General features: G+C 72.0%; 50 protein-coding genes and 1 other RNA gene (1 of these 51 only partly in view). 24 read left to right on the top strand and 27 right to left on the bottom strand.

Going from position 1 to position 56,712, the window contains the following annotated elements; all coding sequences use genetic code 11:
* Positions 1-432: 432 nt before the first annotated feature.
* On the bottom strand, positions 433-1,875 hold the full coding sequence (locus ABT025_RS14920; protein ID WP_350993873.1) for a hypothetical protein: 1,443 nt from the start codon (positions 1,873-1,875) through the stop codon (positions 433-435).
* A 197-nt stretch (positions 1,876-2,072) separates the two neighbouring features.
* On the opposite strand from ABT025_RS14920, the gene ABT025_RS14925 reads away from it, so the two are divergent.
* From ABT025_RS14925 to ABT025_RS14940, 4 genes are all read left to right on the top strand, one after another.
* Positions 2,073-3,116 (top strand): ABC transporter substrate-binding protein, encoded by a 1,044-nt coding sequence (locus ABT025_RS14925; protein ID WP_350993874.1) that lies wholly within the window; start codon positions 2,073-2,075, stop codon positions 3,114-3,116.
* A 291-nt stretch (positions 3,117-3,407) separates the two neighbouring features.
* On the top strand, positions 3,408-4,244 hold the full coding sequence (locus ABT025_RS14930; RefSeq protein WP_350993876.1) for a Nif3-like dinuclear metal center hexameric protein: 837 nt from the start codon (positions 3,408-3,410) through the stop codon (positions 4,242-4,244).
* Positions 4,241-4,984 carry a zinc ribbon domain-containing protein gene (locus tag ABT025_RS14935; RefSeq protein ID WP_350994044.1) on the top strand — a complete coding sequence of 248 codons (744 nt, stop codon included), beginning with the start codon at positions 4,241-4,243 and terminating at the stop codon, positions 4,982-4,984. Before ABT025_RS14930 ends, ABT025_RS14935 begins: the two co-directional genes overlap by 4 nt.
* Positions 4,984-6,240: a bifunctional RNase H/acid phosphatase gene (locus tag ABT025_RS14940; RefSeq protein ID WP_350993878.1), complete on the top strand. Its 1,257-nt coding sequence runs from the start codon at positions 4,984-4,986 to the stop codon at positions 6,238-6,240. The genes ABT025_RS14935 and ABT025_RS14940 overlap by 1 nt, the downstream gene beginning before the upstream one ends.
* A 296-nt stretch (positions 6,241-6,536) precedes the next feature.
* Here the strand turns inward: ABT025_RS14940 and eda are convergent, their stop codons facing one another.
* Both eda and yaaA read right to left on the bottom strand, forming a co-directional pair.
* On the bottom strand, positions 6,537-7,157 hold the full coding sequence (gene eda / locus ABT025_RS14945) for a bifunctional 4-hydroxy-2-oxoglutarate aldolase/2-dehydro-3-deoxy-phosphogluconate aldolase (protein ID WP_350993880.1): 621 nt from the start codon (positions 7,155-7,157) through the stop codon (positions 6,537-6,539).
* An 85-nt stretch (positions 7,158-7,242) separates the two neighbouring features.
* Complete coding sequence (gene yaaA, locus ABT025_RS14950) at positions 7,243-8,043, bottom strand: peroxide stress protein YaaA (RefSeq protein WP_350993882.1); 801 nt, start codon at positions 8,041-8,043, stop codon at positions 7,243-7,245.
* 190 nt (positions 8,044-8,233) lie between these two features.
* On the opposite strand from yaaA, the gene ABT025_RS14955 reads away from it, so the two are divergent.
* The 3 genes from ABT025_RS14955 (at position 8,234) to rnpB (ending at position 10,941) form a co-directional block, all read left to right on the top strand.
* Positions 8,234-9,646, top strand: a complete 1,413-nt coding sequence (locus ABT025_RS14955; protein ID WP_350994046.1) for an RNB domain-containing ribonuclease — start codon at positions 8,234-8,236, stop codon at positions 9,644-9,646.
* Positions 9,647-9,913: 267 nt separating this feature from the next.
* The gene (locus tag ABT025_RS14960; RefSeq protein WP_350993884.1) at positions 9,914-10,441 is read left to right on the top strand and encodes a TetR/AcrR family transcriptional regulator; all 528 of its coding nucleotides are present in this window, start codon (positions 9,914-9,916) and stop codon (positions 10,439-10,441) included.
* A gap of 98 nt (positions 10,442-10,539) precedes the next feature.
* Positions 10,540-10,941, top strand: an RNA gene (rnpB, locus tag ABT025_RS14965) — RNase P RNA component class A.
* 243 nt (positions 10,942-11,184) lie between these two features.
* Here rnpB and ABT025_RS14970 read toward each other — a convergent pair.
* Both ABT025_RS14970 and ABT025_RS14975 read right to left on the bottom strand, forming a co-directional pair.
* Positions 11,185-11,562, bottom strand: a complete 378-nt coding sequence (locus ABT025_RS14970) for a VOC family protein (RefSeq protein WP_350993886.1) — start codon at positions 11,560-11,562, stop codon at positions 11,185-11,187.
* 163 nt (positions 11,563-11,725) lie between these two features.
* Complete coding sequence (locus ABT025_RS14975) at positions 11,726-12,388, bottom strand: ScbR family autoregulator-binding transcription factor (RefSeq protein WP_350993888.1); 663 nt, start codon at positions 12,386-12,388, stop codon at positions 11,726-11,728.
* 126 nt (positions 12,389-12,514) lie between these two features.
* Here ABT025_RS14975 and ABT025_RS14980 point away from each other — a divergent pair, with 126 nt between their 5' ends.
* Together ABT025_RS14980 and ABT025_RS14985 are read left to right on the top strand one after the other, a co-directional pair.
* Entirely contained in the window at positions 12,515-13,576 is a 1,062-nt protein-coding gene (locus ABT025_RS14980) for a ScbA/BarX family gamma-butyrolactone biosynthesis protein (RefSeq protein WP_350993890.1), read from the top strand.
* The gene (locus ABT025_RS14985; RefSeq protein WP_350993892.1) at positions 13,573-14,505 is read left to right on the top strand and encodes an NAD-dependent epimerase/dehydratase family protein; all 933 of its coding nucleotides are present in this window, start codon (positions 13,573-13,575) and stop codon (positions 14,503-14,505) included. Before ABT025_RS14980 ends, ABT025_RS14985 begins: the two co-directional genes overlap by 4 nt.
* Positions 14,506-14,531: 26 nt before the next feature.
* Here ABT025_RS14985 and ABT025_RS14990 read toward each other — a convergent pair whose 3' ends face one another.
* From ABT025_RS14990 to ABT025_RS15000, 3 genes are all read right to left on the bottom strand, one after another.
* Positions 14,532-15,416: a PhzF family phenazine biosynthesis protein gene (locus ABT025_RS14990; protein WP_350993894.1), complete on the bottom strand. Its 885-nt coding sequence runs from the start codon at positions 15,414-15,416 to the stop codon at positions 14,532-14,534.
* Between the two features lie 98 nt (positions 15,417-15,514).
* Positions 15,515-15,982, bottom strand: coding sequence for a lamin tail domain-containing protein (locus ABT025_RS14995; protein WP_350993897.1), 468 nt, complete (start codon positions 15,980-15,982; stop codon positions 15,515-15,517).
* Positions 15,983-16,141: 159 nt separating this feature from the next.
* Positions 16,142-16,915 carry an SDR family oxidoreductase gene (locus ABT025_RS15000; protein ID WP_350993900.1) on the bottom strand — a complete coding sequence of 258 codons (774 nt, stop codon included), beginning with the start codon at positions 16,913-16,915 and terminating at the stop codon, positions 16,142-16,144.
* A 307-nt stretch (positions 16,916-17,222) separates the two neighbouring features.
* Here ABT025_RS15000 and ABT025_RS15005 point away from each other — a divergent pair, with 307 nt between their 5' ends.
* Positions 17,223-18,851 (top strand): alkaline phosphatase D family protein, encoded by a 1,629-nt coding sequence (locus tag ABT025_RS15005; protein WP_350993902.1) that lies wholly within the window; start codon positions 17,223-17,225, stop codon positions 18,849-18,851.
* A gap of 31 nt (positions 18,852-18,882) precedes the next feature.
* Here the strand turns inward: ABT025_RS15005 and ABT025_RS15010 are convergent, their stop codons facing one another.
* On the bottom strand, positions 18,883-19,887 hold the full coding sequence (locus ABT025_RS15010; RefSeq protein ID WP_350993904.1) for a Gfo/Idh/MocA family protein: 1,005 nt from the start codon (positions 19,885-19,887) through the stop codon (positions 18,883-18,885).
* A 78-nt stretch (positions 19,888-19,965) separates the two neighbouring features.
* Between ABT025_RS15010 and ABT025_RS15015 the strand changes: the two genes are divergently transcribed.
* Positions 19,966-21,285, top strand: coding sequence for a multidrug effflux MFS transporter (locus ABT025_RS15015; protein ID WP_350993906.1), 1,320 nt, complete (start codon positions 19,966-19,968; stop codon positions 21,283-21,285).
* A gap of 47 nt (positions 21,286-21,332) precedes the next feature.
* Here the strand turns inward: ABT025_RS15015 and ABT025_RS15020 are convergent, their stop codons facing one another.
* Entirely contained in the window at positions 21,333-22,634 is a 1,302-nt protein-coding gene (locus ABT025_RS15020; RefSeq protein WP_350993908.1) for a hypothetical protein, read from the bottom strand.
* Between the two features lie 202 nt (positions 22,635-22,836).
* On the opposite strand from ABT025_RS15020, the gene ABT025_RS15025 reads away from it, so the two are divergent.
* On the top strand, positions 22,837-23,850 hold the full coding sequence (locus ABT025_RS15025; protein WP_350993910.1) for a small ribosomal subunit Rsm22 family protein: 1,014 nt from the start codon (positions 22,837-22,839) through the stop codon (positions 23,848-23,850).
* A gap of 12 nt (positions 23,851-23,862) precedes the next feature.
* Here the strand turns inward: ABT025_RS15025 and ddaH are convergent, their stop codons facing one another.
* Positions 23,863-24,759, bottom strand: coding sequence for a dimethylargininase (gene ddaH / locus ABT025_RS15030; RefSeq protein WP_350993912.1), 897 nt, complete (start codon positions 24,757-24,759; stop codon positions 23,863-23,865).
* A 269-nt stretch (positions 24,760-25,028) separates the two neighbouring features.
* On the opposite strand from ddaH, the gene ABT025_RS15035 reads away from it, so the two are divergent.
* Entirely contained in the window at positions 25,029-25,775 is a 747-nt protein-coding gene (locus ABT025_RS15035) for a bifunctional DNA primase/polymerase (RefSeq protein ID WP_350993914.1), read from the top strand.
* Positions 25,776-26,066: 291 nt separating this feature from the next.
* On the opposite strand, the gene ABT025_RS15040 is transcribed toward ABT025_RS15035, so the two are convergent.
* The 7 genes from ABT025_RS15040 to ABT025_RS15070 all read right to left on the bottom strand — a co-directional run bounded on the left by ABT025_RS15040 (position 26,067) and on the right by ABT025_RS15070 (position 33,592).
* A complete protein-coding gene (locus ABT025_RS15040; RefSeq protein ID WP_350993916.1) occupies positions 26,067-26,999 on the bottom strand; it encodes an SCO2278 family lipoprotein in 933 nt (310 codons plus the stop codon).
* The gene (gene efeU / locus ABT025_RS15045) at positions 26,932-27,915 is read right to left on the bottom strand and encodes an iron uptake transporter permease EfeU (RefSeq protein WP_350993918.1); all 984 of its coding nucleotides are present in this window, start codon (positions 27,913-27,915) and stop codon (positions 26,932-26,934) included. The genes ABT025_RS15040 and efeU overlap by 68 nt, the downstream gene beginning before the upstream one ends.
* 30 nt (positions 27,916-27,945) lie before the next feature.
* Positions 27,946-29,232 carry an iron uptake transporter deferrochelatase/peroxidase subunit gene (gene efeB / locus ABT025_RS15050; protein WP_350993919.1) on the bottom strand — a complete coding sequence of 429 codons (1,287 nt, stop codon included), beginning with the start codon at positions 29,230-29,232 and terminating at the stop codon, positions 27,946-27,948.
* A gap of 23 nt (positions 29,233-29,255) precedes the next feature.
* Positions 29,256-30,392 carry an iron uptake system protein EfeO gene (gene efeO, locus ABT025_RS15055; RefSeq protein WP_350993921.1) on the bottom strand — a complete coding sequence of 379 codons (1,137 nt, stop codon included), beginning with the start codon at positions 30,390-30,392 and terminating at the stop codon, positions 29,256-29,258.
* Positions 30,393-30,582: 190 nt separating this feature from the next.
* On the bottom strand, positions 30,583-31,422 hold the full coding sequence (locus ABT025_RS15060) for a heme ABC transporter ATP-binding protein (RefSeq protein ID WP_350993926.1): 840 nt from the start codon (positions 31,420-31,422) through the stop codon (positions 30,583-30,585).
* On the bottom strand, positions 31,419-32,516 hold the full coding sequence (locus ABT025_RS15065; protein ID WP_350993929.1) for a FecCD family ABC transporter permease: 1,098 nt from the start codon (positions 32,514-32,516) through the stop codon (positions 31,419-31,421). The genes ABT025_RS15060 and ABT025_RS15065 overlap by 4 nt, the downstream gene beginning before the upstream one ends.
* Entirely contained in the window at positions 32,513-33,592 is a 1,080-nt protein-coding gene (locus tag ABT025_RS15070) for a heme/hemin ABC transporter substrate-binding protein (protein ID WP_350993931.1), read from the bottom strand. The genes ABT025_RS15065 and ABT025_RS15070 overlap by 4 nt, the downstream gene beginning before the upstream one ends.
* Positions 33,593-33,728: 136 nt before the next feature.
* Here ABT025_RS15070 and ABT025_RS15075 point away from each other — a divergent pair, with 136 nt between their 5' ends.
* The 3 genes from ABT025_RS15075 to ABT025_RS15085 all read left to right on the top strand — a co-directional run bounded on the left by ABT025_RS15075 (position 33,729) and on the right by ABT025_RS15085 (position 37,587).
* Positions 33,729-35,156, top strand: coding sequence for an HtaA domain-containing protein (locus ABT025_RS15075; protein WP_350993933.1), 1,428 nt, complete (start codon positions 33,729-33,731; stop codon positions 35,154-35,156).
* Positions 35,157-35,236: 80 nt separating this feature from the next.
* Positions 35,237-36,832, top strand: a complete 1,596-nt coding sequence (locus ABT025_RS15080; protein ID WP_350993937.1) for an HtaA domain-containing protein — start codon at positions 35,237-35,239, stop codon at positions 36,830-36,832.
* Positions 36,833-36,915: 83 nt separating this feature from the next.
* A complete protein-coding gene (locus ABT025_RS15085; protein WP_350993939.1) occupies positions 36,916-37,587 on the top strand; it encodes a PhzF family phenazine biosynthesis protein in 672 nt (223 codons plus the stop codon).
* 214 nt (positions 37,588-37,801) lie between these two features.
* Here the strand turns inward: ABT025_RS15085 and ABT025_RS15090 are convergent, their stop codons facing one another.
* Positions 37,802-38,467 carry a biliverdin-producing heme oxygenase gene (locus ABT025_RS15090; protein WP_350993941.1) on the bottom strand — a complete coding sequence of 222 codons (666 nt, stop codon included), beginning with the start codon at positions 38,465-38,467 and terminating at the stop codon, positions 37,802-37,804.
* Positions 38,468-38,701: 234 nt separating this feature from the next.
* Entirely contained in the window at positions 38,702-39,559 is an 858-nt protein-coding gene (gene map, locus ABT025_RS15095; protein ID WP_350993943.1) for a type I methionyl aminopeptidase, read from the bottom strand.
* A gap of 58 nt (positions 39,560-39,617) precedes the next feature.
* Here map and ABT025_RS15100 point away from each other — a divergent pair, with 58 nt between their 5' ends.
* A complete protein-coding gene (locus ABT025_RS15100) occupies positions 39,618-39,851 on the top strand; it encodes a hypothetical protein (RefSeq protein WP_350993945.1) in 234 nt (77 codons plus the stop codon).
* 30 nt (positions 39,852-39,881) lie between these two features.
* Here ABT025_RS15100 and ABT025_RS15105 read toward each other — a convergent pair whose 3' ends face one another.
* A complete protein-coding gene (locus ABT025_RS15105; RefSeq protein ID WP_350993947.1) occupies positions 39,882-41,192 on the bottom strand; it encodes an MFS transporter in 1,311 nt (436 codons plus the stop codon).
* Between the two features lie 79 nt (positions 41,193-41,271).
* Positions 41,272-41,874 carry a hypothetical protein gene (locus tag ABT025_RS15110; protein WP_350993949.1) on the bottom strand — a complete coding sequence of 201 codons (603 nt, stop codon included), beginning with the start codon at positions 41,872-41,874 and terminating at the stop codon, positions 41,272-41,274.
* A gap of 142 nt (positions 41,875-42,016) precedes the next feature.
* Here ABT025_RS15110 and npdG point away from each other — a divergent pair, with 142 nt between their 5' ends.
* On the top strand, positions 42,017-42,727 hold the full coding sequence (gene npdG, locus ABT025_RS15115) for an NADPH-dependent F420 reductase (RefSeq protein WP_350993951.1): 711 nt from the start codon (positions 42,017-42,019) through the stop codon (positions 42,725-42,727).
* Positions 42,728-42,814: 87 nt separating this feature from the next.
* Complete coding sequence (locus ABT025_RS15120; RefSeq protein WP_350993953.1) at positions 42,815-43,015, top strand: hypothetical protein; 201 nt, start codon at positions 42,815-42,817, stop codon at positions 43,013-43,015.
* Between the two features lie 10 nt (positions 43,016-43,025).
* Here ABT025_RS15120 and ABT025_RS15125 read toward each other — a convergent pair whose 3' ends face one another.
* Positions 43,026-43,823 carry a site-2 protease family protein gene (locus ABT025_RS15125; protein ID WP_350993955.1) on the bottom strand — a complete coding sequence of 266 codons (798 nt, stop codon included), beginning with the start codon at positions 43,821-43,823 and terminating at the stop codon, positions 43,026-43,028.
* Positions 43,824-44,026: 203 nt separating this feature from the next.
* Between ABT025_RS15125 and ABT025_RS15130 the strand changes: the two genes are divergently transcribed.
* Positions 44,027-47,359 carry an ATP-binding protein gene (locus ABT025_RS15130; RefSeq protein WP_350993957.1) on the top strand — a complete coding sequence of 1,111 codons (3,333 nt, stop codon included), beginning with the start codon at positions 44,027-44,029 and terminating at the stop codon, positions 47,357-47,359.
* A gap of 19 nt (positions 47,360-47,378) precedes the next feature.
* Here ABT025_RS15130 and ABT025_RS15135 read toward each other — a convergent pair whose 3' ends face one another.
* From ABT025_RS15135 to panB, 3 genes are all read right to left on the bottom strand, one after another.
* Positions 47,379-48,236: an ABC transporter permease gene (locus tag ABT025_RS15135; RefSeq protein WP_350993959.1), complete on the bottom strand. Its 858-nt coding sequence runs from the start codon at positions 48,234-48,236 to the stop codon at positions 47,379-47,381.
* A complete protein-coding gene (locus ABT025_RS15140; RefSeq protein ID WP_350993961.1) occupies positions 48,233-49,252 on the bottom strand; it encodes an ATP-binding cassette domain-containing protein in 1,020 nt (339 codons plus the stop codon). The genes ABT025_RS15135 and ABT025_RS15140 overlap by 4 nt, the downstream gene beginning before the upstream one ends.
* Positions 49,253-49,408: 156 nt before the next feature.
* Positions 49,409-50,296, bottom strand: a complete 888-nt coding sequence (gene panB / locus ABT025_RS15145; RefSeq protein ID WP_350993963.1) for a 3-methyl-2-oxobutanoate hydroxymethyltransferase — start codon at positions 50,294-50,296, stop codon at positions 49,409-49,411.
* 189 nt (positions 50,297-50,485) lie between these two features.
* Between panB and ABT025_RS15150 the strand changes: the two genes are divergently transcribed.
* The 4 genes from ABT025_RS15150 (at position 50,486) to ABT025_RS15165 (ending at position 55,678) form a co-directional block, all read left to right on the top strand.
* Positions 50,486-52,090: an MFS transporter gene (locus ABT025_RS15150; RefSeq protein ID WP_350993965.1), complete on the top strand. Its 1,605-nt coding sequence runs from the start codon at positions 50,486-50,488 to the stop codon at positions 52,088-52,090.
* A gap of 152 nt (positions 52,091-52,242) precedes the next feature.
* Positions 52,243-53,025 carry a TetR/AcrR family transcriptional regulator gene (locus ABT025_RS15155; RefSeq protein ID WP_350993967.1) on the top strand — a complete coding sequence of 261 codons (783 nt, stop codon included), beginning with the start codon at positions 52,243-52,245 and terminating at the stop codon, positions 53,023-53,025.
* A gap of 192 nt (positions 53,026-53,217) precedes the next feature.
* Positions 53,218-54,240: an endonuclease/exonuclease/phosphatase family protein gene (locus ABT025_RS15160; protein WP_350993969.1), complete on the top strand. Its 1,023-nt coding sequence runs from the start codon at positions 53,218-53,220 to the stop codon at positions 54,238-54,240.
* 220 nt (positions 54,241-54,460) lie between these two features.
* A complete protein-coding gene (locus tag ABT025_RS15165) occupies positions 54,461-55,678 on the top strand; it encodes an MFS transporter (RefSeq protein WP_350993971.1) in 1,218 nt (405 codons plus the stop codon).
* Between the two features lie 106 nt (positions 55,679-55,784).
* On the opposite strand, the gene ABT025_RS15170 is transcribed toward ABT025_RS15165, so the two are convergent.
* Positions 55,785-56,712: the 3' portion of an NAD+ synthase gene (locus ABT025_RS15170; protein ID WP_350993973.1), read on the bottom strand. Its footprint extends 827 nt past the window's final position; only the last 928 of its 1,755 coding nucleotides appear in the window; its start codon lies beyond the right edge, outside the window — the gene reads right to left on this strand; it ends in the stop codon at positions 55,785-55,787.

Below are 56,712 nucleotides of genomic sequence, written 5' to 3' on the forward strand. Positions count from 1 at the left end.
GTGCGCGGCGGCGTGTGCCCGCGCGACCCCCGGCCCCACCCCCGCCCCCCCCCGCCCCCGCCCGGCCCCCCCCCCCCCGGCCGGCTGCGGGGGCCCTCCTCCGTCCCGTTTCCCTCGTTCATTCTCCTGGGCGGCGGTCAGGCCGCCCTGCTGCCACCTTCGGAGGGGCGGCGGTGGCGGCCGTGCGGTTGTGCTGCCGTGTCGTCCGTCGCCACACCCCCTCGGTGCTTTCCGGAGCCGCCGGCTTCGGCCCGTTGCGCGTCCGCCCCCGGCGGACGCGTCTGGGTCGTGTCGGATCGCGCCTCAGACATCTGGGAAGTCACCCCGTTGTGATCGCTTGCGTGTTGGTCTCCGGGGCCCTCGCACCACCGCCCGGGAACGGTCACCGTCGGCGACCGCGGTGCGCGATTGCGTGAGATCCCCGGCCCAACTCTAGTCAGGTGCGGTACGCCCCACGAGCGGTGCCTGCCCCAGGGGGACGGGTCTGCACACAGGAGGATGCGATACGGCGGCGGACGGTTGCCTACCGCTTTCCGTGCAGCCCGCCGGGGCCCTGCGCCCGGTGGGCTGTACGTCTGCGGGGGCCGTCAGGAGCGCCACCGCGCAGGCTGTGTCCCCGTTCGCGTACGGCAGTTTGAGAACCCCGTCACGCGACCAGACCCCGCTGCCGGCCAGCCAGCCCTCGGGCGCGCCGAGGTGGTGCAGCCGACGGCCGGACGGGCGCCAGACCCCGGCCCAGCTGCCCGCGGGCCCGTCGATCCGCAGGGCCACCGCGCAGCTCTCCGGCATCAGCATCTGTCCCGGCTGCACCGCGAACGGTGTGACGGCGGCATCCGGCAGACGCAGGCACTCCGGGAAGCGCACAGGCAGGCAGCTGCCCAGCACGCCCCAGCCGAGCCGGTCGTGCCCCGGCGCGTCGGAGCGGATCAGCAGCAGGCCGCTGTCCGGATCGGCGAGCAGCAGCCGGTCGTTGCTGTCCGGTGCGATCTGGAGCAGGGGGGTCATCTCGGCGCCACGCCCCAGGTCCACCGCGACCGCCTTCACCGGGCCGCCGCCCGCCGGCTCCCGGTCCAGGGCCAGCAGCCGGCCCACCCGGTCCAGCCAGACCCCGCCGGAACAGCGCCCCGGCAGGTCCGTGATGTGTTCCGGCCCGAACGCGCCGCCCGCCACCAGCCAGAGCCCGGTGGAGTACGCACCGACCGACAGGGCGTACGCGCTGACGCCGTCCGGCGAGGGCGGCAACAGGGTCAGCTCGTCGCATTCGACGGCGCCCAGCGGGAGTTCACCGGTGCCGGGCCCGGTCGGGTAGAGCAGCGAGAAGGTGTGCCGGCCGGCGACCCGGCGCCGGATCAGCACCCGGCCGTCGGCGAGCGGCAGTACCTGCGAGCCGGCCTCCTCCGGCCGGCCCAGCGGGAGCGGCACGGCATACGGCTCGGGGCCGTCCAGCGTCCAGCGCTCCGCGTACCGGGCGGCCGGGCCGCCCGGTTCCGTCCCGGTGGCGACGTCGCGGGCCGCCGTGAGCCGTGCCCCGTAGGCACCGTCGGCGGTGAGCGTGAAGGCGGGCAGGACCGTTTCGGCGGGGCCCGGCCCCAACTGCCCGCCCGACGCGACGGGCTCCAGCAGGCCTTCCGGCGCGACGGGTTCCGGCGGGCCCTGCGATGCGAAGGGTTCCAGCAGGCCCTCCGACGCCACGGGTTCCGGTGTGCCTTCCGGCCCGACCGGCCCCAGCGGCTGCAACGGCTCCGGCAGGGCCGCTGCGCTCCCGGCCGCCGCCGGCGCCTCCCCGGCTTCTTCCGGCTCGTCGGACCCCGGCTCCACCGTCTCGCCGGTTCCGGCCGCCTCAGCGGTCCCGTCCTCGATGGCGCAGACAGTCATCGACTCATCACCTCCGGCAACCGAAGCTAGTTTTCGCACTTCCTGCCGAACAACACGAGCCACGTCACTTCACACATAAGGGTGGCGATGCCCGGATTCGCCTGAGAGGGCGGGGGTGGTTGTGCTCTATGGGATGCGGTTGCCTAAGGTTAGGCATTCCTAAGAATTACCTGTGTGATCCTCGAGTGGAGCAAGTGATGTCCCTTCGTCGCCGCGGCACTGCCGCAGTCGGCCTGGCCGTAGTGGCCGCCCTGTCCCTCTCCGCCTGCGGGAGCGACGACGGCAACTCCGGCGCCTCGGGCAAGTCCGAGGCGGGTGCCGACAAGAAGGCCGCGGTCGCGACGGGCGGCAAGGACTTCGGCGACGCGGCGAAGAAGACCGCGGAGTACGGCACCAACGCCCCGGCGGGCACGTTCCCCCGTACCGTCACGCACGCCATGGGCAAGACCGAGCTCAAGGCGGCCCCGAAGCGGGTCGTCGTGCTCGACGTCGGTGAGTTCGACAACGTCGTGTCGCTGGGTGTGAAGCCGGTGGGCTACGCCCCCTCCGAGGGCGACGCGGCGATCCCGTCGTACCTGAAGAAGGACGCGGGCGACCCCAAGAACGTGGGCACGATCAACAACCTCAACCTCGAGGCGATCGCCGGACTCAAGCCCGACCTGATCCTCGGCAGCCAGCTGCGCGCCGCGGACAAGTACGACGAGCTGTCCAAGATCGCACCGACCGTGTTCGCCATCCGCCCGGGCTTCACCTGGAAGGAGAACTACCTCCTCAACGCCGCGGCGCTGGACAGGACCGCCAAGGCGAAGTCGGCGCTCGGTGCCTACGAGACGAACGCGAAGAAGCTGGGCGAGGACATCGGCCCGAAGAAGCCGACCATCTCCATGGTCCGCTACCTGCCGGACAAGATCCGCCTCTACGCCAAGGCCTCCTTCATCGGCACCATCCTCGACGACGCCGGCCTGCCGCGGCCCGAGAACCAGCAGATCGACGAGCTCGCCGCGGAGATCAGCCCGGAGAAGATCGACGAGGCGGACGCCGACTGGATCTTCACCGGTGTGTACGGCGACGTGAAGGCCACCAAGCGCGACACGACCCAGGCCAACCCGCTGTGGAAGAACCTGAAGGCCGTCAAGGAGGGCCGGGCGAAGAACGTCTCCGACGAGACCTGGTACCTCGGCCTGGGCGTCACGGCCGCGAACCTGGTCCTCGACGACCTGCGCGCGGACCTCGTGAAGTAGCCCGGCCCGCGCGCCGGCCTCCGCGCCTTGCGCCGCGGGTCCGGGGGCCCGCGTCCCGGGTCCGGGGTCCTGTGGCGCGACGGTGCGTCGCGTCCCGGGACGCGGCGTGCGTCGCGCCCTGCGCCTTGAGCCCCGGGGCTCAGCCGCGAGCCGCGAGCCGCGCCCCGTGACGCTGCACCGCGTCGCTGCGCGGCCCCGGGACGTAACGATTGATGACCGCCCGGCGGCCCGGTGCCACGGGTCCGACCGGCCATGGGATGCGGGGCACGGAGGCCAGGTAGCCTTTCCTTCGTGCCCCGTCTGTCTGAAGTCATCGCCGAGCTCGACGCCCTGTGGCCTCCCGAGCGGGCCGAAGGATGGGATGCGGTCGGCACCGTCTGCGGTGATCCGGACGCCGAGGTCGACCGGGTGCTCTTCGCCGTCGACCCCGTACAGGAGATCGCCGACGAGGCACTGAAGCTCGGCGCCCAGCTGATCGTCACCCACCACCCGCTCTATCTGCGCGGTACGACGACGGTCGCGGCCGGGACCTTCAAGGGTCGGGTCGTGCACACCCTCATCAAGCACGACGTCGCGCTGCACGTGGCCCACACCAACGCGGACTCCGCGGACCCGGGCGTCTCCGACGCCCTGGCCGGCGCCCTCGACCTGCGCGTCGAGCGGCCCCTCGTGCCGGACCCCACGGACCCCGCCGGCCGCCGCGGCCTCGGCCGGATCTGCGCGCTCGACCACCCCGAGACCCTCGGCGCGTTCGCCGCCCGGGCCGCCGCCCGGCTGCCCGCCACCGCGCAGGGCATCCGCCTCGCGGGGGACCCGGAGTCCCTCGTACGGACCGTCGCCGTGAGCGGCGGATCGGGCGACAGCCTCTTCGACGCGGTGCGCGCCGCGGGCGTGGACGCCTTCCTCACCGCGGACCTGCGCCACCACCCGGCCTCCGAGGCCGTCCAGCACTCGTCGCTCGGCCTGGTCGATGCCGCACACTGGGCCACCGAGTGGCCGTGGTGCGAGCAGGCCGCCGCACAGCTCGACGCGATTTCCGACCGCCACGGATGGGACCTGCGGGTCCATGTCTCGAAGCAGGTCACCGACCCCTGGACCACCCACCACTCTTCTGGAGCCCCCAACTGAACGCCGCGCCCGCCGACCAGATCCGACTCCTCGACGTCCAGGCCCTCGACCAGCGTCTCTCCCAGCTTGCGCACCGCCGCAACTCCCTGCCCGAGCACGCCGAGATCGAGTCGCTCACGGCCGACCTCGCCCAGCTCCGTGACCTCCTCGTCGCCTCGACGACCGAGGAGAGCGACACCGCCCGCGAGCAGACCAAGGCGGAGCACGACGTCGACCAGGTGCGCCAGCGCGCCGCCCGCGACCAGCAGCGTCTGGACTCCGGAGCGGTCACCTCGCCCAAGGACCTGGAGAGCCTGCAGCGCGAGATCGTCTCGCTCGCCAAGCGCCAGGGCGACCTGGAGGACGTCGTCCTCGAGGTCATGGAGCGCCGCGAGTCCGCGCAGGAGCGGGTCACCGAGCTGACCGACCGGGTCGCCGCCGTGCAGGCCAAGGTCGACGACGCCACCGCCCGCCGGGACGCCGCGACCCGGGAGATCGACACGGAGACCGCGACGGTCACCAAGGAGCGCGAGGTCGTCGCAGGTTCCGTCCCCGCGGACCTGCTCAAGCTGTACGACAAGCTCCGCTCCCAGCAGGGCGGGGTGGGCGCGGCCCGCCTCTACCAGCGCCGTTGCGAGGGCTGCCGCCTTGAGCTCAACATCACCGAGGTCAACGACGTGAAGGCCGCGTCCCGCGACACGGTGCTGCGCTGCGAGAACTGCCACCGCATCCTGGTCCGCACCGCGGACTCGGGTCTGTAATGACGCAGCCGCGCCAGTTCGTCGTCGAGGCCGACGGCGGCTCCCGGGGCAACCCGGGGCCCGCCGGTTACGGCGCGGTCGTCATCGACCCGGCGACGGGGGAGACCCTGGTCGAGGCCGCCGAGTACATCGGCGTAGCGACGAACAACGTCGCCGAGTACAAGGGCCTCATCGCCGGGCTCCGGGCCGCGAAGGCGCTGGTGCCGGACGCCTCGGCCGGCGGCGGTCCGCGGGTGCACGTCCGGATGGACTCCAAGCTGGTCGTGGAACAGATGTCGGGCCGCTGGAAGATCAAGCACCCCGACATGAAGCCGCTCGCGGCCGAGGCGGCGCGCATCCTGCCGACGTCAGCCGTCACCTACGAGTGGATCCCGCGCGCGGAGAACAAGCACGCGGACCGGCTCGCCAACGAGGCGATGGACGCGGGCAAGCGCGGCAAGCAGTGGGAGCCGTCGTCCTCGACGGCGGACCTCGACACCCCGAGGTCCTCGGTGGCCGACGCGCTGCCGCCGGTCTCCGGACCGCCCGGCGACGCGGCGGCCGGCGCGGCGAGGGCCAGGGCGGCGCTGAACCGTCCCGCTCCCGCCGCCACGGCCACCCCGCAGGTCGGCTGGGGCGTCGCCCCGGACCTCGGCGCGCCCGCCACCTTCGTGCTGCTCCGCCACGGCGAGACCGCCCTCACCCCCGAGAAGCGGTTCTCCGGCAGCGGCGGCACCGATCCCGAGCTCTCCGCCGTCGGCCGCGGACAGGCCGAGCGGGCCGCAGACGCCTTCGCCGCCCGCGGGACGGTGCAGGAGATCGTCAGCTCCCCGCTGCGCCGCTGCCGTGAGACGGCCGCCGCGGTGGCGGCCCGGCTGGGTCTGGAGGTCCGGATCGAGGAAGGGCTGCGCGAGACGGACTTCGGCGCCTGGGAGGGCCTGACGTTCGGCGAGACCAAGGAGCGGTACGGCGCCGATCTGGACGCCTGGCTCGCCTCCTCCAAGGCCGCTCCCACCGGTGGCGGCGAGACCTTCGCCGAGGTCACCCGCCGCGTCGCAGCCGCCCGCGACCTCCTCGTCACCCGCTACGCCGGCCGCACGGTCCTCGTGGTCACGCACGTCACGCCCATCAAGACCCTCGTCCGGCTGGCGCTGGGCGCACCGCCGGAGTCGCTGTTCCGGATGGAGCTCTCGGCGGCGTCCGTGTCGACCGTGGCCTACTACGCGGACGGCAACGCCTCCGTGCGGCTGCTGAACGACACGTCCCACCTGCGGTAGGCACCGCACCGGACAGCACTCGTACGCCGACGGCAACATCTCCGTACGGCTGCTGAACGACACGTCCCACCTACGGTAGGCACTGCCGCCCGGACAGCACACGGCCCCATCGGCGGGGGGAGGCCGATGGGGCCGGGGCGGCTCCGGCAGGCCGGGGGATTGCCTGCCGGAGCCCGGGTATCCCGGAGTCCGGGTCACGTGCCTGCAAGAGGTCTCGTGCCCCGGCTGCCGGGGAGCATGCATACGAATCGCGACGAGTTGCGGCCGGCACCGAACTCCTGGGCGGTGCCCTCCGCTCAGCCGCGCAGCGCAGCCGCCTCGGTGGCCAGCCGCTCCACCCGGGACCAGTCCCGGGCCGCCACCGCGTCGCCGGGGATCATCCAACTGCCGCCCACGCAGCCGACGTTCGGCAGGGCCAGATAGGAGGGCGCCGAGGCGAGCGAGATGCCGCCCGTCGGGCAGAACCTGGCCTGCGGGAGCGGGGCGGACAACGCCTTCAGATAGGCCGTGCCGCCCGCCGCCTCGGCCGGGAAGAACTTCATCTCGGTGACCCCGCGCTCCAGCAGCGCGACCACTTCGGACGTCGTCGAGACGCCCGGCAGGAACGGCACACCCGACGCCTTCATCGCGTCCAGCAGCGCGTCCGTCCAGCCGGGGCTCACCAGGAACCGGGCGCCGGCGGCCACGGTGTCCGAGACGTTCCGCGCCGAGATCACCGTGCCGGCGCCGACCACCGCGTCCGGAACCTCCGCAGCGATCGCCTTGATCGCGTCCAGGGCGGCGGCGGTCCGAAGTGTCACCTCGATCGCCGGAAGCCCGCCCGCGACCAGGGCCCGGGCGAGCGGCACCGCGTCGGCGGCGTCCTCCAGCACGACGACGGGCACGACGGGGGCAAGGTCCAGTACGGAGGAGGTCATGCCCTCATCCTGCCCCGCGCACAGCACCGTACGCAACGAGCGTTGCGCATGTTGCAACGCGCTGTGGGGTGCGCCCGTGGCCGGGTCAGTGGATCTCCGTCACCACCACATCGAGCTCCCATGTCCGCCCTGACCGCGCGGGCGCCTGGGCCTCCACCACGTACCCCAGGTCCCGCAGGACCGTCACCAGATCCGCCGGATCCTTCGGCCGGGCGCCCGCCTGCAGCAGATCGCGGACCATCCGGCCCTTCGTCGCCTTGTTGAAGTGGCTGACCACCGACCGCTTCTCCACCCCGTCCACCAGCTGGGAGTGGAGCACCCGCACGCTCGCCGTGCGATCGGCCACCGCACCCTTCGGCTTCCACGCCGCCGCGTAGGCGGACGACCGCAGGTCCAGGACAAGGCCGTCCCCTGCCGCCTCCGGCATGACCTCCGCCATCGGTTCGCGCCAGAACGCCCCGAGAGCGCCCAGCCCCGGCAGCTTCACCCCCATCGAGCAGCGGTACGGCGGAATCCGGTCGCCCACCCGCACCGCGCCCCACAGTCCGGAGAAGACGAGCAGCGACTTCCCGGCCCGGCGGCGGGCCGCCGCGTCGAGGGACGCCAGGTCCAGTGCGTCGTACAGCACCCCGGTGTAGAGCTCCCCGGCCGGACGCGCACCCGCGGTCCGCAGCTCCACGTTCTTCGCGATCTCGCCGCGCAGCCCCTCGCTGAGCCCCAGCACCACGCGGGCCTTCTCCTCGTCCGCGACGCACAGCTCCACCAGTCCGTCCAGCACGGCGGCACGCGCCCCGGCCAGACCGGGCAGCGACAGCGACTCGGGCTTCAGAGGTGCTCCGCGCCCCGAGGCGGCCTTTCCTTCGGAGGGCGGCAACAGCACGAGCACGGCGGTTCTCCTTCGTACGTACGGAAAAGGGTCCTCCGGCCTGCGCACGGATCCCCGCGGCGTCGCCCGGATCCGTTTCGAACCCCTCGCGCCAGCGTACGGGGAACGGGCACCCGTCCGTCCCTCCACCCGGGATGCCGCCCGCCCCGCCCCGCCATACGCTCGGTCCATGCCCCGCCGCCATCTCCACATGACCGGCGCAGCCGACACGCCGCTGCGGACGGCCCTGCGCGCGCTGCGCAGAGAGCTCGCACTCCCCGACCGCTTCCCGTCCGACGTGCTGGCCGAAGCGGCGCGGAATCCGGAAGTCGCCGGGCACGAGGACGCCACGGATCTGCCGTTCCTCACCATCGATCCGCCCACCTCCACCGACCTCGACCAGGCGATGCACCTCGAACGCCGGGCCCACGGCTACCGCGTGCACTACGCCATCGCCGACGTCGCCGCCTTCGTCCGCCCCGGCGGTGCGCTGGACGCCGAGGCCCACCGCCGGGTGACCACGCTCTACTTCCCCGACGGCAAGGTGCCGCTCCACCCCGAAACGCTCTCCGAGGGCGCCGCCAGCCTGCTGCCGGGCGAGACCCGCCCCGCCGTGCTCTGGGAGATCGACCTCGACACCGAGGGCCGCGCCGTCGCCACCCGGGTGCGCCGCGCCCTCGTACGCAGCCGCGCCAAACTCGACTACGCGGGCGTGCAGCACCGGATCGACACGGGCATCGCGGAGGAGTCCCTCGCCCTGCTGAAGGACATCGGCACGCTGCGCGAGCAACAGGAGGTCGCCCGCGGCGGCATCTCGCTCAACGTGCCCGAGCAGGAGATCGTGGAGCGAGACGGCACCTACGGCCTCGAATACCGCGCCACGCTCCCCGCCGACGGCTGGAACGCCCAGATCTCACTGCTCACCGGCATGGCCGCGGCCCGGCTGATGCAGGAGTCCGGAACCGGCATCCTGCGCACGCTCCCGGTCGCCCCCGACGGCGCGGTGGCCCGGCTGCGCCGCTCGGCCGAGGCCCTGCGCATCGACTGGCCGCACCACGTCCCGTACGCGCAGGTCGTCCGGTCGCTCGACCCGAGGCGGACCGACCACGCGGCGTTCCTCCAGGAGTGCACCACGCTGCTGCGCGGCGCCGGCTACACCGTGTTCGAGAACGGCGAACTGCCCACCCCCGCCGTGCACGCCGCGGTCGCCGAGCTCTACACGCACTGCACCGCGCCGCTGCGCCGCCTCGTCGACCGGTACGCCGCCGAACTGTGCGTCGCGGCCGCCGCGGACCGCGATCCGCCCGAGTGGGTTCTGACCGCACTGCCGGCCCTGCCCAAGGAGATGGCGGACGGGACCCGGCGCGCCAACACGGTGGAGCGCGAGTGCGTCGACCTCGTCGAGGCGGCGCTGCTCAAGGACCGGGTCGGTGCGGTCTTCGACGCGTACGTGGTCGACGTGAAGGAACAGGAGCCGACCACCGGCACCGTCCACATCGACGACCCGGCGATCGTCGCCCGCATCGAGGGCGGCACCGCCGAACTCCCCCTGGGGGAGCGGCTACGGGTCCGGCTCACCCAGGCAGATCCGGGATCGTCGAAGGTGCTGTTCGCACCCGCGTGAGCGCGGCCACCGCGGCCCGCGGGTCATCCGCCTGGAACCGGACTGCGCGCGCCTGCCCGCGACCGCCGAGGGGCCGTACGAAACCCGGCGGCGCGGCCGGCTCCACCGTCACTGTCCGATGCGCATGGGGCCAGTAGAAACCCTGACGCTGCGGCAAGGTCAAGGCGCGGGGCCACACACCCCCTGGTCCCTGCGGTGTCTGTCCCCATCTCGTACGATCGCGCCTTCGGCTCCGCACCCCGAGCCTGCAGGAAGAGGAGGATCGCCATGACCGATCTCGCGGCCCGGCCCGCCACCGACCGTGCCTGTCAGATCCTCGCCGCCGCACGCACCCTGCTGGAGCAGGAGGGCCCGGAGGCTCTCACGATGCGCCGCCTCGCCGGGTGCGTGGGCATCACGGCGCCCTCGCTCTACAAGCACTTCCCGGACAAGTCGTCCGTCGTGAACGCCCTGGCCGACGCGATGCTCCGGGAGACCTCCGGGGTACTCGAAGCGGCCGAGGCCGCGGCCCCGGGCTCCTTCCCCGCCCTGGCCACCGCCTACCGCGCCCACGCCCTGGCCCACCCCCACCTGTACCGCCTCACCACCGGCCACCCCCTCCCGCAGGACCTGGAGGAACGTGCCGCCGCCCCGCTCTTCCGTGCCCTGGCCGGCGACGAGGGGCTTGCCAGAGCGGCGTGGGCCTTCGCCCACGGGATGGTCACGATGGAGCTCAACGGCCGCTTCCCCACGGACTCCGACGTCGCGGCGGCCTGGACGGCGGGCATCGCGGCCTTCGCCTCGGTCCGCCTATGACAGCTGCGTGCCGTCCTGCCACGATCGGGGGAACGACTCCCATCTCCCGCCCTGTCCGGCGGCCCCCGCCGGGCGGGTAGCATGGTCGCCACGGCAGACGAGCCGGGCGGACGGCCGCGTGAGGATCTTCGGATCCTCCCGAGGAACGTCCGGGCTCCACAGGGCAGGGTGATGGCTAACGGCCACCCGGGGTGACCCGCGGGACAGTGCCACAGAAAACAGACCGCCTGGGACTTCGGTCCCCGGTAAGGGTGAAACGGTGGTGTAAGAGACCACCAGCGCCTGAGGCGACTCAGGCGGCTAGGTAAACCCCACCCGGAGCAAGGTCAAGAGGGGTCGTCGCAAGACGGCTCTGCGCGAACGTTCGAGGGCGGCCCGCCCGAGTTCGCGGGTAGACCGCACGAGACCGGCAGCAATGCCGGTCCTAGATGGATGGCCGTCTCCCCGGCCGCCGCGAGGCGACCGGGCGACAGAACCCGGCGTACAGCCCGACTCGTCTGCCGCCCCTCCTGCGAGGGCCGCACCCGCTGCCGCCTCCGCAGCAGGCATTGACGCACATCGACGTCCGGATGACCCTCTCCGCTGTGGACTGAGCCGCAGCGGCGTGGGCGTGGCACCGCCCCGGCCCCGGCCCCCGGCCCCGAGCCCTCGGCCGGAGCCCTCGGCCGGAAGAGCCCTCGGCCGGAAGCCTGCCGGGAGGTTCCAGGAGCGGGGAGGTGCGTGTGCCTCTGCCCCCGCCCGGATCAGCGATGGCTCAGGACGTTGACGACGCGCCCGTTCGGATCGCGTACGAAGAAGCGGCGCACGCCCCACTCCTCGTCGGCCGGGCCGTAGACGATCTCCGCGCCACCCTCCACCACCGCCGCGTACACCGCGTCCACGTCCTCCACCTCCACGCTCAGGTCAGGGGTGACGGGGCCGGTTCTGTCGGCGGTCATGATGCTGATCTGGGCCGTGGGGTGGGAGGGGGAGGCGAGCGTCATGATCCATCCGTGGTTCATGACCTCTTGGAAGCCCAGACGCCCGTAGAAGACGGCGTTGGCCCGCATGGCTTCGGGGGCGTCACCGCTTTCGGCACCCGTGTCGATCGGGATGTTCGGGACGACGCGGCGGGCCGGCATCGGTGACTCCTGTCGGTGGCCGACGGTGAGCAACCGAGTTTACGGGGCGGGGAGCCGGACGGCCGGGTGCGCATCGGCATCCAGGTGCCGCGCACGGTATTTTCGGCGGGCCGTAACAGACCGGCCGGTCTGATTCCGGTGGGTAAGAGGCCGTCGCGGACGCCTAGTTGGGGGCGCCGGCCTGGCTGGGTACGTTTTCGACGCTGCGGAGCAGACGCTCACCGCGATCTTCGGCCATGTCCAGCGTGGCCAGGACGGCCGGCGTCGAGATGCTCGGCAGGACGTAATGCAGCAGGACCGAGATCCGCCGGCCCAGGTCCTCGCGGTTGGACAGGACCTGGGACATCACCTGGATGCCCGAGAAGGATCCCGCCAGCATCTCGGCCGCCTCGCTGGGATCGACGTGAGGCAGCAGCTCGCCCTGAGCCTTGGCGGTCACGAGGAGGTGTTCGAGCCGGTCTATCCAGGCGCGAAAAGGTGTGCCGCGGTCGAGGCCCTCCACGGCCTGGTCCATGGCCAGGCCGACGCTGGCACGGACCAGCGGCTCATGGCGCAGACGGTGGGCGAGGAGCATGCCCTGGTCCACCAGTTCCTGGAGCTTCGTCAGCTGGGGCGGCAGCGGATCGCTGTGCAGCTGTATGTCCATCACCCCGAGCGCGAGGTCCTCCTTCGAGGCAAAGTGGAAATACAGTGCGCCCTTGGTCGCCCCCGCGCGTGCCAGAATCTCGCTGATGGTGGCGCTGCTGTAGCCGCGCTCGTCGAACACGTCGGCGGCCGCCACCAGGATCGACCGGCGGGTCTGGATCGCGCGCGCCTGCTGTGCCATCAGCTTCTCTCTACGTAGTGGCGTGGTTCGTGCCACAGGGGGTTGGCTGGAAAGGAAAACCGGGCTGTCAGTATCTTACTGCGGGGCGGCTCGGCCCTTTGACTCGGATCCTCCTGGGGGAACTTCATGGTTCAGCTCACCTCACGCAGCGCTTCGATGTCGCTGGAGGGCGTCGGGCACGTCGGGCACTTTGCGGGTGCCGGCCGTGCCGACGGCCCCTCCGGCGCTCCGGCAGAGGCCGATGGGGAGGCACCCGGCGCCAGAGGAGGTTCACCCGACCGGCTGAGACAGCTGGTCCACCGGACCGATCCGCAGGACGTCTTCCCCACCGGGCTCGTCCGGCTCACCGACACCCAGTTCTCGGTGCCCGCCCACTGGCCGCGCGCCCACCGGTTCTTCGCCCCCGTCGACGGCAGCCACCAGGACCCCCTGCTCATAGCCGAGACCATGCGGCAGACGACCATGCTGGTCGCCCATGACCAATTCGGTGTGCCGGTCGGTGACGCCTTCGTGATGTGGGAGCTGAGGTACACCACCATGTCCGAGCGGCTCGAACTGGGCGGCGATCCCTGGGACATCACGGTGGACGTGTCCTGCTCCCGGATCCGCCGCCGGGGCCGGAGCCTCGGCTCCATGCACATCGAACTTCTCCTGCATCGCAGCGGCACCGTGCTCGCATCGGGCGGCGGCCGGATCAGCTGCTCCTCGGCGGCGGCGTACCAGCGGCTGCGCGGTCACCGCAGCGCCGTGCTCGGCACCCCGATACCCCTCCTGCCCGCCGTCGCACCGCGCACGGTCGGCAGGACCTCCGAAGAGGACGTCGTCCTCTCGCCCGGCACCGAGCCGGGCACCTGGCTGCTGCGCACCGATACCCGGCACCCGACGCTCTTCGGCCGCCCCAACGACCACGTGCCGGGCATTCTGCTGCTGGAGGCGGCCAGGCAGGCCGCGCACGCCGCCACCGGTTCGGCCTTCCTGCCGACGGATCTTCAGGCCGACTTCCTCCAGTACGTGGAGCTGGACCGGCCCTGCCGGATCGAGGCCACACCGCTCCCGGCCGACGGCGTCTCGCCCCCCAGCGTGTTCGTACGGGCTGTCCAGGACGGCGAACCGGCCTTCACCTGCACCCTCCGCTCGCCGGACCCCCACCCGGCCGGGCTCGGCGACGTCCGGAGCGAAACCTCGTGACCCCACGCATCCTCATCACCGGCGCGACCGGCTTCATCGGCAGCCGGGTCACCGCCGCCGCCCGCGCGACGCCCGGGGTCCGGCTACGCCTGATGACCCACCGGGCCGCGCTCGACGCCACGGCCGATGGGCCGGGCTTCGAGACGGTGTACGGAGATCTCGCCGACCCCGGATCGCTCCGCGGCAGCTGCGAGGATGTCGACGCCGTGATCCACTGCGCCTCCCTGATCGGCTCCGACCAGCAGACCGCCCGGACGGTCAACGACCACGGAACCCGTGCGCTGGTCGACGAGGCCGTACGCAGCGGAGTCGGCCGGATCGTCCAGCTGAGCACCGCCTCCGTCTACGGCAGGGGCCCCTTCACCGAACTGCGCCCCGGCACGGCCGAGCCCGCACCGGCCTCCGCCACCAGCCTGACCAGGGTCGCCGCCGAACAGCACGTCCTGGCGGCCGGGGGAGCGGTCCTGCGCCCGCACATCGTGTACGGGGCGGGGGACAGGTGGGCGATCCCCGGACTCGTCGCCCTGCTGCGCTACCTGGAGGCGGCGCCGGCCGGCTGCGACGCCCGCCATTCGCTGATCGACGTGGAGAGCCTGGGCCGGGCACTGCTGGGGGCGGCGCTCGCCTCGAAGCCGCCGTCCGGCGTCTACCACGTCAATCACCCCGAGCCGGTGAGCTGTTCGGACCTGCTGTCCACGGTGCTCGGCACGCTCGGACTGCCCTGGGCGGGCACGGAGATCGGACTGGACGAGGCCCGCGCCCGGTTGGCCGGTGTCCCGTACGCCACACACCACTTCGAGATGCTCACCGTGGACCACTGGTTCGCCGACGAGCGCGTCCGGCAGGAGTTCGGCTGCGAGCCGGGGCCGGACTTCCGGACGTCCTTCGCCGCACACGCACCCTGGTACCGGAAGTTCCTCAGCCGCTGACGCTCACGCGCGTGCGGGGTGGTCCGTCAGGCGCCCGCCGGGGCCGGGATGCGGGTGCCCGTCCCGCTCACCCGCACCCGCGCGTCGCCCGCCCGCAGGGTGACGGTCAGCGTGCCGGGGCGGCCCATGTCCTCACCCTGGTGCAGGGTGAGCCCGGCGGTCTCCGGGACCAGGGACAGGGCGCGCAGGTACGCGCCGAAGGCGGCTGCCGCCGCGCCCGTCGCCGGGTCCTCGACCACACCGCCGACGGGGAACGGGTCGCGGACGTGGAAGACGGTGTCCGACGCGCGCCACACCAGCTGCAGCGTGGTCAGGTCCAGCCGGTGCATCAGCGCTTCGAGGCGCGCGAAGTCGTAGGAGAGCGCGGCCAGTCGCTCACGGTTCGCGGCGGCCAGCACGAGATGGCGGGCGCCCGCGTAGGCGATCCGGGGAGGCAGGGCCGGGTCGAGATCTGCGGCCGGCCAGTCCAGCGCGGCCAGTGCCTCCGTGACGTCTTCCGGAGCGACGTCCGTGATGTGCGGCTCCACGCTGGTGAGCGTCGCCCGCAGTTCGGTCCCCTCGCGGACGACGGAGACCGGCACCGGGCCCGCCGCGGTGGCGAACTCCAGCTCCCCGGGGCCGTCCCGCTCCGCGAGGGCCAGGGCCGTGGCCACCGTGGCGTGGCCGCAGAACGGGACCTCGGCCTTCGGGCTGAAGTAGCGGATCGCGTACCCGCGCGCACCGCTCGCCGTCGCCTCGGTCCGACCGGTCAGGAAGGCCGACTCGCTGTAGCCGACCTCGGCCGCGACGGCGAGCATGCCCGCCCCGTCCAGACCGGAGGCGTCCAGCACGACTCCCGCCGGATTTCCGCCCTCGGGGTCGGCGGAGAAGGCTGTGTAGCGCAGGACCGCGGTCCCGGGAAGATCAGTCATGTGCGGGACAACCGTGCCGCGGTCCGGGGCATTCCCCGTGGTCCGCCCGCCCCCTCACCGGGCGGGACCGGGGACGGCCCGGTGAGGGGGCGGCATGCTCAGTGGCAGTTCTTGGTGCCGTTGCTCGCCTTCGTCCAGGAGCAGGAGTCCAGGAGCTTGCCGCTCGGCTTGATCAGCCGCGCCTTGTCACCGGTGTTGTTCCAGACGTACGAGCCGCGGTTCCAGTACACGTGGCCGGAGCTGTTCTTGGCCTTGCCGGTGTGGACCCGGACGGTCTTGCCGGCGCCGATGCTGTAGGCGGGGAAGGTGTAGGTGTACCCCGTGTTGTCCTTGAGCCTGTAGCCCTTGAGCTGCACCTTCGCCTTGGTGTTGTTGTGGATCTCGACCCACTCGGCCTTGAGCGAGGTGTTGGACCGGGTGTCCTTGCCGGGGCTGTCGTACTGGATCTTGCCCAGGTGCACCCCGCCCTGGTGCTTCGCGGCCGAGGCCGGGGTGGCCAGGAGCAGCGAGCCCGCGAGGGCGGTGGTGGCGGCCAGGGCGAGAGACACCGTGGTGCGTATGCGCATGCTGTGTTCCTTGTGTGGAGTTCCGGTGAAGAACTGCGAGCATAAGGGCAGCACGCGCTTGCCGGAGCGGGTGGGGTGCGAATCCGGCGGGCATCGGTCATTCGGGTATGAGGGTCGGTCAATTGCGGTCGTCCGGGGGGCCGTTCCGGAACGGAACGGTCAGCCTCGGCCTACGTACGGCATCGCCGTCGCCATCACCGTCGCGAACGGGATGTTGGCCTCCAGCGGCAGTTCCGCCATGTGCACCACCGTCCGGGCCACGTCCGCGGCCGCCATCACCGGCTCCACGGCCAGTTCGCCGTTGGCCTGGAGGATCCCGGTCCGCATCCGCTCCGTCATCTCGGTCGCGGCGTTGCCGATGTCGATCTGCCCGCAGGCGATCCGGTACGGGCGGCCGTCCAGCGACAGTGACTTGGTGAGGCCGGTCATGGCGTGCTTGGTCGCGGTGTACGCGACCGAGTGCGGGCGCGGCGCGTGCGCGGAGACCGAGCCGTTGTTGATGATCCGTCCGCCCTGCGGGTCCTGCTCCTTCATCTGCCGGTACGCCGCCTGTGCGCACAGGAACGCTCCCGTCAGGTTCACGTCGACCACCGTGCGCCAGTCGTCGTACGAGAGGTCCTCGACCGGCACCGCGCGCGGCCCGAAGGTGCCCGCGTTGTTGAAGAGCAGGCCGAGGCGGCCGAAGCACTCCCGTACGGAGGAGAACAGGGCGTCCACGTCGCCGGGGCGCGATACGTCGGCGGGGACGGTGATCACCCGGGCGTCCGGCCCGGCCAGCGCGGCGGTCTCGTTGAGCGGCTCGGGGCGGCGGCCCGTGAGTGCCACCGACCAGCCGGCGCCGGTCAGGGCGAGAGCCACCGCGCGGCCGATTCCGGAGCCCGCGCCCGTGACCACGGCCGTCTTCGTTGCGGAGTTCAACGGTTTGTTGCTCATGGTGCGGCAGCGTACGCCCGGCCGCGGTGCGGCCCGCCTCGGGGCGGGCCGGGTGAGGCCAAAACGTCCGGCCGGACGGGGTGTTCGCACCCCGAGGGGTGATTCCCGCACCGGGCACCGGCGATTCCACGGGTGTCCCACCGGAAGTAAATGATCATGGATTTGCCGCATACGCGGGATTTGCCCCTGGGGATCCATTCCTGCCGCATTCCTCATCCGGGCGACGCCCGTGCGACGTGAGCACGCCAACCGCCCGATGCGCCGGCCCGATGGACTTCCCCCACATCACCAGTCAGGGGAGGGACAGATGACGTACTCATCGCACCAGCAGGAGATGCGCGAAGCGGCCCGGCACACCGGCCGCCGCCGCTTTCTCACCGTCACCGGAGCCGCCGCCGCACTCGCGTTCTCCGTCGGCCTGCCGGCCGCGGGAGCGGCGAGCGCCGCCGAGCTCGACGCCCGGAAGATCAACGAGGACCCGTTCACCCTCGGCGTCGCCTCCGGTGACCCGCTGCCCGACTCCGTCCTGCTGTGGACGAGGCTCGCGCCCCGCCCGTTCGAGCCCGACAGCGGACTGCCCGCCGCCCGCGTCGAGGTGCGCTGGGAGCTGGCCCGCGACGAGCGCTTCCAGCGCGTCGTCCGGCGCGGCACCACCACCGCCCACCCGGAGTTCCACCACAGCGTCCACGTGGACGTCAGAGGCCTCGCACCGGACCGCGTCCTCTACTACCGCTTCCGCACCGGGCAGTGGACCAGCCCGGTCGGCCGGACCCGCACCGCGCCCGCCCCCGGCGCCCACAAGCGCGAACTGAGCCTGGCCGCGGTCTCCTGCCAGGCCTACCACGACGGCTACTTCACCGCGTACAAGCACCTTGCCGAGGAGGACGTCGACGTCGTCCTCCACCTCGGCGACTACCTCTACGAGTACGCCGTCACCGCGACCGGCGGGGCTCGCAACTACACCGACCGCACCCTGCCCGCCCTCTTCAACCGGGAGACGACCACGCTGGAGGACTACCGGCTGCGGTACGCCCTCTACAAGTCCGACCCCGACCTGCGCGCCGCCCACGCCGCGCACCCCTTCGTCGTCACCTGGGACGACCACGAGACCGAGAACAACTACGCGGGCGAGATCCCCGAGAACAGCGTGCCGCCCGAGGAGTTCCTGATCCGCCGGGCCGCCGCCTACCGCGCGTACTGGGAGAACCAGCCGCTGCGCGCCCCGCAGCAGCCGCACGGCCCGGACATGAAGCTCTACCGGCGCCTGCAGTTCGGCCGGCTCGCCCAGTTCGACATCCTCGACACCCGCCAGTACCGCAGCGACCAGGCGTACGGCGACGGCTGGCAGACCCCCGGACCCGAGTCCGAGGACCCCTCGCGCACCCTGACCGGTGCCGCCCAGGAGCGCTGGCTGATCGACGGCTGGCGCCACTCGAAGGCCACCTGGAACGTCGTCCCGCAGCAGGTCACCTTCGCCCAGCGGCGCGATGTCCCGACCGACGCCTACAAGCTCTCCATGGACTCGTGGGACGGCTACCCGGCGTCCCGGGACCGCGTCCTGAGGGGCGCCGAGGCCGCCGGGGTGGACAACCTCATGGTGCTGACCGGCGACGTGCACGTCGGCTACGCCTTCGACCTGAAGCGGGACTTCGACGACCCGGCCTCCCGCACCGTCGGCACCGAGATCGTCGCCACCTCCATCGCCAGCGGCAAGAACGGCTCGGAGAAGCCGGCCAACTGGACGAACCAGACGACCGCCAACCCGCACATGAAGTTCTACAACGGGCGCCGCGGCTACGTCCTCGTCACGCTCCAGGAGCGCCGGGCGCGCGCCGACTACCGAACGGTGTCCGCCGTCACCACGCCCGGCGCCCCCGTGACGACGGCCGCCTCGTTCGTCACGGAGGTGGGCGACCAGGGCCTGACACCGGCCTGACCCGGCCGGTCCCGGCCCGGTCCGGGACGTCCTACGACACCACGCCGTCCACGGGGTAGCGGACGCCGATGCGCTCACGTACCGCATCGAGCGTCCGCATCACCGCGAGCGAACCGTCCAGCGGCACCAGCGGGGACTCCGTCTCGCCCGCCAGGACCGCCCGCATCACCTCGGCCGCCTCGAACTGCATCCCCGTCAGGCCCTGCGGCCCCGGGCCGGAGGTGATCTCCTCCGGCTCCCGGCCGGCCCGGTGCAGCACGAAGCGCTGCGGATAGAAGAAGCTGTCCGGGAAGTCGATCCGGCCGGCCGTCCCGATGACCGTGGCGGCCGTCGGGTGATGCCCGACGATCGAGCAGGAGAGCAGTGCGTTGGCGCCCGACTCCCAGCCCAGCAGCATGCCGGTGCTCAGGTCGACGCCCTCCGGCGACAGCAGCGCGTCGGCCTGCACCCGGTCCGGCTCGCCCAGCAGCAGCTGCGCGAACGACACCGGGTAGACCCCGAGGTCCAGCAGCGCCCCGCCGCCCAGCGCGGGATCGCGCAGCCGGTGCCCCGCGCCGATGTCGCCGGCGAAGCCGAAGTCGGCCTGCACGGTGCGGATCTCGCCGATCGCCCCGTCCCGCACCAGTTCCGTCATCCGCCGGATGACCGGGTTGCAGTACGTCCACATCGCTTCCATCAGGAAGAGGCCGCGGTCCCGCGCGAGCTTCACCAGCTCCTGGGCCTCGCGCTCGTTGATCGTGAACGCCTTCTCGCACAGCACGTGCTTCCCGGCCTCCAGGGCGAGTGCCGTCGCCTCCCGGTGCGCGGAGTGCGGCGTGGCCACGTACACCACGTCGACGTCCTCGTCGGCGACGAGCGCGGCCCAGCTCCCGTAAGCCCGCGGTATCCCGAACCGCTCCGCGAACGCCTTCGCCGAGGCGTCCGTACGGGAGGCCACGGCCACCACCTCCGCATCGGGCATCGCCTGCAGGTCGGCGGTGAAAGTCGCCGCGATCCCACCTGTCGCCAGCACGCCCCAACGGACAGTCCTGCTCATGCACGCTCCCACAAAGGTGTCGACCATTCCGGCTGAGCTGAGAGCATAGAGGCGGATTCAACAACTATGGAGATGAGAATGCCGGAGAGCGGCGTCAGCCGAGCCCAGCAGATACCCACGCCCGACACCGGGGCCGAGGCCGGACTCCCCGGCCGGCCCGCCCACCTCCCACCCGGCCCCGCCGCCACCGCCCGGCGCACCGGACTCCTCGTCACCCTGGTCCTCGGCGGACTGACCGCGCTGCCGCCGCTGTCCATGGACATGTACCTCCCGGCGCTCCCCGCCGTCACCGACGCGCTGCACGCACCCGCCACGACGGTCCAGCTCACCCTGACCGCCTGCCTCACCGGCATGGCGCTCGGCCAGGTCGTCGTCGGCCCGATGAGCGACCGCTGGGGCAGGCGCCGCCCGCTGCTCCTCGGAATGATCGTCTACGTACTCGCCACCGCGATCTGCGTCTTCGCCCCGACCGCCGAACTCCTCATCGGCTTCCGCCTCGTCCAGGGCCTCGCGGGCGCGGCCGGCATCGTCATCGCCCGGGCCGTCGTGCGCGACATGTACGACGGCGTGGAGATGGCCAGGTTCTTCTCGACACTGATGCTCATCTCCGGCGTCGCCCCGGTCATCGCCCCCGTCATCGGCGGACAGGTCCTGCGGCTCACCGACTGGCGGGGCATCTTCGCCGTCCTCACCGTCGTCGGCATCCTGCTCACGCTCGTCGTCTGGAAGTGGCTGCACGAGACCCTGCCGCCCGAGGAGCGCCACACCGGCGGCATCGGAGACGCGCTGCGCACCATGCGCGGGCTGCTCGCCGACCGCGTCTTCAGCGGCTACATGATCGCGGGCAGTCTCGCCTTCGCCGCCCTCTTCGCCTACGTTGCCGCGTCTCCGTTCGTGGTCCAGGAGATCTACGGTGCCTCGCCGCAGACCTTCAGCCTGCTGTTCGGCATCAACTCCGTCGGGCTGATCGCCGTGGGCCAGATCAACGGCAAGATCCTCGTCGGCCGGGTCAGCCTCGCCAAGGCGCTCGGCTTCGGCCTCGCGGTCATCGTGCTGGCCGCGACGGCGCTGCTGCTCATGACGTCCGGGGTCTTCGGGGACGTCGGACTCGTGCCGGTGGCGACCGGGCTGTTCGTGCTGATGTCGGCGATGGGCCTCGCGATGCCGAACACCAACACGCAGGCGCTGATGCGCACCAAGCACGCCGCCGGTTCCGCCTCCGCGCTCCTCGGCACCTCCCAGTTCCTGATCGGCGCCGTCGCGTCGCCGCTCGTCGGGATCGCGGGGGAGGCGACGGCCGTGCCGATGGCCGTCGTGCAGCTGGTGTGCGCGGTGGGCGCGCTGGTGTGCTTCCTCGGGCTGTGCCGCCCCTGGCAGCAGATGGCCGCGCGGCCCTGAGGCCGTGGGGGAGCGGGCCGGCCGGCCCGCTCCCGTGGGTGCGGGGGTCAGTCCGCCTGCGGATAGCCGATCAGGTGCAGCCGGTCCTTGTCGTCGGCCCAGCGGAACAGCCCGACCCCCTCCGGGGACTCCGCGCCCGGCACCCGGACGTTCGGCGACAGCATGTCGGTCACCCCCGCCGACAGGTCGGCCTCGACGGGGAAGCCGCCCCCGGCCAGGACATCCGCCGCGTTGCGCACGTTCGTCGCCCCGTACGCCGTTCCGCCGTCGGTCACGGACGCCAGGACGAGTGTCTTGGACCCCTCGGTGTCCTCGAAGCAGAAGCCCTTGCCGGCCTCGAGATCGAACGCGAGGTTCCCGGCGACCAGGTAGTCGCCCGACGACGAGACGACGGCCTGCGGGTACTGGCCCGGCGCGATCGCCGGTTTGTGGCACTGCACGGAGACCAGTGCCTTGCCCGTCTCCGTGTCGTGCACCGTCCACAGCTCGTGGGTCGCCGCGAGCTTCGCGCCCTTCGCGAGCTGCCACTTGGCCAGCACCACGCCGGGGGCCACGGACGTCGGGACACCGCTCTTCTTGTCGGCGCCCTTGGGCGCCACCTTCCGGCTGAACCAGCCGCCCTGCACCCAGAACTCCCGGGCCCCGCTCACCAGCAGGCCCTTCGACGTCAGACCGCGCACCTCGGTGAGGTGTTTGCAGGACGTGCAGCCCTTCGGGTACTTCAGCTCCTTGGCGGGCACCTTGGTGACCCTGCCGGTCCCCGGGTCCACCACCACGCTCGAGGTCCCGCCGTCGCCGATCACGATGCCGGGGCCGGTGGCGATGACGGTCGGCACCGACCTCCACGGCACCTCGACGCGCTGCCGGCTGCCGGTCTCCACGCTGTACACGTCGAGGGAGACGATCCGGTCGGCCGGCGCCGGAGCGTCCTCGCCGACCTTCCCGTACGCCCAGGTCACGAAGTACTCCTGGTCCTCCGTGGTGACGGTGAGCAGCTTCGGGAAGTGCGCCGCGGCCGGCGGGCGCCAGGCGTCCCCGCTCCAGCCGGCCCGCCCGGTCTCCGGGTCGATGGTCCGCAACTGGTACTCGCCCTCGGCCGTCCGCACCAGATAGGCGAGCCGCCCGGTCGTCCGGGAGAGCGCGTAGTCGGGAGAGGTGCCGATGAGCTCCCAGCCGCGCTTGGTCGTGTACGTGGACGGGACGGTCAGCTGCGTCGCCGGGGCCGCGCTCCGCTTCACCGGCTTCTTCGGCTTGGCGTCGGCCTTCTTGCCGCCGCTGTCACCGCCGCCGGCGGACAGCAGGAGCAGCAGGGTGAGCACCACCAGCCCACCGACCAGAGCCAGGCGCACGACCCTCTGCCTCGTGCTCCCACCGCCGACCGGAGTCAGGCGCCCGAACTTCAGTCTCATGGTCCCCCCGATGGGCACGACACGACCTCGCGGCGGTCAGCGTAGCAACTGGCGTGTATGCGTTTACAGTTCGGTTCCGTTTCCATTCAGTCCCGATCCTGTGCGGAGTCCCGGCCCGGTCGCGTCCGCCTACAATTCCCCGGTGAACGTCACCCTCCCCACCGCGGAAGCCCTGCGCGCGGCCCTGGCCGGACTCCTGGACGGGCTGCCGCCCAAGCAGGCCACCCAGGCCGTCGACCGGCTCATCGCCAATTACCGGGGGACCACTCCCACCGACGCCCCGCTGCTCCGCGACCGCTCGGACGTCGCCGCGTACGCCGCGTACCGCATGCCCGCGACCTTCGAGGCGGTACGGTCCGCGCTCGACGCCCTGCGCGATGCCGCCCCGGACTGGGAGCCGGCCACCCACACCGACGTCGGCGGCGGCACCGGAGCGGCGAGCTGGGCGGTCGCAGGGGCCTGGGAGGGGCCGCGGACCACCGTCCTGGACTGGGCCGAGCCCGCCCTGGAGCTGGGCCGCGAGCTGGCCGCGGCCTCCGGCGTCCCGGGACTGCGCGCCGCCCAGTGGCAGCGGGCCCGGATCGGCCAGGACCTCGCCCTCGACGCCACCGACCTGGTGACCGTCTCCTACGTGCTCAACGAGCTCACACCGCAGGCGCGCACCGCCCTCGTCGACGCCGCCGCCCGCGCCGCGCAGGCCGTCGTGGTCGTCGAGCCCGGCACCCCCGACGGCTACGCCCGCATCATCGAGGCCCGGGACCGGCTGATCGCCGCCGGACTCACCGTCGCCGCACCCTGCCCGCACAGCGCTGCCTGCCCCATCGAGCCGGGCAAGGACTGGTGCCACTTCTCGGCCCGGGTCAGCCGTTCCTCGCTGCACCGGAAGGTGAAGGGCGGCTCGCTGCCGTACGAGGACGAGAAGTTCAGCTACGTCGTGGCCACCCGCTTCACCCCGCGGCCCGTGGAAGCGCGGATCACGCGACGGCCGCAGATCCGCAAGGGCCAGGTGCTGCTGGAGCTCTGCACCCGGGACGAGGCGCTGCGGCGCGCCACGGTCACCAAGCGGCACGGCGAGCTGTACCGCGCCGCCCGGGACATCGACTGGGGCGACGCCTGGCCGCCCCCGCAGGAGCCGGAGGGCCCCTCCGGCCGGTGACTCCCCGGCCGGCTAGCCGCGCAGCTCCTGCGTGCAGCACTTCACGCTGCCGCCGCCCTTGAGCAGCTCACCGAGATCCATCGGCACCGGTTCGAAGCCGCGTCCCCGCAGCGGGTCGAACAGGCCCGTGGCGGCCTGCGGCAGCAGTACGTGGAGCCCGTCGCTCACCGCGTTCAGGCCGAACGCGGCCGCGTCCGCCTCGCTCGCGGTCAACGCGTCCGGGAAGAGCCGGGCCAGCACGGCCCGGCTGCCGGGCGAGAAGGCGCCCGGGTAGTACATGATCTCGTCGGCCGCGTCGTCCAGCACGCTCAGCGCCGTGTCCAGGTGGTAGTAGCGCGGATCGACCAGATCGAGGCCGATCACCGGCCGCCCGAAGAACTCCTGGGCCTCGTCGTGCGAGAGCGGACTGGACCGGAAGCCGCGCCCCGCCAGGACGTACGACGAGGTCACCGCGAAGTCGCCCTCGCCCTCGTTGACGTGGACCGGCTCATGGATCTCGGTGAAGCCGTGGCCGTGGAACCAGTCGCGGTGGGCGGCCGCCTCCGGGAACCGTTCCTGGTACGCGAAGCGCGCCCCCAGCACCCGGCCGTCGATGACGGTGGCCCCGTTGGCGGCGAAGACCATGTCCGGCAGGTCCGGGTGGGGCGTGAGCAGCTCGACGGTGTGACCGAGAGTGCGGTAGCGGTCGCGCAGGTCCTCCCACTGGGTCTGCGCCAGCGGCAGGTCCACGGGTTTGGTGGGGTCCATCCAGGGATTGATGGAATACGTCACCTTGAAGTGGGCCGGGGCACACATCAGGTAGCGGCGGGGTGTGGCTTCACGAGGCAACGGGGGCTCCTCACGAATCGTCGCTGCGGCATTGGTGGCCGCTGCGGCCGGTGCGTCGCACGGGTGTGTGCGTGAGCCCATAGTGCGCCGTCCCGGGCCGCAGGCACAGTGGACCGATCGGGTGGTTCCGTACAGCTGTGTGACGTGTGACCGCGACGTTCCGTGCGAGAGCGGTGGCCACTCCCTTCCAGGGCCCCGATCACGTGAAATTCATCCGCCATTTCATGACAAACGGTGCAACATCGGTCATCGCGTGGCGTCGGCCGTCCTACCCCGCTTCGGGACTCTGGCCACCCGAAGCGCAGGATGGTGGGACCATGGGCAGGGGCAACGCTGAGGTAAGGGGATAGATGGGCGCCGATTTCAGCCACAGTCGCGGCTCGGAGAGCAGGTTTTCCCACTGGCTGCGCCGACGGCCCAAACCGCAGCAGAGCGATGTCGACGGCGCCGCACGCGAGGCGCTGCTCCTGGCTGTCGCCGAGGCGGGAATGCCGATCGCCCCCGCCGCCCATCCGGTCGGCTACCGATGTTCGTGCGAACGCGTCGGCTGTCCCACCCCCGCCAGGCACCCGGTCTCCTTCGCCTGGCAGACACAGTCCACGACCGACCGCGCACAGATCGAGCGCTGGGCCCGCAGTCAGCCGCAGGCCAACTTCATCACGGCGACCGGCATGATCCACGACGTTCTCGACGTGCCGCTGTCGGCGGGCACACAGGCGCTGGAACGACTCCTCGCCGCCGGTATCGAGGTCGGTCCGGTGGCCCGGTCCGGCGACGACCGGATGCTCTTCTTCACGGCGACGCGCGGTACGCCGGAGGACGAGGACGAGTGGTGGCCGTGCGAGCTGGACTGCCACCCCGAGACGATGGACGAGCACCCCGGACTGCGGTGGCACTGCCGTGGCAGCTATGTGCTGCTGCCGCCGGCCATGCTCCCGGGTGAGCTGGACGTCCGCTGGGTCCGGGGGCCGGAGAATCCGCTGCCCGACCCGCTGACACTGCTGGAGACCCTGACGGACGCGTGTGCGCGGTTCGTGGGCTCCGCGGAGCAGAGCGGCGTCGACCACGAGTCGGTGGCCTGGCCGCTGAGCCGGTAGCCGGTTTCGACGCGGGAGCCCCGGACCGGGCGGCCGGGGCCGTTCGCCCGCACCGTTCCGGTGCCGGGCCCTGCCCGCGGCGTCCCGCCCGGCCCGCGGGCGGACGACGACACCTCGCGGACACTCCCCGAAGGCTGTCCCGCAATCCGTGGTGGATCAGCGCGCGGCGTCGGATGCGGTGCATCGCAAGGCGGAGGAGCATCCGCATACCGGATGTATTCGGGCGTTCCGGCAACGCGGCGAGGCACCGTAAGTGTCATCGTGCGCCCGCCAGGGATTGCGGGACAGCCCTCAGGACCCCTTCGCCGCCGTCAGCCCCGGCACGCGGTTCAGCACGATCACCTTGCCCGACCCGGCACCCTTCTTCGGGACGTACACCAGCTGGCTGGAGACCCGCTCCTTCGTGAGCGTGCTCTGCACCTCACCGGTCAGCAGTGCCGCGACGTCCGGGGAGACCGTCGGGCGCAGCCCCTTCGCAGCGGTCTGCTGTTCGAAGTGCTTGCTGCTGAAGAAGACCAGCGCGCCGCCGTCCGCCGTCTCCAGGCCGAGCGGCCCGAACGCCCCGCTGTTCAGCGGCCGGTCGATGTACTGGTACGAGAAGCCGGCCCGTCGGGTGTTCAGACGGGTGTTGCGCCAGACCGAGGTGGACGATCCGGGGGCGAACACGTCCGGCGCACCCTTTTGCAGGTATCCCGTGTACTGCGCGCCCAAGTCCTGCGGAGCCACCGCCAGTCCGGGGCTGTCCGCGGCGGCGGGTGTGGCCCGCCCCTCGCCGTCCTCCGCGAAGTCGGGGAGCTGGGACGGTGTGACGACCGACAGGTAGGCGGCCTTCCACCCCGCTTCGGGGCCGGACTTGACGAAGACGAACAGCCAGCGGGTGTCGAACTTCCCGCTGTCCTGATCGCGGTTGGAGTCCGTGTCCGCGAGGAACCACCGCGGCCAGCCGGCCTTCTTCGGGACGACGTAGTTCACGTCGGTCAGTTCCAGCGGCCGGTGGTTCGGGTTGCCGTTCGGATAGCTCTTCCCGCGGGCCCGCAGCCCGGCCTGGTTGATCGCTCCGAGCGCGCCGGTGACCTGCCCCGCGTCCAGCGCGGGGTCGTAGGCCTTGTCCGCCGCGTTGTACGCGGCGGTGAAGTCCGCCAGGGCCTGCGCGGCCTCAGGCCGCGTCGCCGCCGGGACGACTTCCAGCTCGCCGTGCACCGTCACGCACCCGCTCGCCGTCATGCTCAGCACCGTCGCTGTCGCGAGCCCCGTCGCCAGCCGAACCGGCCTCAGGCTTCTCATCCGTTGCTTTCCGCGCCTTCTGATCCGTCGCCCCCACTGCAGGGCTCTCTGACCGTCCGAACCCTACCGGGGAGAGGAACAGCGCGAGGGTGGGGATCAGATACAGCGCCCACACCGTGATCTGGAGAACGGTCGGATCGGGCTGGAAGTTGAACGTCCCCTTCAGCAACGTGCCGTACCAGCTGTCCGGCGGAATCGTGGTGCTGATGTCGAACGCCCGGTTCTGCAGACCGCCGAGGAACTCGGCCTCCTGCAGGTCGTGGACGCCGTACGCGAGCACACCGGCCGCGACGACCACCAGCATGCCGCCGGTCCAGGTGAAGAACTTCGCCAGGTTGATCTTCAACGCGCCCCGGTAGAACAGCCACCCCAGCACGACGGCCGTGGCGATGCCCAGCACCGCGCCGATCATCGGGTGCCAGCCGTCGTCCGCCGCGTGCACCGCGCGCCACACGAACAGCGAGGTCTCCAGGCCCTCACGGCCCACCGCGAGCAGCGCCGTGGCGACCAGGGCGCCGGTGCCCATCGCGAGCGCCGCGTCGAGCTTGCCGTGCAGCTCCGCCTTGAGATGCCGTGCGGTGCGGCGCATCCAGAAGACCATCCAGGTGACCAGGCCGACCGAGAGGATCGACAGCGAACCGCCGAGTGCCTCCTGGGCCTTGAACGTCATCTCCTGCGAACCGAATTCGAGACCGGCGCCGAAGGCCAGACTGACGACGATCGCGATGCCGACGCCGACCCAGATCGGCAGCAGCTTGTGCCGGTTGCCGGTCTTCACCAGGTACGCGATGAGAATGCAGACGACCAGGCTGGCCTCAAGGCCCTCGCGCAGGCCGATCAGGAAGTTACTGAACACGTTTCGGTTCCCTTTCCGCTTCGAGTCCCGTTACGAGAACAGCGCCCGGCCCCACCAGTCGTCCTTGTCGCGGACGCCCGGCGGGACGGCGAAGTGCGCCGAACCCACGTGCTGGATGTACTCGTTGAGTGCGTCGTGTGCCGCCAGGCGCCGCTGGAGCGGTACGAACGCCTTGCGGGTGTCGCGCTGGTACGCGAGGAAGAACAGCCCGGCGTCGAGCCGGCCGAGGCCGTCCGTCCCGTCGGTGAAGGAGTAGCCGCGCCGCAGGATCGTCGCCCCGTCGTTGGTGTCGGGGTGCGCGAGCCGTACGTGAGCGGTCGGCAGCATCGCCTTCAGGAACGGCTCGTCGCGCTCCTTCGCCTTGCCGACGGGGGCGCCCTCGCCCTTGTCGCGGCCGAAGACGTCCTCCTGCTCCTGCAGTCCGGTGCGGTCCCAGGTCTCGATGTGCATCCGGATGCGCCGGGCCACCAGATAGGAGCCCCCGGTCATCCAGCCGGCGCTGTCGTCCTCGCCGACCCACACATGCCGGGCGAGGGCGGCGGTGTCGGTGCCGGAGATGTTCCGGGTGCCGTCCTTGAAACCCATCATGTTGCGCGGGGTCTGGGCGTCGGGCGTCGTCGAGGACGTCTTGCCGAAGCCCAGCTGCGACCAGCGGATCGCGGTGCGGCCCATGCCGATCCTGGCGAGGTTGCGGATGGCGTGCACCGCCACCTGCGGGTCGTCCGCACAGGCCTGGACGCACAGGTCGCCGCCGCTGCGGGCCCGGTCGAGGTTGTCGCCCGGGAACTTCGGCAGCTCGACGAGCGCCTCGGGGCGCCTGTCCTCCAGGCCGAACCGCCCCTTGGCGAACAGCGAGGGGCCGAAGCCGATCGTCAGCGTCAGCCGGGACGGCTTGAGCCCCAGGGCCTCGCCCGTGTCGTCCGGCGGAGCCTCCGCCAGGCCCCCGTAAGCCCCGTCGCCGACCGCGTGGCCGGCCGTCATCCGCTCGGCCGCCCGGGTCCACTCCTTGAGCAGCGCGACCAGTTCGGTGCGGTCCTTCGTCGTCACGTCGAACGCGGCGAAGTGCAGGCGGTCCTGGACAGCGGTGGCGATCCCGGCCTGGTGCGCACCGTGGAACGGCACCGCCGCGCCGCTGTCCGCGGCCGTGACCGGGGTATCCCCGGAACGCACCGCGGCCGCCGCGCCGCCGGCCGCCACCGCACCGAGCGCGAGCCCGGCGCCGCCCCAGCCGAGCAGTGCCCGCCTGGACGGGGCGCCCGCCGAAGCCTCGATGGGCGCGATGCCGTCGTCGGATGTCTGCCGGTTCTGCTCGGACATGCCCGGAACCTCTTTCCGGCCGGTTACTTCGTCACCGCGGCGGCGAGCCGCGAGAGGGGCTCGGCCAGTGCGTTGACCGCGTCCGAGAGCTCCTTGCGGTCCGCCTTGCCGACCTTCTCGTACGAGGTGAACACGTACGAGCTCTTGTCCTTGCGGTACTTGTCGAGCAGCGTGTTCAGCGCCGCGAACTGCTTGTCCAGGGACGAGGTCAGCGCCGCGTCGTTCTTCGTGGCGATCGGCTTCAGCAGCGCGTAGGACTTCTCCGCGCCCTCGACGTTGGCCTTGAAGTCGACCAGGTCGGTGTGGCTGTAGCGCTCCTCCTCGCCGGTGACCTTGCCGGTCGCGACCTCGTCGAGGAGCTCCTTGGCGCCGTTGGCCATCGAGGTCGGGGTGATCTCCGCCGTGCCGACCCGCTTCTGCCAGTCGAGCAGGTCCTTGTAGAGGGCCGGGGCGAGGGCCTTCTCCTCGGCGCCCAGCTTCTTGTCCTGCCACAGCGCCTTCTCCAGGCGGTGCCAGCCGGTCCACTTCTGACCGTCCTCCAGGCCGTCCTCGCGGACGTCGACCTTCGGGTCGATGTCGCCGAAGGACTCGGCGACCGGCTCGGTGCGCTCCCAGCCGATACGGGAGTCGGCGTAGGCCTTCTTCGCGGCCTCGATGTCACCGGCGGCGACGGCGTCCGTGAAGACCTTGACCTTGGGCAGCGTCTCGTCGGCCTGCGCCTGGACGTAGGTGCGGTACGCGGCGACGGCCTTGTCCATCTCCGGGCTGCGCTTGGCCGCCTTGCCGCCGCTGACCTCGATCTTCTGCCGGATGCCGTGGCCCTTCATGCCGGGCTTGCAGGCGATCTCGTACGAACCGGCCTTGATCTCGGCGGTGATGGTGGCCTTGGTGCCCGGGCCGATGTTCTCGCGCTCGGCGACGATCCGGTCGTCCGGGAACAGGACGTAGACCTCGGTGACCTTGGAGCCCTTGTTCTGCACGGCCAGCTCGATGTGCCCGGCCGGCAGCTTCGTCTTGGAGACGTCGCAGGAGTCGTCCTTGGCGACGACCTGGACGGCTCCCTCGCCCTTGCCGTCGCTCTTCTCGGCGCAGCCCGTGACGGCGGTCAGAGCGGCCACGGTGGCGGCAGCGGTGACGACGGAGAAACGAACGGCTCGCATGCGGGCTCCACTTGACGACGAAGGAGAAGGAAGGAACAGCCGGACAAAGCCGGGTGAGGCCGACCTAACTTAACCGAGGCTTACCTGACTGATACCCCTCCGTGCAGTGATTCAGCTCTCACAGGGGGCTCACAGAAACGAAGCGATCACAGCCGACCCATGAGCGAGCCCGAAACGAGTCATGCAATGGTCAAGAGGCCCTTTCCGGCACGACGAGCGGCACCCCGGTCCGCGGGTGCGGGAACACCTCGACCGGCTGCCGGTAGACGCTGCTGAGCGAGGCGCTGGTGAACACCTCGGCCGGTGGTCCGGCCACCGAGATCCGCCCGTCGTGCAGCACGGCGGCCCGGTCCGCGTAAGCGGCCGCGAGGCCCAGGTCGTGCAGGACGACGACGACCGCGTCCCCGGCCGCGGCCCGTTCCCGGCAGATCCTCAGCACCAGTTCCTGATGGCGCAGGTCGAGCGCGGCGGTCGGTTCGTCGAGCAGCAGCAGCGGCGCGCGCTGCGCCAGCACCCGGGCCAGTGCCACCCGGGCCCGCTCGCCGCCGGAGAGCGCGGAGAAGGGGCGGGCCGCGAACTCGGTGACCTCGGTGGCCGCCATCGCCGCGCGGACCGCCGGATCGTCCTCGTCCGCCCGGTCCGTCCCCGCCCAGGGCGCGCGCCCCATCCGTACGACGTCCTCCACCGGGAACGGGAAGGAGAGCGCCGCGGACTGCGGCAGCACCGCCCGGCGCAGCGCCAGTTCGGGCGCGGACCAGTCGGTGACCGGGCGCCCGTCGATCCGAACCTCCCCGCCGTCGGCGGGCAGGTCGGCGGCCAGCGCGGCGAGGAGGGTCGACTTGCCCGCCCCGTTCGGGCCGACGAGCGCCAGCACCTCGCCCGCGTGGGCCGTCAGGTCGATGGAGTCGAGCACCTGCCGCCCGCCGAGGCGGACCCGCAGTCCGCGCGCCTCGGCGACCGGGTCGCCGGGGGAGACGGGTACGGGCACCTGCCGGCCCCGTACCGCGAAGAGGTTCCGCAGCATCCTCATGCCCAACCACCTTGTTTGCGACGGGTTCTGCGCAGCAGCCAGAAGAAGAACGGGCTGCCGAAGAGCGCGGTCAGTACACCGAGCGGCAGTTCGGCCGGATCGGCGACGGTCCGGGCCGCGAGATCACCCGCGACCAGCACCAGGGCGCCACCGAGCGCGCTGCCGGGAACGAGGAAGCGATGCCCCGGCCCGTTCGCCATCCGCAGCAGATGAGGCACCAGCAGCCCGACGAACGAGATGATCCCGGCGACGGCCACCGCGGCGGCGGTCAGCAGCGCCACGACGAGCACCAGCACGATCCGGAGCCGCTCGACATCGACGCCGAGGTGCCGGGCAGGCCGCTCGCCGAGCGCCAGCAGGTCCAGCTTCCGCGCGTAGAAGGGAGCCAGGGCGAGCCCGAGCACCGCGCACGGCAGCACGGCCAGCACCTTGGGCCAGGTGGCCTGGGCCAGCGAACCGAGCTGCCAGAAGGTGATCTGGGTGATCTGCGCGTTGTCGGCGAAGAAGATGAACAGACCGATCAGCGCGCCCGCGAACGCGTTCACTGCGATGCCCGTGAGGATCAGCGTCACCACTTCCGTCCGGCCGCCCGACCGCGACAGCGCGTACACCAGCAGGACGGTGAGCAGCCCTGCGACGAACGCGCAGACGGTGATGGTCCAGTTGCCGAAGAAGCTCAGCCCCAGCGCGATCGATGCCACCGCGCCGACCGCCGCCCCCGCGGAGATCCCGATGACGCCCGGCTCGGCGAGCGGATTGCCGAACACGCCCTGCATCAGGGCTCCCGCGCAGCCGAGCGAGGCGCCGACCAGCAACGCGAGGACGACCCTCGGCAGCCGGACGTTCCACAGGACGCTCTCGCCGACCCGGTCCAGGGCGTGACCGCCGAGCCCGATCCGGTGCTGGACGGAGGCGAGCACATCGCCGAGCGGGATGCTGTACGCGCCGAGGCCGGCGGACAGCAGGCAGCCCAGCAGCAGTGCGGCGAGCAGCGCGGCGGTCAGGGTGACGGCCGTGGAGCGCCGGGCCCGGGGCGGCGCGGGGGCCTCTTCGGCCGTGGCGGGCCGGGTGGGCGCCTCGTACGAGGTGGTCACTTGGCCGCACCGCCCTCGGGGTAGAGCTGGGCGACCAGTTCGCTCAGCACCCGGTCCGTGCGCGGCCCGTAGTTCAGCAGCACCCCGTCGTCGATCGAGACGATCCGGCGGTCCAGGCCCGCAGGGGTCTCCGCGACGCCAGGGATCTTCACCAGTCCGTCGACGCCGCCGACCGAGTCGAGGCCCTTCGACATCACGAGGATCGCGTCGGGGGCCGCCTTGGCCAGGGCCTCGCTGGTGATGGCGGTGAAGTCCTTCTCCAGCCCGGACTCCTTGCCCGCGTCGACGGCGCCCGCCGCCTCCAGCAGCGAACTCGCCCCGGACTCACGGCCGCCCAGCAGATAGACGGACGCGGAGCCGCGCAGATAGAGGAAGGCGACCCGCGGCTTCTGCGCCCCGCCGGCCGGTGCGGGCACGGACTTCCGTACGGCGTCGATGCGGTCCTGGGTGCGCTTCCTGAGCGCGTCGCCGGACTTCGGTACGCCGAGTGCGGCGGCCACCGTGTCGATCCGGCGGCCCACGTCGGCGAGCTCCTTGGCGGGTTCGACGACCACGAGCGGAATGCCGGCGTCGCGGATCTGGCCGATGGCCTCGGCCGGGCCGGTCGTGGTGTCGGCGAGCACGACGGTGGGCCGCAGGGACAGGACGCTCTCCGCCGACACGTCGTGGGCCCGGGTCACCACGGGGAGTTTCGCCGCCTGTTCGAAGGTGGCGGTGATGTCGCGGGCCACGACCTGCTTGCCGAGGCCGAGGGTGAAGACGATCTCGCTCAGGCTGCCGGTGAGCGGCACGATCCGGTCCGCCGAGGTGATCGTGGTCCGCTTGCCGTCCGCCGACTGCACGGTGACGGGCAGCCGGGGTGCGGGCGTCGTGGCCAGCGGCTCGATCCGGTCGGCCGCCGGGGTCGTGGACGCCTCGGCTCCCGCCGTCTTCGCCGCGGGAGCCCCCGTGCCACCGCAGCCGGCCAGAAGCAGCGCCGTCGCCAGGGACGCGGCGGCGGTCAGGACGCCGGTGCGCCTGCGCCTTGGTCGCCGGGCGTCCCGGCCCGGCGGGGCGAAGTCCTGATGGAAGCGCACTGAGGCACCGTCCTGTCGTTCTGCGGCGTGCAGTTGGTAATGGATTGCGAGGAATGTGACGGAAGGGGGTACCGGCACACGATGAACACACCTTAGGTTAGCCTTACCTCAGCTTCTAGACCTCGGAGGGGTCCTCATGTCCTCGTTCAGACCTGCCCGCGCGCTCGCCGTCGCGCTTCTCGCGGTACTGCCGGCAGCGCTGCTCCCGGCCGCCGAGGCGCAGGCGGCGAGCCGCACGGTGCAGGGCGGACGGCTGGACTGGGGCATCAGGTCCTCCTTCCAGAGCTATGTCACGGGCCCGATCGCACAGGGCAGTTGGGGCCTGACCGGTGGTGCGGCGACGGTCGGCGGAAGTCAGTTCCGCTTCCACTCCGCGACCGGTTCCTACGATCCGGCGAACGGCGCCTTCCGGGCCGGCTTCTCGGGCGGTGTCCACTTCACCGGCCACAAGAAGTCCGACGGCTCCTACGAACTCGACCTCACCATCAGCCGCCCCACCGTCCGGATCCAGGGCGGCAGCGGCACGGTGTACGCGGACATGGTCAGCAAGGACCGGGGGAGCGGCCGTGTCACCTCCACCGCCCAGGTCCCGCTGGCCACGCTCGGGCTCGCCGGGATCGACATGACGGGCGGTTCCACCCCCATCGCCCTCAACAACATCCCGGCGACGCTGACTTCGCAGGGCGCCAAGGCCTTCGCCGGCTACTACACGACCGGCACGCCCCTGGACCCGGTCAGCCTCTCCGTGGACACCTCGGCCCCGGCCGGGAGGCCCGCCGCATCGACGTCCCCCGAGGCGTCGAAGACCCCTGGGACGCCGAAGAGCAGTGCGAGCCCGAAGGAGACCGCGGGCCGTTTCGAGGACGCGGCCGTCGACTGGGGGGTGCGCCGCACCTTCCGTGAGTACGTCACCGGCGAGATCGGCCAGGGCGAGTGGACCCTGGCCGGCGGCGCCCAGGACGGCGGAGCGCTCTTCCGCTTCCCGAAGGGCACGGGCACGTACGACCCGGAGAAGAAGACCCTGGCCGCGGACTTCGCGGGCAGCATCCGCTTCACCGGGGCGGGCGGCCTCGACCTGAAGCTCTCCCGGTTCTCGGTCCTCCTGAAGGGGGGCACGGGCACGCTGCGCGCCGACGTCGTGAGCGAGGGCGCCACCGGCAAGGCCGTCCCCCTGGTCACCTTCACGGCAAAGGACTTCGCCCCGAAGGACGGTCTCGCGGTCCTCACGGAGGCCCCCGCCACCCTGACCGCCGGCGGGGCCGAGGCGTTCGGCTCCCTCTACAAGGCGGGCACCGCTATGGACCCGGTCTCGCTCGCCGTGGCCGTGACGGCCAAGGCGAAGCTGCCCGCACTTCCCGACCTGGGCAGTGAGCCGGCGCCCTCGGCGCAGCCGTCGGACAGCGCCCCGGCCAAGACCCCCGTCGCCGCGGCCACCGTGGCGGACGAGAGCTCACCCACCGGGCTGTACGTGGCCCTCGGCGGCGCCGGAGTTCTCGCCGTGGCCGCGGCCGGCGTGCTGTTCCTCGTACGCCGTAACCGCTCCACCACGGACACCCCTTCCTGACCCGCACCCCTTCCCCCGCCAGAAGAATCCCCCGCACCACCCCCGTTGACCGCTGTTCATCCCTGAGGAGACCCCCGACCATGGCAGCCAACCGCCGTCCCATAGCCCTTGCCGCAGCCGTCGCCACGGCCGCCGCCCTCGGCGCAGCCTGCGCTCTCCCCGCGCTTGCTGCCGAGCAGTCCACGCCGAGCGCCGCCGCGGCCGCACCGGCGATGGAGCTGAAGGACGGCACCCTGGACTGGGGCTTCAAGGAGTCCTTCCGCAAGTACATCGGCGCCGCCGGAAAGATCACGGTCGAGGACGGCGCCACCCAGGCCGAGGGCAACGGTGTGTTCACCTTTGTCAACGGCAAGGGCACGTACGACATGACCACGCACGGCACCGACACCGCCTTCGAGGGCGGCGTCAACTTCTCCGCCCACGGCGGTGTCCTGGACATCACGCTCTCGGACGTCAAGCTCTCCACGGCCGGCACGGGCGGTGCGATCACCGCCGATGTGGCGACCCCGGCCGGCACCGCGAACGACGTGGCGGTCGCCGACCTCGACCTGTCGGCCGTCCGCCCGGGGCAGGGCGCGGGCGGGGCGATGGTCTTCAAGGACATCCCCGCGAAGCTCACGAAGGCGGGCTCCGAGGCCTTCAACGGCCAGTACAAGGAAGGGGAGGCGCTCGACCCCGCCACGCTCACCGTGAAGGCGGTCGCCGCCCCGACCGAGAAGCCGACGGACCCGGCCGAGCCGACGGAGAAGCCCACCGAGAAGCCGACCGACCCGGCCGAGCCGACGGAGAAGCCCACCGAGAAGCCCACGACGCAGCCGACGGAGTCGACGCCGAAGCCGTCCCCGACCACCACCGTCACCGACAAGCCCGCCGTCGCCCCGGGCACGATCGTCGACGGCACCCTGGACTGGGGCGTCAAGGCCTCCTTCCGTTCGTACATCACGGGCGCCATCGCGAATGGCAAGGTCGAGACGACCGCCGGTGCCACCGCGTCCGGCAGCGGCTACCGCTTCCCCGATGCCACGGGCCGCTTCGACGCCGCGAAGCAGACCCTGAGCGCCGCGTTCGACGGCAAGGTCCGCTTCCTGGGCCACGAGGAGAACGGCGCGTACGCCCTCGACCTCTCCCTGACCAACCTGAAGATCGAGGCGGACGGCACCGAGGGCAGGCTCATCGCCGACGTGTCCGCCAAGGACCGTGAGACGAAGAAGACCGCGACCTACACCGCTCTCGCCCTCGCCGACCTCAAGCTGCCCGCGGGCGGGCTCACCGCCAAGAACGGTGTGGTGACCCTCTCCGCCGTTCCGGCGAACCTCACCGCCGCCGGTGCGACCAAGGCCTTCGGCGGGATGTACCAGGCGGGTGACCAGCTCGACGCGCTGACCGTCGCGGTCGCCCTCGACGAGGATGCCGAGCTCCCCTCCACCGGCGGCACCACCGGCGGCTCGACGGGCGGCTCGACCACGGGCGGCACGTCCACCACGGGCGGCACCTCCACCACCGGCGGCTCGTCCACCGGCGGCACCGTGGGCGGCGCCGGCACGGTCGGCGGCTCGGGCGCCCTCGCCTCCACCGGGTCCGACATCCCGGCCGGCACCCTGTTCGCCGCCTCGGGCGCCATCGTGGCAGCCGGTGCGGGAGCGGTCTTCGTGGCCCGCCGTCGCCGTACCGTCTGATCCCCGTCCCCACCGGGCGACACCACCGCCCGGGTACCGGCCCTCGCACGGGGCGGGTACCCGGGCGGTGCTTGAATGCGCACGTGAATGACTACGACGTACCCGCCGGCATCGACGTACTACGCGTGTTCTGCGGCCCCGACGGCCGGCACGGCAACGCGCTCGGAGTCGTACGCGACGGGCGCGACCACCCCGATGAGGTCTCCCGGCAGGAGCTCGCCCGGAAACTCGGCTTCAGCGAGACCGTGTTCGTGGACGACCCCGAACGCGGCCACCTGGACATCTACACACCGGGACTCCGGCTGCCGTTCGCCGGGCATCCCGTGGTCGGCGCCGCTTGGCTGCTGGATCTGGAGATCCTGGAGCTGGGGGTGGGGGAGGTATTCGCCCGCCAGGACGGGGAGTTCAGCTGGATCACCGCCCGTCCCGAGTGGGCGCCGCCTCGCACGCTTCAGCAGTACGACTCGGTCGCCGAGGTCGACGCGCTGCCGGCCCCGCCGCCCGGCGACGGCTGGCTCTACGCCTGGGCGTGGGAGGACGAGGCCGCGGGCCGGGTGCGGGCGCGGGCGTTCCCGCGCCGGTCCGACGGCATCGTGGAGGACGAGGCGACGGGGGCGGCGGCGCTGCTGCTCAGCGCCCGACTGGGCCGTGCCCTGAACATCAGACAGGGCCGCGGCTCCCAGCTGATCACGGCCCCCGCCCCGGACGGCACGGTGGAGATCGGCGGCCGGGTCGTACTGGCAGCCCAGGGCTGACCGCCCGGCGCGATCGAGCCCGCAGCGGCAGACCGGGCTCGCAGCGGAAACTCGGACCCACCGCGGCAGGATCAAGCCCGTCCGGCGATTGAGGACACGACGAAGCGGCGGGGCACCCGAGCCCGGGTACCCCGCCGCTGGCCGCCGAGGCCTCAGAGGCTTGCGTCCGGACCATGCCGGGCTCGCTGATCCGGCCTGATCCAAACGCAAGGCCCTACGCGCTGAGCGGGAACACCTCGCCCAGCTCCCGGAACACCGCGGTGTTCAGCGCGAACGCGCGCTTGCACTCGTCCACGATGCGCTGCTTCTCCAGATCGTCCGCGTTCACCGCGTCCAGCAGTTCCCGGTAACCCCGCTTGAAGGAGGCGGGGTTGGCTATCTCCTCGAAGACGTAGAACCGCACCCCGTCACCCTTGCGCGCGAAGCCCCACGTCTTCTCCGCCTTGTCCCGGATGATCTGACCGCCCGAGAGGTCGCCCAGGTAGCGGGTGTAGTGGTGGGCGATGTACCCGGCGGGCCAGGTGCGGGCACACTCGGCGACCCGGCCGGCGTACGCGGCCGTGGCCGGGAGCGGCTCCAGGCCCTCGCGCCAGTCCGCGCCCCGCAGATGTGCCAGATCCCGCTCCAGTTCGGCGGTGCGCATCAGCTCGGGCTGGATGAACGGCCCGGCGACCGGGTCGTCCGCCAGTGCCTGGGCGCCGTCCTCCAGTGCCCGGTACACGAACCACAGCTGCTCGGTGTAGCGCGTGTACGCGTCCACCCCGAGGCGCCCGCCGAGCAGATCGCTCATGAAGGTCGAGGTCTCCGCCTCGGTGTGCTGCTCGTGCGACGCGGTGCGGATCTGCGTCGAGAAGGGCGTGGTGGTGACGGTTGCGTCCAAGGCGGGCCTCCGGGGACCGAGGGGGACGGGAAGTCCAGAAAGAGACGGAAATACCGGGCCGCCGAGGCTGTTCGCCCGGCGCCTGCCGATGCGTCGATCTTCCTACTAAGGCATACCTAAGTCAACTGCTTCCCGACGACCTGTCGGCAAAAACGCGGGTGCGCGGACCACCGCGTACATGCGAAACGGCCGCCCGGAAGGGGCGGCCGTCGGACGAAGAGGTGGTCGGCGGGGCTACGGAAGCGTGAGGATCTCGGCGCCCGTCTCCGTCACCACGAGCGTGTGCTCGAACTGAGCCGTGCGCTTGCGGTCCTTCGTGACCACGGTCCAGCCGTCCTCCCACATGTCGTAGTCGTGGGACCCGAGCGTCAGCATCGGCTCGATGGTGAAGGTCATGCCGGGCTGCATCACGGTGGTGGCGTGCGGGCTGTCGTAGTGCGGAATGATCAGCCCGGAGTGGAACGAGGAGTTGATCCCGTGCCCCGTGAAGTCCCGCACCACCCCGTACCCGAAGCGCTTCGCGTACGACTCGATGACCCGGCCGATCACATTGACCTGGCGGCCCGGCCGCACCGCCTTGATCGCCCGCCTCAGCGACTCCTCGGTGCGCTCCACGAGCAGCCGCGACTCCTCGTCCACGTCACCGCAGAGGTAGGTGGCGTTGTTGTCGCCGTGCACCCCGTTGATGTAAGCCGTCACGTCGAGGTTCACGATGTCGCCGTCGCGCAGCACCGTGGAGTCCGGGATGCCGTGGCAGATCACCTCGTTGAGCGAGGAGCAGAGCGACTTGGGGAAGCCCCGGTACCCCAGCGTCGACGGATACGCGCCGTGGTCACACATGAACTCATGGGCGACCCGGTCGAGTTCGTCCGTCGTCACACCCGGCGCGATGTGCTTCGCGGCCTCGGCCATGGCCTGGGCGGCGATGCGTCCCGCGACGCGCATGCGCTCGACGGTGTCGGCGTCCTGGACCTCCGGGCCGCTGTACGGCGTCGGGGCGGGCTTGCCCACATACTCGGGGCGCCGGATGTTTCCGGGCACGGAACGGACGGGAGTGAGCTCCCCTGGTACAAGCAGCGACTGGCCAGACATGCCAGCGAGTCTAACCAGCGTGTCTGGGGCAGCATGGCACCGAGGAAAGGAGCCGGTGATGGCCCTGTTCAAGAAGCGCACGGTCGGCAAGCCGGGCGAGTGGTTCTACTGCCTGGAGCACAAGAAGGTCGAGGAGGGCCCCGAGTGCCCGGCCAAGGACCGCTTCGGCCCGTACACCTCCCGCCAGGAGGCACAGCACGCGATGGAGACCGCGCAGGAGCGGAATCTGGAGTGGGAGACCGACCCCAAATGGCATGACCGCGTGGACCCGGACGAGAACGCGGGCGGCTGAGTGCGGGGGCCCGGGGCCGGCGCCCCGGGCTCAGCCCGTCGGCGCCGCCCGCAGGGCCTCCTCGCTCTGCGCGCGCCTGCGCAGCGCGTCCTCGTCCGTCTCCGAGTCGTACGTGAGGAGTTTCGGCAGGGCCGCCGCCAGCAGCGCCACCGAGGCGACGCAGGCCACGCCCCCGGACCAGACCGCGGTCCTGGTCCCCGTCCACCCGGCCATACCGCCGGCCCGTACCTGCCCCAGCTGCGGGCCGACGCTGTACGAGAGCACCTCGATGCCCGCGAGCCGTCCCCGCAGCTCCTCCGGGATCGTCTGGTTCCAGATGGTCGAACGGCCGAGCCCGCTGAGCATGTCGCCCGCACCGGCGACCGTCAGACAGGCCAGCACCAGCCATACGTTGCCGAACCAGCCGGCCGCCGCGATGGCCAGGCCCCAGACGGCCGCACCGAACACCACGAACAGCCCGTGCCTGCGCACCCGCGCGGTCCAGCCGCTGGTCAGTCCCAGAACGAGGGAGCCGACCGAGCCCGCCGCGTACATCAGCCCCAGCGACCACTCGGCGTTCAGCTCGTCGCTGAGGAACGGGAAGATCGTGTTCGGGAAGGCGAAGAACATCGCCGCCATGTCGATCGCGTACGTCCCGAGCAGCACCGGCCGGCTCCACGCGTAGCGCGCCCCCTCCGCGATGCCGCGCAGCGACGGCTTCATCCCCTGCTCCGCGGGCGGCGCGGGCGCGAGCCTGCGGCACAGGGCCACGGAGACGGCGAAGGTCACCACGGTGACGGCGTACGCCGTGGCGTGCCCCGCATAGGCCACCACCAGGCCCGCCAGCGCCGGGCCCATGATCGCGCCGGCCTGCCAGCGCAGCGAGTTCAGCGCGGCGGCCGCGCCCAGCTGGTCGTGCGGCACGATGCGGGCCATCAGCGAGTCCAGCGCGGGCCGCTGGAGCCCGGCGAGCGCGGAGACGCCGCCCGCCACCACGTAGAGGGGCCACAGCATCGGGTCGGGCAGGGCCGCGTTCACCAGCAGGACGAGCGCGAGCAGACCGAGCCCCGCCTCCGTGGCCAGGATGACCTTGCGGCGGTCGGCCGCGTCCGCGAGCGCCCCGCCGTAGAGCCCGAACACGACCAGCGGCACCAGCTCGACCGCGCCCATCGCGCCGACGGCCAGCGGGGACCCGGTGAGGTCCTTGATCTGGAGCGGCAGCGCGATCAGCGCCATGAAACTGCCGAAGTAGGTGACGATCCCCTGCACCCACAGCAGGCGGAAGTCGGCCGAGGAACGCCAGGGCGAGAGGTCGGGCAGCAGCGCGGCCAGCCTGGCGGCGAGGGAGGAGCGAGAGGTCACGAGGAGACATGGTCCGTCCCGGTGCGTGCCCGATGCAAACAGATTTCGGACCGTGGGGCCCGGCGGGCGGCGTCCCGGGTCACCACCGCGCCGGCGGCGGCGCGGTCAGCTGGTCGGCGAGCCGGGACAACCGGTCCCGGAACCGCCGCCGGCCGCGCTGCACCGGCACGCCGTTCTCCCCTGCCGCCGCGCTGACCAGGTGCTGGACCGTGTCCAGGTCCACATCGTCGCCGTCCGTCACGGAGAGCGCCTCGTGGGCGAGCCCCCGGACCTCCGGATCACCGTTGTCCAGCGACAGGACCGTCGCCCCGGCCCGGCGGGCGTCGTGCACCCGCTCCAGCAGCCCCTCGCCCGGCCCCTCCGGCACCACCACGAGCAGCGTCTCGCCCCGCCCCGCCGCCTCGATCCGGCCCAGCCCCACCGCCAGGTGCGCCGGGTCACCCGGTTCCACCCGGTGGCGCACCAGCGTGGGCACCAGCTCGGGCAGCCCCGACCAGGTGGACTCGTCGACCAGATGGGCCGCCAGGTGCCACGGCTCGTACACCTCGGTCCCGACCAGCAGCAGCCCGCCGCCGTGCGGCACGACGGACGAGCGCAGCGCCCCGGCGAACCGCCGGGTGGCCGACGGCCACCGGGTCCCGGCGAGCACCTCACGCAGCAGTGCCACTCGTACGGCATCCATGGCCCGGCATCCTGCACCACACCGGGGACCGCGCACCGGCGAACGGCGGCGGAACCATCCGTACGAGGCGTCGCGTGACGGTCCGTCCCGCCGGCCGAGGACGCAGCGTCCCGCTCCGGTACCTGGCAGTAGTGTCGGGGCCATGACTACAAATGACAGCGGCAGCGCGCCCAAGCCCCCCGCCAAGGACCCCTGGGACCTCCCCGACGTATCCGGCCTGACCATCGGCGTCCTCGGCGGCACCGGCCCGCAGGGGCGCGGACTCGCCTACCGGTTCGCCCGCGCCGGACACGACGTGATCATCGGCTCCCGTGCGGCGGACCGCGCGCAGACCGCCGCGGACGAGCTGGGGCACGGCGTCCGCGGCGCGGACAACGCCGACTGCGCGCGCGACAGCGACGTCGTGATCGTCGCGGTGCCGTGGGACGGGCACGCCAAGACCCTGGAGTCCCTGCGCGACGAACTCGTCGGCAAACTCGTCATCGACTGCGTCAACCCGCTCGGCTTCGACAAGAAGGGCGCCTACGCGCTGAAGCCCGAGGAGGGCAGCGCCGCCGAGCAGGCCGCCGTACTGCTGCCGGAGTCCCGTGTCACCGCCGCCTTCCACCACCTCTCGGCGGTGCTGCTCCAGGACGAGGCGATCGAGGAGATCGACACCGACGTGCTGGTGCTGGGCGAGGTCCGCGCCGACACCGACATCGTCCAGGCACTGGCCGGCCGCATCCCGGGGATGCGCGGCATCTTCGCGGGCCGGCTCCGCAACGCCCACCAGGTCGAGTCGCTCGTCGCCAACCTGATCTCGGTCAACCGCCGCTACAAGGCACACGCGGGACTGCGCACCACCGACGTCTGAGCCGGCACCGGACCCTGCGCCCGGCGGCCGGGGGCATGGGGGACACTGGACGGGACCGCGCACCACCCCCCGACAGGAGCCACCCCCATGCCCCGCCTCGCTCTCTACGCCATCGCCGTCTGTGTCCTCGCCGTCGCAGCCGCCGTGATCTCCTTCGTGCAGGGCAGCTGGCTCCTCGGGATCGTCTGGGTGCTGCTGGTCGGACTCTCGTCCAACATGTCCTGGTACTACGTACGCCGGCAGCGCGTCGTGAACGCCCGGGCCGCCGAGGCCGCGCAGGGCGTGTAGGGGCCGTTCCCTACCCGTTCATCGCGCAGACCGGATTCTGCGTCTGCCAGAACCGGTAGGCGTCGAGACCGCAGTACGTCTCGAACTCGCTGACGCCCAGCGACCGCAGCAGCGCGTCGACCGCGTCGAAGAAGGCCGCGTTCACCTCGGGTACCCACAGCAGGCCGAAGACCGCGATCAGCCCGAACGGCGCGAACGGCTCCACCGTGCGCCGGACCGAGTGCGAGAGCCACGGCTCGATCACCCCGTAGCCGTCCAGCCCCGGCACCGGCACGGAGTTCAGGATCGCGGCCGTCACCTGGAGCAGCGCCAGGAACCCCAGCGCGTACCGGAAGGCGAGGGGGACGCCGTCCAGCGCGTCCAGCCAGAACGGTGCGGTGCACACGAGCGCGAACAGCACGTTCGTCAGCGGACCCGCCGCCGAGATCAGGCTGTGCCGCCAGCGGCCGCGGATCCGTCCCCGCTCGATGAAGACCGCACCACCGGGCAGCCCGATGCCACCCATGATCACGAACAGCACGGGCAGCACGATGCTCAGCAGCGCATGTGTGTACTTCAGGGGGTTGAGGGTCAGATAGCCCTTGGCGCCGATGGAGATGTCACCGCTGTGCAGCGCCGTCCGGGCGTGGGCGTACTCGTGGAGACAGAGCGAGACGACCCAGGCCGCCGTGACGAACAGGAACGTGGCGAAGCCCGGCTGCTCGGCGAAGTCCGTCCACACCGCCCAGCCGGACACCGCCGTGACGGCGGCGATGCCGAGGAAGACCGGGCTGATACGCCGGTCGCTGCGGGGTGTTGCGGTGGTCATCGGCGAGCTCCTGGTGGCTGCGGGGAAGGCGGGAGCGGGCGGGCGGCGAGCCCCGACCGTACAGGCGACACGCGGAAAACGTCTCGCATCGGGCCGGTGGTTCCGTGAATGGTGGAGGCATGACGGGCAGGGATACGGGCGGGGCGAGCGGTCACGGCCGGGCGGCTGTGGATGGCCCGGCCCCCGTCACGGACAATGGGCGCGTGCGCTACGGCATCCTCGGTACCACCCAGGCACTTCGCGACGACGGTACGGCCGTCGCCATCGGCGGGGCGCGGCTGCGCGCCCTGCTCGCCGTGCTCGCGCTGCGGCCCGGCAGAACGGTGCCGGCCGCGGTGCTCGTCGACGAGGTGTGGGACGGGGACCCGCCCGCCGATGCGGCGGGTGCCCTGCAGGCACTCGTGGGCCGGCTCCGGCGGGCGCTCGGCCACGCGGCGGTCGCCTCCGCGGACAACGGCTACCGGCTGGCCGCCGAACCGGACAGCGTCGACCTCCACCGCTTCGAACGCCTCGCGGGGGAGGGGGCCCGAGCCCTGGAGGCGGGCGATCCGGCGAAGGCCCTGAGCGTCCTCGACGACGCGCTCGGCCTCTGGCGCGGACCGGCGCTGGCCGATCTGCCCGACCGGCACTCCGTCGCGGCCCGCTGGACCGCCCGCCGCCTCGATGCCCGCAGGAACCGGCTCACCGCGGCGCTCGCGCTCGGCAGGGCCGACGAGGTGCTGCCGGAACTGGCCGCGCTCTGCGACGAGCACCCCATCGACGAACCGCTCCAGGCGCTGCGGCTGCGCGCCCTGCGCGACGCCGGACGGACGGCGCAGGCGCTGGCCGCGTACGACGAGGTGCGCACCGTGCTCGCCGACCGGCTCGGTACCGACCCGGGACCCGAGCTGAGCGCGCTGCACGCCGGACTGCTCCGCCAGGAACCGCCCCGCCCAGCACCGCGGGCCGCCCCCCGCGCCCCCGCACCGGCTGTCCGGCAAGGCAACCTGCGGGCCCGGCTCACCAGCTTCGTCGGACGCGAGCGCGACATCGACGCCCTGCGGGGCGACCTCTCCCGGGCCCGGCTGGTCACCCTGCTCGGACCCGGCGGAGCGGGCAAGACCCGGCTCTCCCAGGAGACCGCGGAATCGTTCGGCCCCGCGTCCTGGCCGGACGGCGTCTGGCTGGCCGAACTCGCGCCCGTCGACGACCCCGAAGCGGTACCGGAGGCGGTCCTCGGCGCCCTGGGAGCTCGCGAGACCGTGCTGCGCGGTGCCGGTGCCGAGGAGCTCCGGGCCGCCGAACGGAGTGCGGGCGAACGGGCGGCGGGCGAGCCGCTCTCCCGGCTCACCGAACACTGCTCCCGGCGCCGCATGCTGCTGCTCCTGGACAACTGCGAGCATGTGATCGAGGCCGCCGCGGCCCTCGCCGACCACCTGCTGGCCCGCTGCCCGGAGCTCACCGTCCTCGCCACCAGCCGCGAACCCCTCGGCGTACCGGGCGAGTTCGTCCGGCCCGTCGAGCCGCTGCCCGAACCGACGGCACTGCGGCTGCTGGCCGAGCGCGGCGCCGCCGCCCTGCCCGGCTTCCGGGTCGACGCCGACGAGGCGACCGCGGCGGCCGCCGCCGAGATCTGCCGCCGCCTGGACGGTCTGCCGCTCGCCATCGAACTCGCCGCCGCCCGGCTGCGGATGCTCACCCCGCAGCAGATCGCCGACCGGCTCGACAACCGGTTCCGGCTGCTGACCAGCGGCAGCCGCACCGTGCTCCCGCGCCAGCAGACCCTGAGGGCCGTCGTCGACTGGTCCTGGGACCTCCTCGCCGAGGACGAACGCGCCACCCTGCGGCGGCTGTCCGTCTTCGCCGGCGGCTGCACCCTCGAAGCGGCCGAGGCGGTCTGCGCGGACGGACCGCAGCAGGCGCAGGAGGTCGCCGGACTGCTCGGCTCGCTCGTCGACAAGTCTCTGGTCGTCGCCGCGCCCGCGCCGGACGGCGGGATGCGCTACCGCCTCCTGGAGACCGTCGGCGAGTACGCGGCGGAGAAGCTCGACGCGACGGGGGAGCGGGACGCCGTAGAGCGCCGGCACCTCGTGCACTTCCGGGAGCTGGCCCGTACCACCGACCCCCTGCTCCGCGGCGCCGGACAGCGCGCCGCCATCGAGCTCTTCCGGCGTGAGTACGAGAACCTGCGCACCGCGCTCCGGCACGCCGTCTCCGCACGCGACGAGCAGGAGGCGCTGTGCCTGGTGATCTCCCTCTCCTGGTACTGGCAGATCCGCAATCTCCGCAGCGACGCCCTGCACTGGGCCGACGCCGCCGCGGCTCTGGGCCCCGACCCGTTCGCCCCACCCGTGCGGCCCGCGCCCTCGATCCACGAACGCTGCACCGACGCGCCCCCGCCCATGGGACCCGAACTGCTCCAGGAAGCGCGGCGCCAGGTGGCGCTGGTCCAGCTGGTCAGCATGGACCACGCGATGGACGAGTGGACGAACGAGGCCAGCATGGCGCGGCTGAGAGGGATCGCCGACACCTACCGGGCCGGCCAGCCGCAGACCTGCCGGAGTCCCGCGTCGCTCTGGTTCTTCGCCGTCATGCTGACCGGTGGCGTCGCTGATCTGCGGCATCTGCTGGACGAAACGGTCCGTGCCGCACGGGAGTTCGCCTTCGAGTGGGAGCTTGCCGCGGCGCTCCAGATGCGTGCCAACGTACTGGCCAACCGCCCCGACTGGGCGGGCGCGGCGCATGTGGACGCCGACGAGAGCCTGGAGATCTTCAGCCGCCTCGGCGACGACTGGGGCATGGCCGAAGCGCTCTCCTCGCGCGGCGAGGCGAGCGAGAAGTCCGGCGACTTCGTCCGGGCGGCCGAGGACTACCAGGCCGCGATCGGCTACGCGGAGAAGCTCGGCGCCCTGGCCCAGGTGTCGGTGCTCCGCACCCGGTACGCCTCCGCGCTGACCGAGCTCGGCCGCGGGGCCGAGGGCGAGGTGATCCTGCGCGGGGTGATCGCGGACGAGCGGCATGCGGGGCACGAGGCGCGGCCGGCGGCCCGGCTCTTCCTGGCACTGTGGCTGGGCCGCAACGACCGTACCGCCGAGGCCCGCGAGCAGTTCCTCGAACTGCTCGAGGAGTTCAGGTCCCAGACCATGGCGATCTTCGAGGGCTTCGTGCTGGGCGGCCTGGCGTGGCTGGACAACCAGGACGGGGACTATGCCGGCGCGCTGGACCGGGGCAGGCAGGCACTGACGCGCCTGGGCGATCCGCTGACGCAGATGGTGGCACCCCAGATGGCGGTGATCCACCTGGTCACCGTGGCATGGGCGCTGGGCGGGCTCGGCGAGGAGCGCGGGGCGGAGCTCGGCGCGCGGCTGCTGGCCGCCGGCCGGGCGCTGCTGCCGGAGGGGCACTTCCTGACGTCGATGGAGCGGGAGAACTTCGTCCGGGCCGAGGCGCTGGTCCGGGCGGCCCTCGGGGACGCCGCCTACGAGGCCGCGCACGCCGAGGGCGGCGGTCTCTCCGTCGAGGAGGCCGCCGCCCTCGTGGACGCGTACCGGGACTGAGCGGTCCGAACTCCTTCGGTCAGGACTTCTTGCGGAACTTGGACACCGCGAGCGGGGCCATCGCCGCGGTGATGACCACGGTCCAGCCGAGCGTCAGCCAGACCGAGTTGCCGACCGGGGTGCCCATCATCAGGGCGCGGGCCGCGTCGGCCAGGTTGGACAGCGGGTTGTAGTCGGTGAACGTCTGGAGCCAGCCGGGCATCGTCGTGGGCGGAGCGAAGATGGAGGAGCCGAACTGGAGCGGCATCATCACGATCATCCCCATTCCCTGGACGGCCTGAGCCGTCTTCATGGACAGTCCGAGCAGGATGAAGATCCACATGATGGCGGCGCCGAACGCGGCCGCCAGGACGATCGCCCCGATCAGCCCCAGCACGGACCCGTGGAGCTCCATGCCGAGCGCGAAGCCCATGCCCAGCAGGATCAGCGTGGCGACCATCATCCGGGCGAGCTCGACCACGATCTTGGCGATGAGCACCGAGGAGCGGGCGATCGGCATGGTGCGGAACCGGTCCATGACCCCCTTGCGGAAGTCGTCGTTGACACCGCTGCCGACGGCCATGGCGATGTTCATGCCCATCATCGCCATCAGGCCGGGGATCAGGTAGTTCAGGTACTCCTGCCGCCCGCCGCCCATGCTGCCGCCGACGGAACCTCCGAAGACGTACACGAACAGCAGCACGAAGATGACCGGCATCAGGAGTGCGTCGAACATCGACTCCGGATCCTTCTTGATCTGGAGCAGATTGCGCCGCACCAGCGCCCCGATGTGGCGCACGTTGTTCCGCAGCCCGATCCGGCCCTCGTCGTGGACCTTCGTGGCCGGGGCGGCCACGGCCGCGTCGGTGGGGGTGGGCGTCAGAGTCGTCGTGCTCATGCCGCGACCTCCTGGGGGATCGTGTCGGTGACGGTGGCCTTGCCGCCGGTGACGGCGAGGAACACCTCGTCGAGGCTGGGCAGCGCGGTGGCGACGTGCGCCAGCGAGAAGCCCCGGACGCCGAGCAGGCCGATGACGGCGGTGAGCTGCTCGTCGCTGAGGATCGGTACGTACAGCAGTCCCTCGTCCGGGACGGCCTGGGCGCCTGCGATCCCGTCGAGACCGGCCTCCCGCAGCGCCTGCGCCATCGCGGCCAGTTCGGCCGGGTCGGAGGGGCGGATCTGCAGGGTGCGGCCGCCGACCTTGGCCTTCAGCTCGTCGACACCGCCGCGGGCGATGATCCTGCCCTTGTCGATGACGGTGAGCTCGTTGGCGAGCTGTTCGGCCTCTTCCATGTACTGGGTGGTGAGCAGCACGGTCGCCCCCTCCGCGACCATCCGCTGCACCTCGTCCCAGACCTCGTTACGGGTACGGGGGTCGAGCCCCGTCGTCGGCTCGTCCAGGTAGAGCACGGCCGGGCTGCCGATCATGGAGGCGGCGAGGTCCAGCCGACGGCGCATTCCGCCGGAGTACTCCATCGCGGCCTTCTTCGCGGCGTCGGTGAGCGAGAAGCGCTCCAGCAGCTCGTCGGCGCGCGAGCGGGCCTTCTTGCGCGGCAGGTCGAGCAGCCGCCCGATCATGTAGAGGTTCTCCCAGCCGGAGAGCTTCTCGTCGACCGAGGCGTACTGCCCGGTCAGGCCGATGGTGCGGCGCAGCGCGCGGGGCTGCTTCACCACGTCGAAGCCCGCCACGACCGCGTGTCCGGCGTCGGGCTGGATCAGGGTGGACAGGACTCGTACGAGAGTGGTCTTGCCGGCGCCGTTGGGGCCGAGCACGCCGAGGACGGTGCCCTCGCGCACATCGAGGTCCACACCGTCCAGAGCCTTGGTCGAGCCGTAGTGCTTGACCAGCCCCCGTACCTCGACGGCGTTCTTGCCGTTCCTGGGGTTCTTGTCGATTCGCGTCATGTCCACCATCAGACCAGCCGCCACCGACAGCGCGCCGACAGGCCGCCGACAGCATGACGACAGCCCGCCGATGGGGGAAGTCGGCGGGCTGTCGGTGGTGCGGCAGTGGTCGGTGGGTCCCTGGGGCCGGACGGCTCCCAGGGCGGATCGGGGCCGTGCGGGCCCCTAGTGGAAGGTGTGCTCCGGCGCCGGGAAGGTGCCGCCCACGACCTCGTCCGCGTACGCCTTCGCGGCGTCGCCGAGGATCTGGCGCAGGTCGGCGTACTGCTTGGTGAAGCGCGGTACCTTGCCGCCGGTCAGGCCGACCATGTCGGTGTAGACCAGCACCTGGGCGTCGGTGTCGGGGCCGGCCCCGATGCCCACCGTGGGGATGTGCAGGGTGCGGGTGACCTCGGCGGCCAGTTCGGCCGGGACGAGCTCCAGGACAACGGCGAATGCGCCCGCGTCCTGTACGGCCTTGGCGTCGCGCAGCATCTGCTGGGCGGCCTCCTCTCCGCGGCCCTGTACGCGGTAGCCCATCGCGTTGACGGACTGCGGTGTCAGGCCGATGTGGGCCATGACCGGGATGCCGGCGTCGACCAGGAGCCTGATCTGCTCGTGGCTGCGCTCGCCGCCCTCCAGCTTGACCGCGCCGACCCCGGACTCCTTGATCAGCCGGGTGGCGTTGCGCAGGGCCTGGACCGGGCTCTCCTGGTAGGCCCCGAAGGGCAGGTCGGCGACGATCAGGGCGCGCTTGGTGCCCCGGACGACGGCGGCGGACAGGATGGCGATCTCGTCCATCGTGACGGGCACGGTGGTCTCGTAGCCGAGGTGACAGTTGCCCATGGAGTCACCCACGAGCATGACCGGGATGCCGGCCTCGTCGAAGACGGACGCGGTCATCGCGTCGTAGGCGGTGAGCATGGGCCACTTCTCGCCGCGCTCGGTGGCGGCGGCGATGTCGTGGATGGTGACGCGGCGGTTGCTCTTTCCTCCGTACAGCGCCTTGCTGCTGTCGGACGGGGCTCCCGCGGGGGGTGTGGCGGACTGGTTGTGCGCAGCCTGAAGCGACATTGCCAACGGCTCCTTCGTCATCTCGAGGCGCCCTGACGGCGTCCCCGGATCTCTTCCATGGTGGCATCCCGAAGCCGTTCCCGTGAAGTGGGCCCGCCACAAGGGGTGGCATCCGGTGCCACGGGCGGTCCGGTAAAGACTTTCCAATACGAGACGGTCTCGTATCGAAATGCCGTTACGCTTCTCATCATGTCCATACCGTCCGGCGCTCCTGTCGCCGTGCCCCAGGTTCCCGAGGCGGTCCACCGCCGCCGCTGGGCGATCCTCGCCGTCCTGATGTTCAGCCTGCTCATCGTGGTGCTGGACAACTCGATCCTGAACGTCGCCGTCAAGACGATCGCGTCCCCCTCGCCCACCGGTCTGGGAGCCACCCAGAGCGAGCTGGAGTGGGCCATCAACTCCTACACGCTCGTCTTCGCCGGGCTTCTCTTCACCGCGGGCCTGCTCGGCGACCGCGTCGGGCGCAAGAAGGTCCTGCTCTTCGGCATCGTGCTGTTCGGCGCCGGTTCCGCCTTCGCCGCCATGTCCGGATCGCCTGCCGAACTGATCACCTGGCGTGCCGTGATGGGCTTCGGCGCCGCCTTCGTCATGCCGGCCACGCTCGCCGTCCTGATGAACGTCTTCGAGCGTGACGAGCAGCCCAAGGCCATCGGCATCTGGGCCGGCAGCGTCGGCCTCGGCATCGCGATCGGCCCGATCACCGGCGGACTGCTCCTCGAACACTTCTGGTGGGGCTCGATCTTCCTGGTCAACGTGCCCGTCGTGATTCTCGCGCTGATCGCCATGGTGGTGCTCGTACCGGACTCCAGGGACCCGAAGCCGGGACGGCTCGACCCGATCGGTGTGGTGCTCTCCATCATCGGCCTGGTGCTGCTGGTCTACGGCATCATCCGCGGCGGCGAACTCGCCGACTTCACCGACGTCTCCGTGCTGCTGCCGGTCATCGGCGGCCTGGCCGTCCTGGTCGTGTTCGTCCTTCACGAGAAGCGCAGCAGCAGCCCGGCCATCGACGTGTCGTACTTCAGGAAGCCGGCCTTCTCCGCGGCCGTCGCCGCCATCGCGCTGGTCTTCTTCGCGCTGATGGGTGTGACGTTCTTCTCCGCCTTCTACATGCAGAGCGTGCGCGGCTGGAGCGCCCTGCAGTCCGGGCTGCTGATCCTGCCGCTGGCCGTCGCGCAGATGGTCTTCGCCCCGCGGGCCCGGCTTGTGGTCGACCGGTTCGGCGCCCGCGCCGTGTGCACCGCCGGCATGCTGCTGGTCGCCGTCGGCCTCGCGGCGTTCGCCCTGTTCGACGCCACCACCCCCGTCTGGGTGATGTGCGTGGTCTTCTTCGTCCAGGGCACCGGCATGGCCCATGTGATGCCGCCGGTCACCGTCGCCGTGATGCAGGCGCTGCCCCGCGAGAAGGCCGGCTCGGGCTCGGCCGTCAACAACACGTTCCGGCAGGTCGGCGGCGCCCTCGGGATCGCCGTCCTCGGGTCGGTGCTGTCCGCCGTCTACCGCGGCGACATCGAGGGACACCTCGACGCGGTCCCGGCCGCGGCCAGGGACGTGGCGGGCGAGTCGATCGAGGCGACGCTCGGCGTCGCGGAGAAGATGGGCCCGGCGGGCACCCCGCTGGTCGCCGCCGCGCACGACGCCTTCATGAGCGCCATGCACGTCACGGCCATCGGGTCGGCGGGCGTCGCCCTGGTCGGAACGGTCGTGGTCGCCCTGTTCCTGCCGGGCAGGGCTCCCGCCGGGCAGGAGGCCGCGAAGGACGAGGAGGCGGTGCCCGCGCCCGCCGGACGGTGAGGCCGGCGGCAACGCACGGCCCGGGGCCTTCGTCCTGACCGGGCCGGACGGGCCGGACGGGCCGGGCCCGGTCAGGCCCGGACGGCAGGCGCCGATGCGGCCGGGCGCCGCCCGTGTCGGGGAGAATCAGGGGCGGCGAAAGGTGGTTTCACGTGCAGGCTCAGGCACCGGACCGGGACGACCGGCTCCCCGAGGAGCGGGACCGGGACGACCGGCCCTCCGAGGAGCGGGACCGGCAGGCCCCCGACGGCCGGGAAGCGGACCGGCGGGTCCACGACGGCCGGGACCCGGAGCCCCGCCCCGGAGACGATCAGGAGCCACGGCGCGGGCGCCCGCGCAGCGCGGCGGCCGAGCGGTCCATCCTGGACGCCGTCGTCGGGCTCCTGGAGGCGGGCGAGCCCCTCGCCGGACTGTCCATCGAGCGGATCGCCCGCACCGCCGGGGTCGGCAAGGCCACCATCTACCGGCGCTGGGCCGGCAAGGAGGAACTCTTCGTCGACGTCCTCCGCGAGATCGAGCCGCCGGAACCCGACGTCTCCGGTACCGGCGGCCTCGACGACCTGCGCGTCCTGCTGGAGTCCATGCGCACCCGCGGACTCGCCCAGCGCTCCTCGGTGCTGCTGCACAACGTCTTCGCACAGATGAAGAGCCATCCCAAGCTGTGGACCGAGTACCAGCGCACCGTCATCGCACCCCGCCGCGTCGCGATGCTCGCCGCCGTCGGCCGTGCGGTCGAGGCGGGTGAGCTGCGGGGCGACACGGACGTCGAGCTGATGGACGACCTGTTCCTCGGCCCCATGCTCGTACGCACCATTCACCGGCCCGAAGCGCCGTTGCCCGAGGACCTCGCCGACCGCATCATCGGCCTGCTCCTCGAGGGCCTCGGGCCGAGGTCCGCCGCCGCCGGGCCCGGTGAAAACGCAGGCCAGGGCTGACTCGCCCGGATCCCGGGCGAGTGTGATCGTTCTGTCACAAGGCGCCGCGGACCCCCTGCGACCGGAACCCGTCGTATCGTTCGGATCGTCCTCAGGGCAGTACGGCCGTCGCCGACGGCCGGAAAGGCATCGCGCATCGCCTAGGGTCGTGGGGCGCGGCGATGTGTACGGCAAGGCAGTGAGGACAGCGCAATGGTGCAGGCGTACAGGGCGGACACCGGTAACGGCGACGCAGGACCGCAGCGCACCGGATCCCGCTTCCGGGACCTGCGCGAAAGACTGACCCGGGACCCCGGCATCTGGCGGCGCGGGATCGTCCTGGCCGGCTGCTCGGTTCTGCTGGCCCTCGTGATGCTCCTGCACGCCCAGATCCCCAACACCATCGGCAACCTGGGCAGCCTCACCGAGACGTTCCTGCCGTGGTGCGCCGTCTTCGTCCCGCTGCTGCTGGTCCTGGGCCTGGTGCGCCGCTCGGCGACCGCGCTGATCGCCCTGCTGCTGCCGGTCCTGGTCTGGTTCAACGTCTTCGGCGGGCTGCTCACCGACAAGTCGGGCGCCGGCGGCGACCTCACCATCGCCACCCACAACGTCAACGCGGACAACCCCGACCCCGCCGGCACCGCCCAGCAGGTCGCAGGCTCGGGCGCCGACGTCCTCGCCCTGCAGGAACTCCCCAGCGGCAAGGTCACGGCCTACGAGTCGGCGCTCGCCGGCCGCTTCCCGTACCACTCGGTGCAGGGGACCGTCGGCCTGTGGAGCAAGTACCCCCTCAGCGACACCCGCCCGGTGGACATCAAGATGGGCTGGGTCCGCGCCATGCGGACCACCGTCACCACGCCCGAGGGCCCGATCGCCGTCTACGTCGCGCACCTGCCCTCGGTGCGGGTCAAGCTGCACGCCGGATTCACCGCCAGCCAGCGGGACCAGAGCGCGGACGCGCTGGGCAAGGCCATCTCCCACGAACCGCTGGAACGGATCGCCCTGCTCGGCGACCTCAACGGGACCATGAACGACCGCTCGCTCAACGCGGTCACCGCCCAGATGCGCTCCACCCAGGGCGCGGCGGGTGACGGCTTCGGATTCAGCTGGCCCGCGTCGTTCCCGATGGCCCGGATCGACCAGATCATGGTGAAGGGTGTCGAGCCGATGTCGTCGTGGACGCTCCCGGCCACGGACAGCGACCATCTTCCGATCGCCGCCCGCGTCAAACTGTGACGCAACGGTCCGTTTACCTCCAGGCATAAATCGTCTGAGAGGATTTGTTCCGATCGGGAACAAGGCCGCCGGCGAGGAAGCCGGTCCGGCACCGTGCGATCCGGCCCCAGGCCGGCCGCGCCGGCGCACGTACGGCCGCGTCTCCTCCTGCCTTCCCGCTCCGGCAGGCCCACCGGGCCTGCCGGAGCGCACGGGGCCCACTTCGGAAAGGTCTCTCTTCATGCCTCTGGCTCTGCTCGCACTCGCTGTGAGCGCCTTCGGCATCGGTACTACGGAATTCGTGATGATGGGCCTGCTGCCCGACGTCGCGGACGATCTGGGCACCTCCGTCCCCACCGCGGGCTACCTCGTGTCGGCGTACGCGATCGGCGTGGTGCTCGGCGCCCCGCTGCTCACCGCCGTCGGCTCACGCATCCCGCGCAAACGGATGCTCCTCCTGCTGATGGGGCTCTTCACCGTCGGCAACCTCGCCTCCGCGCTCGCCCCCGGCTTCGGCTGGCTGCTCGCCGGACGGCTGCTGGCCGGACTTCCGCACGGAGCCTTCTTCGGAGTCGGCGCGGTCGTCGCCACCCGGCTCGTCGCCGAGGGACGCCAGGCGCGGGCCGTGGCGACGATGTTCCTCGGCCTGACCATCGCCAACGTCGTCGGCGTCCCCGCCGCCACGCTGCTCGGCCAGCACCTCGGCTGGCGGGCCACTTTCCTCGTGGTCGCGGTCATCGGGCTCTGCGCGATGGCCGCGCTCGCCCGCCTCGTCCCGCAGATCCCGGCCGAGGCACAGCGACACGTCCGCCACGAGCTGAGGGCCCTGGGCAACCGCCAGGTCCTGCTCGGACTCCTCACCGCCGTCTTCGGCTTCGCCGGGGTCTTCGCCGTGTACTCCTACCTCTCGGCGATGACGACCGAGGCGATGGGCTTCGGCGAGTCCTCCGTGACGCTGGTGCTGGCGCTCTTCGGCATCGGCATGACCCTGGGCGCACTCGCCGCGGGACCGCTCACGGACCGGGCGCTGCGCCCGACGCTGTACGGCTCACTGGGCGCGCTCGCCGTCGTGCTGGTCGTCTTCCCGTTCGCCGCCCATGTGCAGTGGGCCGCGCTGGTGATGGTCGTGCTGCTGGGCGGGGTCGGCTTCATGACGACCACGCCGTTGCAGATGCTCGTCATGAACAAGGCCAAGGACGCCCCGACCCTGGCGTCCGCCTCCAACCACTCCGCGTTCAACCTGGCCAACGCGGGCGGCGCGTGGCTGGGCGGCATGGCCATCGCGGCGGGCTGGGGCTGGACCTCCCCGGCCCTGGTCGGCGCGGCACTGACAGTCGCGGGACTCGCGGTGGCGGTCACGGCGGGCTTCCTCGACCGCGACAGGACCCCGTCGAGGGTCGTCGCCCGGGCGGCGGTGGCCGAGCGGAGCCCGGTCACCGCGAGCCCGTCCGGCGACTGAGGGCAGGACCCCGGCCGGACGGGCCGGGCCGGGACCGGACCCGTCCGGCGATTGGGGACACCCCTCGGAGCCGGACGGGCGCGCAGCGCACCCCCACCCCCCGGCGTCAGCCGGACTCGCGCCACCGGTTCGTGATCGGCAGCCGCCGGTCCTTGCCGAAGCCCTTGGGCGAGATCTTCGTGCCCGGCGGGTACTGGCGCCGCTTGTACTCCGCCGTGTCCACCATCCGCAGCGTCTTCGCCACCAGCGCCGCGTCGAACCCGGCCGCGACGATCGCGTCGAGCCCCTGGTCGCGGTCGACGTACATCTCCAGGATCCGGTCCAGCACGTCGTAGTCGGGCAGCGAGTCCGTGTCGACCTGACCGGGCCGCAGCTCCGCGCTGGGCGGCTTGGTGATGGAGGCCTCCGGGATCGGCGGCGTCTGCCCGCGCTCCTCGGCGGCCCGGTTGCGCCACTTCGCCAGCCGGAAGATCGCCGTCTTGTAGACGTCCTTGATCGGCCCGTAGGCACCGACGGAGTCGCCGTACAGCGTCGAGTAGCCGACCGCCAGCTCCGACTTGTTGCCCGGTGCCAGGACGATCTGGCCCTCCTGGTTGGAGACGGCCATCAGCATCGTGCCGCGCAGCCGCGACTGCAGGTTCTCCTCGGCGAGGCCGGTGAGCCCCAGCGACCCCATGTACGCGTCGAACATCGGCTCGATCGGTACGGTCCGGAAGTTCAGCCCGGTACGCCGCGCCAGCTCGGCCGCGTCGCCCTTGGAGTGGTCCGAGGAGTACTTCGACGGCATCGAGATGCCGTACACGTGCTGTGCACCCAGCGCGTCGCAGGCGATCGCCGCGACCAGCGCGGAGTCGATCCCGCCGGAGAGCCCGATCAGCACACTGCTGAAGCCGTTCTTCGCCGCGTACGCCCGCAGGCCCACGACGAGCGCCGAGTACAGCTCCTCGTCGTCGTCGAGCCGGTCGGCGTACCCTCCGGCCAGCTCCGCCTCGTACGCCGGCAGCGGCTCCTCGGAGAGGACCACACGGTCGATC

The organism is Streptomyces sp. NPDC002809, assembly GCF_040295435.1.
Classification (GTDB): Bacteria; Actinomycetota; Actinomycetes; order Streptomycetales; family Streptomycetaceae; genus Streptomyces.

Coding starts and splice junctions, on each gene's coding strand:
- ABT025_RS15010 (WP_350993904.1), bottom strand. CDS start 19,887: ATGAGCAGGACTGTCCGTTGGGGCGTGCTGGCGACAGGTGGGATCGCG.
- ABT025_RS15110 (WP_350993949.1), bottom strand. CDS start 41,874: ATGGATGCCGTACGAGTGGCACTGCTGCGTGAGGTGCTCGCCGGGACC.
- npdG (WP_350993951.1), top strand. CDS start 42,017: ATGACTACAAATGACAGCGGCAGCGCGCCCAAGCCCCCCGCCAAGGAC.
- ABT025_RS14980 (WP_350993890.1), top strand. CDS start 12,515: ATGGTTCAGCTCACCTCACGCAGCGCTTCGATGTCGCTGGAGGGCGTC.
- efeO (WP_350993921.1), bottom strand. CDS start 30,392: ATGCGAGCCGTTCGTTTCTCCGTCGTCACCGCTGCCGCCACCGTGGCC.
- ABT025_RS15165 (WP_350993971.1), top strand. CDS start 54,461: ATGCCTCTGGCTCTGCTCGCACTCGCTGTGAGCGCCTTCGGCATCGGT.
- ABT025_RS14925 (WP_350993874.1), top strand. CDS start 2,073: ATGTCCCTTCGTCGCCGCGGCACTGCCGCAGTCGGCCTGGCCGTAGTG.
- ABT025_RS15140 (WP_350993961.1), bottom strand. CDS start 49,252: ATGGTGGACATGACGCGAATCGACAAGAACCCCAGGAACGGCAAGAAC.
- ABT025_RS15120 (WP_350993953.1), top strand. CDS start 42,815: ATGCCCCGCCTCGCTCTCTACGCCATCGCCGTCTGTGTCCTCGCCGTC.
- ABT025_RS14940 (WP_350993878.1), top strand. CDS start 4,984: ATGACGCAGCCGCGCCAGTTCGTCGTCGAGGCCGACGGCGGCTCCCGG.
- ABT025_RS15160 (WP_350993969.1), top strand. CDS start 53,218: ATGGTGCAGGCGTACAGGGCGGACACCGGTAACGGCGACGCAGGACCG.
- map (WP_350993943.1), bottom strand. CDS start 39,559: ATGTCTGGCCAGTCGCTGCTTGTACCAGGGGAGCTCACTCCCGTCCGT.
- ABT025_RS14975 (WP_350993888.1), bottom strand. CDS start 12,388: ATGGCACAGCAGGCGCGCGCGATCCAGACCCGCCGGTCGATCCTGGTG.
- ABT025_RS15060 (WP_350993926.1), bottom strand. CDS start 31,422: ATGAGGATGCTGCGGAACCTCTTCGCGGTACGGGGCCGGCAGGTGCCC.
- ABT025_RS15015 (WP_350993906.1), top strand. CDS start 19,966: ATGCCGGAGAGCGGCGTCAGCCGAGCCCAGCAGATACCCACGCCCGAC.
- ABT025_RS15080 (WP_350993937.1), top strand. CDS start 35,237: ATGGCAGCCAACCGCCGTCCCATAGCCCTTGCCGCAGCCGTCGCCACG.
- ABT025_RS15040 (WP_350993916.1), bottom strand. CDS start 26,999: ATGACGGCGAGCGGGTGCGTGACGGTGCACGGCGAGCTGGAAGTCGTC.
- ABT025_RS15005 (WP_350993902.1), top strand. CDS start 17,223: ATGACGTACTCATCGCACCAGCAGGAGATGCGCGAAGCGGCCCGGCAC.
- ABT025_RS15035 (WP_350993914.1), top strand. CDS start 25,029: ATGGGCGCCGATTTCAGCCACAGTCGCGGCTCGGAGAGCAGGTTTTCC.
- ABT025_RS14970 (WP_350993886.1), bottom strand. CDS start 11,562: ATGCCGGCCCGCCGCGTCGTCCCGAACATCCCGATCGACACGGGTGCC.
- ABT025_RS15125 (WP_350993955.1), bottom strand. CDS start 43,823: ATGACCACCGCAACACCCCGCAGCGACCGGCGTATCAGCCCGGTCTTC.
- ABT025_RS14990 (WP_350993894.1), bottom strand. CDS start 15,416: ATGACTGATCTTCCCGGGACCGCGGTCCTGCGCTACACAGCCTTCTCC.
- ABT025_RS15075 (WP_350993933.1), top strand. CDS start 33,729: ATGTCCTCGTTCAGACCTGCCCGCGCGCTCGCCGTCGCGCTTCTCGCG.
- efeB (WP_350993919.1), bottom strand. CDS start 29,232: ATGTCCGAGCAGAACCGGCAGACATCCGACGACGGCATCGCGCCCATC.
- ABT025_RS14920 (WP_350993873.1), bottom strand. CDS start 1,875: ATGACTGTCTGCGCCATCGAGGACGGGACCGCTGAGGCGGCCGGAACC.
- ABT025_RS15135 (WP_350993959.1), bottom strand. CDS start 48,236: ATGAGCACGACGACTCTGACGCCCACCCCCACCGACGCGGCCGTGGCC.
- panB (WP_350993963.1), bottom strand. CDS start 50,296: ATGTCGCTTCAGGCTGCGCACAACCAGTCCGCCACACCCCCCGCGGGA.
- ABT025_RS14955 (WP_350994046.1), top strand. CDS start 8,234: ATGACCGGCGCAGCCGACACGCCGCTGCGGACGGCCCTGCGCGCGCTG.
- ABT025_RS14960 (WP_350993884.1), top strand. CDS start 9,914: ATGACCGATCTCGCGGCCCGGCCCGCCACCGACCGTGCCTGTCAGATC.
- eda (WP_350993880.1), bottom strand. CDS start 7,157: ATGACCTCCTCCGTACTGGACCTTGCCCCCGTCGTGCCCGTCGTCGTG.
- ABT025_RS15000 (WP_350993900.1), bottom strand. CDS start 16,915: ATGAGCAACAAACCGTTGAACTCCGCAACGAAGACGGCCGTGGTCACG.
- ddaH (WP_350993912.1), bottom strand. CDS start 24,759: ATGGGCTCACGCACACACCCGTGCGACGCACCGGCCGCAGCGGCCACC.
- ABT025_RS15150 (WP_350993965.1), top strand. CDS start 50,486: ATGTCCATACCGTCCGGCGCTCCTGTCGCCGTGCCCCAGGTTCCCGAG.
- ABT025_RS14995 (WP_350993897.1), bottom strand. CDS start 15,982: ATGCGCATACGCACCACGGTGTCTCTCGCCCTGGCCGCCACCACCGCC.
- ABT025_RS15100 (WP_350993945.1), top strand. CDS start 39,618: ATGGCCCTGTTCAAGAAGCGCACGGTCGGCAAGCCGGGCGAGTGGTTC.